Genomic DNA, 55302 nt, shown 5'->3' with positions numbered 1-55302 from the left:
ACAGGGCGAACAGCCGGCCGTGGCCGATCCGGAAACGCCGGTCGATCAGCACCAGCGCGACCACCACCAGCACGTTCCAGATCAGCTCGTAGAGGAAGGTGGGGTGCACGATCGAATGCACCTCGCCGGAGGAGACACCGTTCATCATGTCGAGCCGGCCGGAATCGTCGAACCGCAGATAGATCTCCAGGCCCCACGGCAGATCGGTTTCCCGGCCGTAGAGTTCCTGGTTGAAATAGTTGCCGAGCCGTCCGATGGCCTGCGCCAGCAGAATCGCCGGGGCGACGGCGTCGCCGAGCGCGGGCAGCGGGATCTTGTATATGCGGCAGGCGATCCAGGCCCCGATGGCGCCGAAGAAGACCGCACCCCAGATACCCAGCCCGCCCTGGTAGATCTTCAGCGCGTCCACCGGGTTGCCGTCGGCGCCGAAGTACTTCTGCCAGTCGGTGGCGACGTGGTAGAGGCGTCCGCCGACGAGCCCGAACGGGACGGCGAAGACCGCGACATCCAGCACGGTGCCGGCTTCGCCGCCGCGGGCCTGCCAGCGTTTCTCACCCCACCAGATGGCGACGATGATCCCGAGGATGATGCAGATCGCATACGCCCGCAGCGGGAACGGGCCGATTTCCCAGACGCCCTGCGGCGGACTGGGGAGATAGGCCAGCAGATCGGCGGCGTGCGAGACGGCGCCGCCGGGGGTTCCGGCGGTCGCGACGGTATCCGGTGCGGCGATAACGGTCACGGGGCAACCGTAGTCGAGCCGATTATCCAGGCAAGTACGGGCTCCACCCGTGTGTCACGGGCAGCACGCCGATCAGGACGTGACCGTCGCCGCGCGGACCCCGCCGGCCAGCTCGCCGGTCAGGGCGCGGACCGCGTCCAGGCCCTGCGCGGCGGCCGAAACGAGGGCGGACCCGACGATCACACCGTCGGCGTACGCGGCGATCTCGGCGGCCTGTGCGCCGGAGCGCACGCCCAGGCCCACACCGATCGGGATCTCGCTGTGCTCATGGATCCGGGCACACAGAGCGGGCGCCATGGTCGAGACGGCGTCGCGGGCGCCGGTGACACCCATGGTCGACGCGGCGTAGACGAAACCGGAGCTGGCCTCGAGGGTGGAGGCCAGACGCTCCTCGGTGGAGGACGGGGCGACCAGGAAGATCCGGTCGAGATGATGGGCGTCGGAGGCGGCGAACCAGTCGCCCGCCTCCTCCGGGATCAGGTTCGGGGTGATCAGTCCGGCACCGCCGGCCGCGGCCAGGTCGCGGGCGAAACGGTCCACACCGTACTTGAGCACCGGGTTCCAGTAGGTCATCACCACGGCCTGCGCACCCGCACTCGTCACGGCCTCGACCACGGAGAACACATCGCGCACCCGGACCCCGCCGCGCAGCGCCTGATCGGCGGCGGCCTGGATGGTGGGTCCGTCCATCACCGGATCGGAATAGGCAACGCCGACTTCGACGATATCGCAACCGGATTCGACCATCGCGCGCACGACCTGGCGCGATCCGTCGAGGTCCGGGTATCCGGCGGGCAGATATCCGATGAGCGCGGCCCGGTTTTCGGCCCGGCAGGCGGCGAAGGTGGCGCCGAGTCGGGAATCGGAACTCACTGGCCGTTCTCCTTGCCGGTGTCCGGATCGTCGAAGAGCCCGAACCAGCGGGCGGCGGTATCCATATCCTTGTCACCACGACCGGACAGGTTCACCAGGATGATCGCGCCCTCGCCGAGTTCCCGGCCGAGTTCGATCGCCCCGGCGACCGCGTGCGCCGATTCGATGGCCGGGATGATGCCCTCGGCGCGGCTCAGCAGCAGCAGGGCGTCCATCGCGGCGGTATCGGTGACCGGGAGATACTCGGCGCGGCCGATATCCTTCAGGAAAGCGTGCTCCGGGCCGACGCCGGGATAGTCCAGCCCGGCGGAGATGGAATGCGAGTCGATGGTCTGGCCGTCCTCGTCCTGCAGCAGGTACGAGTAGGCGCCCTGGAACGCACCCGGGGAACCGCCGGCGAAAGTGGCCGCGTGCCGTCCGGTCTCCACACCGTCACCGGCCGCCTCGTATCCGATCAGCCGGACGCCGGGGTCGTCGATGAAGGCGTGGAAGATTCCGATGGCGTTGGAGCCGCCGCCCACACAGGCGGTCACCGCGTCGGGCAGGCGCCCGGTCAGGGACTGCACCTGGGCGCGGGCCTCCAGTCCGACGACCCGCTGGAAATCGCGGACCATCACCGGGAAGGGGTGGGGTCCGGCGGCGGTGCCGAAGCAGTAGTAGGTGTCGTCGGCATTGGTGACCCAGTCACGCAGCGCCTCGTTGATCGCGTCCTTCAACGTCTGCGAGCCCAGGGTCACCGAGACGACCTCGGCGCCGAGCAACCGCATCCGGGCCACGTTGAGCGCCTGCCGCGCGGTATCCACGGCCCCCATGTAGACGATGCATTTCAAGCCCAGCAGCGCGCACGCGGTGGCGGTGGCGACACCGTGCTGCCCGGCGCCCGTTTCGGCGATGATCCGGGTCTTGCCCATCCGCTTGGCGAGCAGCGCCTGGCCCAGCACATTGTTGATCTTGTGCGACCCGGTGTGGTTCAGGTCCTCGCGTTTGAGCAGGATCCGCGCGCCCCCGGCGTGCTCGGCCAGGTTCACGCATTCGAAGACCGGCGACGGACGGCCGGTGTAGTCGCGCTGCAGCCGGTCCAGCTCGGCGAGGAAGTCCGGGTCCAGCCGCGACTTGTCGTATTCGGCGGTGACCTCCTCGATCACCGCCATCAGCGCCTCGGGCACATGCCGGCCGCCGTAGACGCCGAAGTGGCCGCCCTCATCGGGTTCGTGCTCGCTACGCTGGGCCACTCCCCGGCTGGCGGCGGGCAGCGGAGCACTGGTGGACGAGGGGCCGCCCGCGGTCATCATCGCCCCCGCCGGGCCGGTTTGGGGCAGGACGGATGCGTGCCCGCGGTGACCAGTTCGGATACCGCGGCGCGCGGGTCGCCACTGGTGACCAGCCCCTCGCCGACCAGTACCGCGTCCGCGCCGGCACCGGCGTAGGCGAGTAGATCGGCGGTGCCGCGGACCCCGGATTCGGCGATCCGGATGACCTCGGTGGGCAGGCCCGGGGCGATCCGGGAGAAGCAGTCCCGATCCACCTCGAGAGTTTTGAGATTCCGGGCGTTGACCCCGATGACCGTGGCGCCCGCGGTGAGCGCCCGATCGGCCTCCTCCTCGGTGTGCACCTCGACCAGCGCGGTCATCCCCAGCGATTCGGTGCGGTCGATGAGCGAGGCCAGGGTGTCCTGCTCCAGCGCCGCGACGATCAGCAGGATCACATCGGCGCCGTGCGCCCGGGCCTCGTGGATCTGGTAGGGACCGACGACGAAATCCTTGCGCAGCACCGGAATGTTCACGCTGGCCCGGACCGCGTCCAGATCGTCGAGCGATCCGTGGAACCGGCGGCCCTCGGTCAGCACACTGATCACACGCGCCCCACCGTCCTCGTAGGCCTTGGCGAGACTGGCCGGATCGATGATCTCGGCGAGTGCCCCTTTGGATGGACTGGCCCGCTTCACCTCGGCGATCACGCCGATACCGTCTTCGAGAAGTGCGGCCTTCGCATCGAGCGGCGGGGCCGCGGCGGCGGCCGCTGCCTTCACTGCCGGGAAGTCCAGCACCGCTTCCCGAGCGGCTACATCCGAGCGGACCCCGTCGAGAATCGAGTCGAGTACCGTCATCTGGCTCGAATCCTTTCTGGGGAGACGCGAGTTATTGCCTGCAGGATTCCCCCAGGCGATGTCTCACCGATGCTGAACAAGAGTAAATGGAAGCGCGCGGCGCCGTGACGCCGGGGGCGGGTCACACCGCCCCGGCCGACCTGCTAAGGGGCGTCGCCGGATTCCTTCGAATCCGCTTTTCCGGCCGTACCCGGCCGGTTCTCGCCGTCCCCGGACGCCTCAGGAATGTTTCCCGAGGCCTCGGAATGGGTATCGCGCGTGTTCGGTGTGTCGCCCGGCGCCGCCGGCTCCGTGTCCGCGGGATCGGTCGGGTCGGCACCGGCATCGAGGGCATCCCACAGCACCCGTTCCGGCAGCGGGCCGCCCGCCGTACCCTCCTGGACCGCCCGCGTCGCCGCGGCCTTACGGGTGGCGGGGGCGTCGTATTTGCCGGAGAGCTGTTTCGCACCGGCCGGCATCCGGGCCAGCAGCAGTCCGGCGCCGAACGCCGCCGCCGCCCCGGCCAGCGCGAGCACGGCGGCGCCCGGTGCCGTCACCAGCTCCTGCACCTGCGCCCGGCCGGGCAGTTCGGCCAGCGCCGCCGCCCGTTGCTCCGTGGCCCCGGACCCGGTGAGCAGCGCCAGCGCGGGAACGGCAGTCACCGCGGCGATCAACGCCACCAGGACTCCCACCAGCCGGCGCACCCACCCACGGGTCGCCAGAACCGCCGCGATCGCGGCCAGCAGCACCAGCGCCAGCGGTGTCAGCGCGCCGAACCAGACACCGCCGTTCAGTACGTCGGTGCGCGGCTCGGTGAGCCCGTCCGCCGACGTGACGGTGACCCAGGTCAATCGCGAGGACCCCCACAGCGCGGCCGCGGCCACGGCGAGCAACCCGATCGCGGGCACCGGGTACCGGCTGCCCGGGGCAGGTCCGGCCGGCGTGGCGGCGGACAGTTCCTCGTCGCCCCGGTCGACGGGCCCCGGCCGGGTCGCGCCGGAATCGGCACCGCCCGGGGCGGCACCACCGGTGTCGTCGGGGTCGGCGACCGGATCACCGGGTGCCGTCATACGGCGCCGCCGGGCACCGAGGCGGCGGATGCGCGATCCCCGTCCCGGCGCGGGTCTGCGTCGGTGCCCTCGTCGAAGGCACGCACCGTTCCGGCGGCGGCCACCGCGCGCAGTACGGCCATCGCCTTGTTACGGGATTCGGTGTCCTCGTATTCGGCCTCGGAGTCGGCCACCACACCGGCACCGGCCTGCACGTAGGCGATACCGTCCTTGAGCAGCGCGGTGCGGATGGCGATCGCGGTATCGGCGTCGCCCGCGAAATCGAGGTAGCCGACCACCCCGCCGTACACACCGCGCCGGGTGGGCTCGAGTTCTTCGATCAACTGCATCGCGCGGACCTTGGGCGCCCCGGAGAGCGTGCCCGCCGGGAAACACGCGCGCACCGCGTCCAAAGCGATCTTGCCCGGGGCGAGCCGCCCGGTGACCGTGGAGACCAGGTGCATCACATGGCTGTACCGCTCGACGTGCCGGTATTCGGTGACGCGCACCGTCCCGGGGACACACACCCGGCCGAGATCGTTACGGCCGAGATCGACCAGCATGAGATGTTCGGCGTTCTCCTTCGCGTCGGCCAGCAGGCCTTTCTCGAGCAGCAGATCGTCCTCCTCGGTGGCGCCGCGCCACCGGGTTCCCGCGATCGGATGCGTGGTCGCGACGCCGTCCTGCACCGCCACCAGCGCCTCCGGACTGGACCCGACAATGGAGAACGCGGTGTTGCCGTCCCCGTCCGGAATGTGCAGCAGGAACATGTAGGGGCTCGGGTTGGCCGCGCGCAGCATCCGGTACAGATCGATCGGCGCGCCGCCGTAGTCCATCTCGAAGCGCTGCGACAGCACCACCTGGAACGCCTCACCGGCCTCGATCTCGGAGACCAGGCGACGCACGCCGGCACCGAATTCGTTCGGGGTACGGGCCCGCCGGAACTGCGGTTCGGGCTGATCGAACACCGAGACCGTGGAGGGGGCGGGCGCGCCGAGCGCGGCGGTCATCCGGTCCAGCCGGGCGACGGCGTCGTCGTAGGCCGCGTGGACGTTCTCGGAGGTGCCGTCCCAGTTCACGGCATTGGCGATCAGAGTGATCGCGCCCTCGTGATGATCGAACGCGGCCAGGTCCGTGGCCAGCAGCAGCACCATCTCCGGCAGTCGCAGATCGTCGAGCGCGTGCTCGGGCAGCCGTTCCATCCGGCGTACCGCGTCGTAGCCGAGGTAACCGACCATGCCGCCGGTGAGCGGCGGCAGACCGGGCAGCCGTTCGGTGCGCAGCAGTTCCAGGGTCTCGTGCAGCGCCGTGAGCGGGTCACCGCCCGAGGGCGCACCCGCGGGAGTGGTGCCGAGCCAGGTGGCGTCGCCGTCCACGACGGTGAGCGCGGACGGGCTGCCCGCGCCGATGAAGGACCAGCGCGACCACGATCGGCCGTTCTCCGCGGATTCGAACAGGAAAGTGCCCGCGCGGTCACCGGCCAGTTTGCGGTAGGCCGACAGCGGAGTCTCCGAATCCGCCAGCACCTTCCGGGTCACGGGAACGACCCGGTGTTCGGCGGCGAGTTCGAGGAATCGTTCGCGGGAGGTAGTCGCGGGAGTGGGCGCGCCGTGCATTTGCCCTATCATTCCAGTTCCGCTCCGAGGCGTCACGACGCACCCCGCGCGACCCGCCGTCACAGGTACTGTCCGGGTATGAAGATCGGCTCGCTCGCGCCCTCGTTCGAACTCCCGGATCAGAGCGGTACGCTCCGCTCCCTGGACTCCCTGCTGGCCGGCGGGCCACTCGTCCTGTTCTTCTACCCCGCCGCGAACACCCCCGTATGCACCGCCGAGGCCTGCCATTTCCGTGATCTCACCGCCGAATTCGCCGCGCTCGGCGCCGGTTGCGCCGGGATCAGCGCCGACGCGGTGGACGTGCAGGCCGGGTTCGCGGGATCGCAGCGGCTGGAATATCCACTGCTCTCCGACGCCGACGGCACGGTCGCCGCGGAATACGGAGTCAAACGCGGCCTGCTGGGCAAGCTGGTGCCGGTGAAGCGGCATACCTTCGTGATCGGTACCGACCGCCGGATCCTGACCGTGATCAGCAGTGAACTACGCGCGAATGTGCACGCCGACAAGGCGCTGGAGTTCCTCCGCGGCCGCACCGCCGCCTGATCCGCCGCGGGGCCCGCCCGGGCCCTGTGAATGAACTCACCTTCGTTTCCGAGATGCCACACGACCGAGCGAAGTCGTGGCAAACTCTCCATAGCCGAGCGACCACTGCCGCAATCGTCGCCGGGGTGGAGAGAAGGCGGACAAGTGACGGATTGGCTGAACCCGGTCGAAGGACGCGCCTGGCGCGCGGTGGTCGCACTGTTGAACCGCCTGCCGGGGGCTCTGGACACCGACCTGCAGCGGGAATCCGGTGTCACTCATTTCGAGTACTGGGTGCTCACCCTGCTCTCGGAGGCGCCGGACCGGCGGCTGCAGATGAGCGAACTCGCACAAAGAGCTAACTCATCGCTATCCAGATTGTCGCATGTGGTGTCCAAGCTCGAGCGCATGGGGTGGGCGACCCGCACGGCGGCCCCCGGGCGGCGCGGGGTGCTGGCCCTGCTCACCGACGAGGGCCATCAGAAGGTCGTGGAGGCAGCGCCCGGCTATATGGACGTCGTGCGCCGGTTGGTGTTCGAGGGCCTGGATGCCCAACAGACCGCGGCCCTGGCCGATCTCGGCGAAACCCTCACCACCCATCTGGGGACGGTACTGGGGCGGTCCGGTCAGGCCACCGCCTCAGATTCGCGGCGCTGACCCGCCGGCCTACTCTCCGCCCAGCAGTACATCGGTGTCGAAGCACGTATGGGTACCGGTATGGCAGGCCGCGCCCTCCTGGTCGACGATCAGCAGCACGGTGTCGCCGTCACAGTCCAGCCGCACCTCGTGTACGTACTGGGTGTGCCCGGAGGTCTCGCCCTTCACCCAGTACTGCTGCCGGGACCGTGAATAGTACGTGGCACGGCGGGTGGCCAGGGTGCGCGCCAGCGCCTGGTCGTCCATCCAGGCCATCATCAGCACCTCGCCGGTGCCGCGTTGCTGCGCGACAGCGGCCACCAGCCCGGCCTCGTTGCGCTCGAGCCGCGCGGCGATCGCCGGATCGAGGATCTGGTCCATCACCGCACCACCAGATCCGCCGCCCGCATGGCGTCCTTGACCTGCGGGATGGTCAGATCGCCGAAGTGGAACACGCTCGCGGCGAGCACGGCGTCCGCACCGGCCTGCACGGCCGGGGCGAAATGCTCCACCGCACCGGCGCCACCGGAGGCGATGACCGGGATCGAGACCGCCGCCCGCACCGCGCCGATCATCCGCAGATCGAAACCGGCCTTGGTGCCGTCGGCGTCCATCGAATTGAGCAGGATCTCCCCCACCCCGAGTTCGGCGCCGCGGATCGCCCATTCGACCGCGTCGATTCCGGTGCCGCGCCGCCCGCCGTGCGTGGTGACCTCCCAGCCCGAAGCGGTGGCCGGCTCCCCGTCGGGCACGGTCCGGGCGTCCACCGACAGCACGATGCACTGCGACCCGAATCGCTGCGACATCTCGTGCAGCACCTCGGGTCGCGCGATGGCGGCGGTGTTCACCGAGACCTTGTCGGCTCCCGCACGCAGCAGCCGGTCCACATCCTCGACGGTGCGGACCCCGCCGCCGACGGTGAGCGGAATGAAGATCTGCTCGGCGGTGCGGGTCACCACGTCGAGCATGGTGCCGCGGTCGCCACTGGAGGCGGTGACATCGAGGAAGGTGAGTTCGTCGGCGCCCTGGGCGTCGTAGGCCGCCGCAAGTTCGACCGGGTCACCGGCATCCCGCAGGTTCTGGAAGTTCACACCCTTGACCACACGTCCGGAATCGACGTCCAGGCAAGGAATCACCCGAGTAGCAAGCATGGATTCCTCATCTCTCCTCCTCGCCGCGCGGACCGGCCGTATCCACCCGGTCGGAGACGGCGGTGTACCCGCTGCCCCGGGTCGCGGCGATCATATCCAGCAGTTCGGCGTGCACACCCGGCGCGGCCGCCAGCACCGAACCGGATTCGATGGTCCAGTCCATGCCCTCGAGGTCGGTCACCACTCCGCCCGCGCACCGCACCATGAGCGCACCGGCCGCGTTGTCCCACGGGTGGTGCCCGAAGACGATCGCCCCGCCCAGCGTGCCCTCGGCCGTGAAGGCCAGGTCGATACCGGTGGACCCGTGCATCCGCACCCGCGAGGACAGCGCGCTCAACGTGCCGAGGACCCGATGCCGGAACAGACCCGGCACCCGCCCGGTGGATTCGATATTGAAGGCCCCGAACCCGATCATCGCCTCGTCGAGCACAGTGGGGGCCAGCGGCGGCTGCGGTTTACCGTCGAGCAACAGCGGACCGCCCGCGACCGCCGCGTACCGGCGGCCCAGCGGCGGGAACCACGCCAGGCCCAGTACCGGCTCCCCGTCGCGGACCAGCGCCAGCAGCGTGCCGGTCAGCGGGTGCCCGTTCGAATAGTTGAAGGTGCCGTCGATGGGATCCAGCACCCACGCGGTACCGGTGGTGAGCGCGGGCCCGCCGAATTCCTCGCCGTGCACCGCGATCCCGGTCCGGTCGACGAGCCGGGCGGAAATGGTGCGTTCGAGTTCCAGATCGAGTTCGGTCGCGAAATCCCGCGACCCCTTGGCCACCGCACTGGGTGCGCCCCGGCCCTCAAGGAAACGGCCGCTCACCCCGTCGAGGATTTCGGCGGCGGTGGCCAGCAGAGTGGCCAGTTCGCTATCTGTTCCGGTCATCGTCTCGGCCCCCGGTCGTCGCGGTTCAACGGACGGCGGCCAGCGCCTCGGGGAGGGTGAACCGGCCCGCGTACAGGGCCTTGCCCACGATCGCTCCCTCCACACCGTCGGGCACCAGGTCGGCGATCGCGGTGAGGTCGGCCAGGGCGGACACCCCGCCGGAGGCGATCACCGGCGCTTCGGTGGCCATGCACACCTCGCGCAGCAGGTCCAGGTTCGGCCCGGTGAGGGTGCCGTCCTTGGTGACATCGGTGACGACATACCGGGAGCAACCGTCGCGTTCCAGGCGTTCGAGCACCTCCCACAGGTCGCCGCCGTCGCTGACCCAGCCGCGCCCGCGCAACCGGTACTCCCCGTCGACCTTCTGCACATCCAGTCCGACCGCGACCCGCTCGCCGTACTCCGCGATCGCCCGTGCACACCACTGCGGGTCCTCGAGGGCGGCGGTGCCGAGGTTGACCCGGGCGCAACCGGTGGCCATCGCGGCCTTCAGCGATTCGTCGTCGCGGATCCCGCCGGACAGTTCGACGGCGACATCGAGTTCGCCGACCACCCGGGCGAGCAGTTCACGGTTGGAGCCACGACCGAACGCGGCGTCCAGATCGACCAGATGGACCCATTCGGCGCCGTCCTCCTGCCACGCCAGCGCCGCATCGCGGGGCGAACCGTAACTGGTTTCGCTGCCCGCCGCGCCCTGTACCAGGCGGACGGCCTCTCCATTGGCGACATCGACAGCGGGCAGCAGCACAAGACTCACTCGGAACAGCCTAGTAGGTACGGCCGGGCGCGACCCATCCGCAGTCCACGCACAACCGGACCGGAGGTGGCGGCGGACCGGTTCGCCCGGTGTTCGCCGGCCGTCCGGGCGGACGCCCGCGCACACCCTCCGGCCGGCTCGCACCGGCGAACGGCCGCCCGCTAAGGTGACATCACCCACTGGGGCGGTCGAGGTGCCCGCTACACTCGTCCCGAACGCGTGAGTGGTCAAGGACGCGGCATGTCACGATTTCGAGAAGGTTCGGAGTAGGCGCCATCGATACCGGTCAGTTGATCGCGGATCACTACCGCCTGGTCGAGCAGATTGGTAGCGGCGGCACAGGCGTGGTCTGGCGTGCCGTCGACGAGCGTCTGCAACGGTCGGTGGCGATCAAGCAGATCCACATCAAACCCAGTCTGCCGCCCGCGGAGCGCGATGTGCTCCGGCAGCGAGCGACCCGGGAAGCCCGCAACGCGGCCCGGTTCCAGCATCCGAATGCCATCGTGGTCTTCGACATCACCGAGCACGGCGGCGATCCGTGCCTGGTGATGGAGTACATGAAATCCCGCAGCCTGGCGCAGGTGCTGTCGGCGCAGGGACCGCTACCGCTACCGCAGGTCGCCCGGATCGGCGAACAGGTGGCCGCGGCGCTCATCGCGGCGCATCAGGCCGGCCTCGTGCACCGCGATGTGAAACCGGGCAATGTGCTGCTCGACGATCACGGCACCGTGAAGATCACCGATTTCGGTATCTCCCGGGCCACCGGCGATGTCACGCTCACCGAAACCGGCCTGATCTGCGGAACCGCCGCGTATCTCGCGCCGGAGGTGGCGCGCGGCGCCGATCCGACACCGGCCGCGGACGTCTTCGCCCTCGGCGCCACGCTCTTCCACGCGCTGGAGGGTGAGCCGCCGTTCGGGTCCGGTAATCCGCTCAAAGTGCTCTACGCGGCGGCCAACGGCCAGGTGAGCGAACCGCAGAACGCGGGTCCCGCCACCGATTTCGTGCTGGATCTGCTCAGCTCGGATCCGCAGGACCGGCCGACCATGCGCGAGGCCCGGGAGGCGCTGTCCCGGTTCGCCGGGTTCGAGAACTCGGCGGGCGAGCACGGCGGTTTCGTACCGGCGCGCGAAGCCTTCGACCGCAACGGCCACGGCGGCAACGGCCACGGCGGCGCCGCGGTCAGCACGATGGAATCGCCGGCTCCCGGCCGCTACGGCGGCCCGGCCGAGGATCCCCGGCCGCGGCGCCGGCCGGAACCACGGTCGGCGGGACGCAACGGGCAGGACTCGCGGCCACCGCGTCGGCCGGCGAACCATCCGCCCACGAGCACCCAGCCGGTCGCGCGGAAAACGGGCGGTAACGGCGGAGTCAAACGTGCGGTGGTCATCGGCGGTATCGCCGGGGCCGCGGTCGTCGGCGGGGTGCTGTTCTTCAACTCCTCCGATTCGGGTGACAGCGGTTCGGCACAGGCGGACACCACGACCAGCGCCACCGTCTCGAACTCGCCCGACACCCCGGCCGCCAACAGTCCCGCGGCCGGTGCCACGCCCAGCACCGGCTCGGTCGAATGGGTGCAGGCCGGACAGCTGATCGAGCAGTTCTATCTGGATCCCGCCGGATCCTGGTCGCTGCTGACCCCGGCCGCCCAGCAGGTGTACGGCAGCCAGCAGGAGTTCCAGCAGTACTGGTCGACCCGCACCGTGCAGAATTTCAGCCGGATCGAGGCGTACAAGGGCAACAACCCCGACGGTTCGGTGGATATGCGGGTGAACGATCTCAGTTACGGCGGCCAGACCCGTACGCCGACCCTGCGGATCATCAGCTCCGGCGGCAGTCTGCTGATCGACAGCGATACCCGCTGACCGCCGGTCGGCTCCGGGGCACCGGAGACCGGCCGGGTTATGGTGTGCGACATGGGTATTCGGGGGATGCTCGCCGACGAGCGCGCCGAGATGACCGCCCTGCTGCGGGAGCTGTCCGAGGCGGAGTGGGATGCGCCGACCCTGTGCACCGGCCTGCGGAGTTCGCCGCGGCCCCGGGATCGGTATCGCGCTGGTGGCCCCGGCTCGGTCTCGCCGACCTGTTCGTCCACCAGCAGGACATCCGCCGCCCGCTCGGCCGGGCCCGCGAGATCCCCGCCGACCGGTTGCGCGCCGTGCTCGACGAGGTGGGCGCCGGGTGGCGGTCTGGACGGAGGGGTCGGTATGTGGACGCGCACGGCCGGAGCGAAGGCGGAGGTACGCCCGCCCCGATCCGTTCGCCCGCCGGTGGCGGTATACGAAGGGGTTGCAGTTCGCCGCGACAGATTTCGACTGGGTCAAGGGGTCCGGTCCTCCGGTACGGGGCCGGGCGGAGGCGCTAGCGTTGGCAATGGTGGGCCGTCCGGTGGTCCTCGACGAACTCGAGGGCGAAGGGGTCCCGGAACTGCGTCGCCGCTGCAGCTGAACATCCGAGTTCGCTCCACCGATGGGAGACGCGCAGATGACCGAGTCGGCGCTGGCCGCGATGGCCAGGATGGTCGGTGATTGGAAGACGACCACGAGTCTGCACCCCGATATCACCGGGCTCACGGCGATCGGGTGGATGCCCGACGCACGGTTCCTGACGGTCCGCTACACGGTCCCGGATCCCGGGGTCAGCTGGACGTGGCTCGTCGGCGCCGATGATCTGTACCAGGAGCGCCTTGTCATCCTGCACTACGACCAGTTCGGCGAGCACCGCGTCTACCAGGGGTCCTTCGACGGGCCGCTGTGGCGGGTGTGGCGCGATGCGCCCGGCCATTCCCAGCGGTTCACCGGGAACCTGGACGAGACGGAAACCACATTCCGCGCCACCTGGGAGCGCTCGGACTCCGAACTGGACCCGCGCAACTGGGAGCACCGGCTCGATTTCATCTACACACGGATCTCCTGATCACCGACCACACAAATATTCGGTAGTAACGGCCCGTTAGGCTGGAACGGCACCCTGTGCTGATGTAACCAGGCCGAAGACGAGGACCGAAACCACCATGACATCCCGTATCGAGCTCGCCCGCGTGGATCTGCGCGGTCGCACTCCCACGACCGCGCAACTGCGCACCGCGCTCCCGCGCGGTGGTGTCGATGTGGACTCGGTACTGCATCAGGTGCGGCCCGTGGTGGAGGCCGTCCGCGACCGCGGCGCGGCCGCGGCGCTGGAATTCGGCGCGAAATTCGACGGTGTGACCCCGGACTCCGTCCGTGTCCCGGCGCAGCGGCTCGTCGCGGCCCTGGACGAGCTCGATCCGGCGGTACGCGTCGCGCTCGAGGTCGCGATCGACCGCACCCGCGCGGTGCACGCCGATCAGCGGCGCACCGACACCACCACCGAGGTGGTGCCGGGCGGGACCGTGACCGAGCGCTGGGTTCCGGTGGAGCGGGTCGGGCTGTACGTGCCCGGCGGTAACGCGGTCTACCCGTCCAGCGTCGTGATGAACGTGGTCCCGGCCCAGGCCGCCGGAGTGGAGTCGCTGGTGGTGGCCTCGCCACCGCAACAGCGGTTCGGCGGGCTCCCGCACCCCACCATCCTGGCCGCCGCCCGGCTGCTGGGCGTCGAGGAAGTATGGGCGGTCGGCGGGGCGCAGGCGGTGGCGCTGCTGTCCTACGGCGGCACCGATACCGACGGCGCCGAGCTGCTGCCGGTCGACCTGATCACCGGTCCCGGCAATATCTACGTGACCGCCGCCAAACGGCTCTGCCGCGGCCTGGTCGGGATCGACGCCGAGGCCGGTCCCACCGAGATCGCCGTGCTGGCCGACGCCACCGCCGATCCGGTCCATGTGGCCGCCGACCTGATCAGCCAGGCCGAACACGATGTGCTCGCCGCCAGTGTGCTGGTCACCGACAGCCCCGAACTGGCCGATGCGGTGGACGCGGCGCTGACCGCGCAGCTGACCGTGGTGAAACACGCCGAGCGGGTCACCACCGCGCTGACCGGGACACAATCGGGCACCGTGCTGGTCGACGATATCGACCAGGGCCTGCGGGTGGTCAACGCCTACGCCGCCGAACACCTCGAGATCCAGACCGCCGACGCCGCGGCCGTGGCCGCCCGGGTGCGCAGCGCGGGCGCGATCTTCGTCGGCCCCTACGCCCCGGTCAGTCTGGGCGACTACTGCGCCGGATCCAATCACGTGCTGCCCACGGCCGGTTGCGCCCGGCATTCGTCGGGGCTCAGCGTGCAGACCTTCCTGCGCGGAATCCACGTGGTGGAGTACAGCGAGACGGCCCTGAAAGATGTGGCCGGACATGTGGTCGCGCTGGCCGATGCCGAGGATCTGCCCGCCCACGGTCAGGCCGTCCGCGCGCGTTTCGAGGCGCTGTCGTGACCGCACCCGACGCCGCGGCGACCACCACGACCGCGATTCCCGGATCCGCCATCGGTCTCGACGCGCTCCCGCTGCGGGAGAACCTGCGCGGCAAATCCCCCTACGGCGCACCGCAACTCAGCGTGCCGGTGCAGCTCAACACCAACGAGAATCCGCATCCGCCGAGCCGCGCGCTGATCGACGATGTGGCCGAGGCGGTCCGGGCCGCGGCCGCCGATCTGCACCGCTACCCGGATCGCGACGCGGTGGCCCTGCGCGCCGATCTCGCCGCCTACCTCACCCGGCAGACCGGGGTCGCGGTGGACGCGGCCAATGTGTGGGCGGCCAACGGATCCAACGAGATCCTGCAGCAGCTGCTGCAGGCGTTCGGCGGGCCCGGCCGGCGGGCACTGGGTTTCGTGCCCTCCTATTCGATGCACCCGATCATCTCCGAGGGCATCGATACCGAATGGGTGGAGGCGAAGCGGGGCGCCGATTTCGCGATCGATATCGACGCCGCCCTCGCCGCCCTCGCCGAACGGCGGCCCGACGTGGTCTTCGTGACCAGCCCGAACAACCCCACCGGGCACAGTATCGCGCCCGCGGATCTGGCCCGGATCCTCGACGCCGCGCCCGGAATCGTGATCGTGGACGAGGCCTACGCGGAATTCTCCGCGGCGCCCAGCGCCGTCGGCCTGATCGACCGATACCCCGCCAAGCTGGTGGTCAGCCGGACGATGAGCAAGGCGTTCGCGTTCGCCGGCGGCCGCCTCGGCTATCTGGTCGCCGCGCCCGCGGTCATCGACGCGCTGCTGCTGGTGCGGTTGCCCTATCACCTGTCGGTGGTCACCCAGGCCGCGGCGCGGGCCGCGCTGCGCCATGCCGACGAGACACTGGCGAGCGTCGCCGAACTGGCCGCGCAACGTGACCGGGTCGCCCGGGCGCTGACCGAGATGGGGTACGAGGTGGTCCCCAGTGACGCGAACTTCCTGCTGTTCGGGAAGTTCGCGGATGCCGCGCGCGCCTGGCAGCACTACCTGGACGAAGGCGTGCTCATCCGCGATGTCGGGATCGGCGGTTATCTACGCACCACCATCGGGCTGGCCGCGGAGAACGACGAATTCTTGCGGGTCAGCGCGAAACTGTCCGCCACCGAACCGACAGCGCACAGCCGAGCACCGAGACGGAAGTGAGTATGAACCGAACCGCACGGGTGGAGCGCACCACCAAGGAATCCGCCATCGTGGTGGAACTGAACCTGGACGGCACCGGCAAGACCGATATCGCCACCGGAGTTCCGTTCTACGACCATATGCTCACCGCGCTCGGCACCCACGCCAGTTTCGATCTGACCGTGCGCGCCGACGGTGATATCGAGATCGAGGCACACCACACCGTCGAGGACACCGCGATCGTCTTCGGGCAGGCCCTCGGACAGGCGCTCGGCGACAAGAAGGGCATCCGCCGGTTCGGCGACGCCTACATCCCGATGGACGAGACCCTGGCGCACGCCGCCGTGGACGTCTCGGGCCGGCCCTACTGTGTGCACACCGGCGAACCCGACCACCTGCTGCACGCGGTCATCCCCGGCGCACCGATCCGCGGCCGCAACGACCCCGGGGCGCCGTATTCGACGGTGCTCAACCGGCACGTGTTCGAATCGATCGCCCTCAATGCCCGGATCGCGTTGCACGTCCGGGTGCTCTACGGCCGCGACCAGCACCATGTGACCGAGGCCGAGTACAAGGCGGTGGCCCGGGCGCTGCGCGCCGCCGTGGAACCCGATCCTCGCGTCCAGGGTGTGCCCTCGACGAAGGGGGCACTCTGATGCGATCCCTCCGCCTCCGCTCCGGGCTCCGCGGGCCGTACGTACTACCGCTGAAGGAAAAGCTATGACATCGGTGGTTTTGCTGGATTATGGGTCCGGGAATCTGCATTCGGCCGAGCGGGCGCTGGTGCGGGCCGGGGCGCGGGTGGAGGTGACCGCCGATCCCGAGGCCGCGCTCGCCGCCGACGGTCTGGTGGTCCCCGGTGTCGGTGCCTTCGCCGCCTGTATGGCCGGTCTGCGCGAGGTGCGCGGGGAACGGATCATCGGGCAGCGCCTGGCCGGTGGGCGGCCGGTGCTGGGCATCTGTGTGGGGATGCAGATCCTGTTCGACCGCGGTGTCGAGTTCGGCGTGGAGACCGAGGGATGCGGGGAATGGCCCGGCACCGTCGACAAATTGGACGCACCGGTGCTGCCGCATATGGGCTGGAATACCGTCAGCGCGCCGGCCGACAGCGTGCTTTTCGCGGGTATGGACCCCACCACCCGCTTCTATTTCGTGCACACCTACGCCGCCCGCAGCTGGGAGCTGCCGCCCAGCGACCACCTCGCCGCTCCCGGACTGACCTGGTGCGAGTACGGCACCGGCCGGTTCCTGGCCGCGGTGGAGAACGGCGCGCTCTCGGCGACGCAGTTCCACCCGGAGAAGTCGGGTGACGCCGGGGCGCAGCTACTGTCCAACTGGGTGAAATCGCTCTGAGCCGCGGCCGACCGCTAGGCGGCGCATTTGGCGTTCGGTGGCGGCGGGGGCGCGGCCACGACACCGCGGGCGACATCGACCACGTAGTCGCGATTTCCGTCGAGTGGTTCGGTCCCGAGTGCGAGCCGCTCCACCACACAACCCGCCTCGAACAGGGCCGGACCGACATTGTGGCGGCCCGGTTCGACCGTTCCGTTCAGGGTGCGCCCGCTCACGATCGAGTACAGCGTGCTGGGTTTCCCGGCGAGCATCAGGGCGGCCCGCATCCGGGTACTGGCCGCGAACGGCACCACCTCGTCGGCGGTGCCGTGGATGAGGAAGGCATGCCGGATACCCATCCGGCCGGCCTGTAGCGCCGGTGAGCGTTCCGCATAGGCGAGCGGGCAGGTCAGGGGGACACAGCCACCCGCGTCCCGCTGGATCTGCGCCTGCAGCGCGGGATAATCCGACGCGGGCCCGGCCCAGTGCGTGGCCAGGTCGGACGGGCCGAACGTATCGACCCAGTAGTCGAACAACCCGGCCGGGCCGTAGGCGGCGGCCAGGCCGGAGGTCATCGCACCCTGGCTCCAGCCCCACAGGATGGTCCGCGCGACGCCGGGATGTGCGCCCTTGTACCACTGGGTCGCGGCGACCAGGTCCCGCCATCCGGCCCACAGGTTCCACTCCCCTGTACGCCACTGGGCACTGCCCCTCATATCCATGGACAGGACCGGGGTCCCGGTCCGCGCGGCGATCGCGGTGACGTACTCGGCGTACTGCGCGGACGACCCCTTGTGTCCGTGCGCCGCGACGATCAGCGCATTCCCGACCGCGCAGCCGTGCGGTTCGTAGACCAGGCCGGTGGCCCGCTCACCGTCGACCGGTACCGCGACCGGCCGGGTCTGCACCGAGCACGCCTGGGTGGCGCCGGCGGGCGCGGCGGCCGGCAGCGTCGCGGCCGACGCCGCCAACAGCACCCCGGCCAGGAAGCTCATCACGCGTCTGCTCATCCTTCGAATATTCCACGGCGCGGCACACATTCGCAGGAACCGCGCCGGGACCTGCCGGGATGTCGGAGTTCGCCGCTAGCATCCGGGCCATGTATTCGATCAGTACCGCACAGCGCCGGGCCCGGATCGGTGTCCGGCACCGGCTCGCCGGCGCGCACCGCGGCGCCGGCCCGGCCGAGATCGTGCGGTCGCTGGTGGTGCTGCACGCCACCGACCCGGCCACCGTGCACCTGTCCGTGGCGGCACGCGGTCACAACCTCGGCCCCGCGCAGGTGGAGCGGGCACTGTACGAGGACCGGTCGCTGGTACGCATGCTGGCCATGCGGCGCACCATGTTCGTCGCACCGGTCGAGCTGGTGCCCGTGCTGCACGCCTCCTGCGGTACCGATCTGGCTGTCAAACAGCTCCGAACCTATGCGCGGTACCTGGAACAGGCGGGCATCGGCGAGGGCGACGCGGCGGGCTGGCTCGCCGATGTCGCCGATCGCACCCATCGGGCACTCCTGGCCCGGGGCAGCGCGACCGGGGCCCAGCTGAGCAAGGACGTCCCCGAACTGCGTACGCAGATCAATACGGCACCGGAGAAGGCGTATTCCCGGCCGACGAGTATCACCGGCTGGGTGCTGGTACTGCTCGGCACCGAGGGCCGGATCGTGCGGACCCGGCCGAACGGCACCTGGTCGAGCAGCCAGTACTCCTGGGCACCGGTGGAGTCCTGGCTGTCCGGACCGCTTGCCGAACCCGGAATCGACGAAGCCCGTACCGATTTGATCCGGGCCTGGTTGCGCACGTTCGGCCCGGCGCCGATCGGCGATATCACATGGTGGACCGGGTGGACGCTGGGTCAGGTACGCAAGGCGTTGGCGGGGCTGGACACCGTGGAGGTCGAGTTGGACGGTGGCGCCGGCGTACTCCTGGCCGACGACCTCGAACCGGTGGCCGATCCACCGCCGTGGGCCGCGCTGTTGCCCGCCCTGGACCCGACTCCGATGGGCTGGCAGTCGCGCGCCTGGTATCTGGGTGAACATCAGCCGCGGCTGTTCGACCGCAACGGCAATATCGGGCCGACCATCTGGTACGACGGCCGGATCGTGGGTGGCTGGGCCCAGCGCAAGGACGGCGAGATCGTGACGCGGCTCCTGGAGGATATCGGCGCCGACGGCGCGGCCCTGGTGGCGGCCGAGGCCGAGCGTGCCGCCGGCTGGTTCGGTGAGTTGCGCCCGATCCCGCGGTTCCGCACCCCGCTGGAGCGGGAACTCACCGCATGAGACTTCGCCCGCAGCGCGTTCGACGCGGCCGCCACGCATTGCGCCGCTTCCCGACCGCCGGTGAGATCCACGATCCGCGCCGGCCGGCGCGGATCAGCCGCCGGAAACGGTCGACCAGCTGCCGCCGGCCACGGCGGCCAGCTCGGCCCGGGACGAGACGCCGAGTCCGGTGTACAGGCGAGTGAGGTGGGCCTCGACGGTTTTCTCGCTGACATGGAGTTCTTCGGAGATCTGCTTGTTGGTCCGGCCGAGCACCACACGGGCCACGATTTCGGTCTGCCGCTCGGTCAGGTCGCCGAGCCGGTCCGTGGTCGCCGGAAGCCGGTCGCGGCGTCTCGATGATCGGCCTCCGCCCACCCGGTGCAAGCCCAGGAGGGCCCGTTCGGCCAGCCGGTCCGCCCCGCAGATCTCCGCGGTGCTCAACGCGCTGTCGAATGCCCGTTCGGCGGCGGCGGTATCGGAGCCGGCCAGCGTGTGCCCGAGCAGCAGTCGCGCGCGAGCGACCTCCACGGGAGTTCCCGCGGTCTCGTACGCGGCGACGGACTGCTCGGCAGTGACGCGGGCAGTAGCGCTGTCGCCACAGGTCAGCTGGATCCTGGCCCGGCAGTATTCGGCGTCACCGGCGCGCATGGACAACAGCGGCATCGCCTCGGCGATGCTCTCGACCTGGCGCGTGGTCTGTTCGGCGGCGTCGACACGCCCCAGTGCGAGTTCACCGTCGACCAGGTAACGATAGAAGTACGGCATCGTGGTCGGAAACATCGGCCGTTGCGCGTGTCCCCCGGCGACAGCGAGCAGTTCGCGGCGGCCGTGGCGATAGCGGCCCGCTTCGATGAGCGCGGCACCGTGAACCAGCGGAGCGTGCCGGGCGAACAGCGCGTTCGGCGCCTGTGCGGCCGCGATGATCGGGATCGGACTGGGCACTCTGTCGCTCATCCTGAGCCTGATCTCGCTGCGCGCGCCCGACCAGGGCTCGGTGACGGTGTTGTCGGCGACGACCCACGGAATCGGCTACGCGCTGGCGGGTGCGGGGGTCGCGACGCAGAGCGCCCTGCACATGTGGAGCGGCTCCTGGGGGCCGGTCCTCTGGCTGCTGGCCGGTCTGTGCCTGGCTCAGCTCCTGGCGGGTACGGCCGTACCGCGGCCGCCCCGCCGGCCGGATCCGGTGTGCACGCGGCTATCAGCGAACCCTGACGCGGGACCGGCGAACCGGGCGTGACCGGAACCGTACCGGGGCCCGGCTCCGGTCACGCCCGGTCGCGGGCCGCGGACTCCGTATGCGCGTCGAGGATCCGGGTGAGCAGACCGACGAGTGTGCGTCGCTCGGCCGCCGAGAGGGCGGTGAGCAGATCGTCCTGCGCCCGGTCCAGCCGGCGGTCCAGGTCGTCCAAGTGTGTGCTGCCCGCCTCGGTCAGGGTGACGATATTGCGCCGGCGGTCCTCCGGATCGGCGTCCCGTTCCGCGAAACCGCGGCCGACCAGGTCGTTGAGAACCGCCACCATATCGCTGCGGTCGATACCGGTGCGACGCCCGAGTTCGGCCTGACTGGCGGCGCCGGACTCCCGCAGGGTGGTGAGCACGGCGTAGTGGTATCGCCGCGATCCGGTATCGGCCATCGCCTGTTCGGTGGCGCGGGCGGCGAGCAGCGCGGTCTGGTTGATCAGGCGGGTCGGCAGGGAACGCAGCCTGCCGGGGACGTCCTCGTGCGCGATCTTCATCACCGGAATCTAGCAAGCAATTGTTGGCAACTCCCACAAACCGGCTGCCCGGCGCGGATCGCGCGCCGCCCCGGCCGGGCCGGTCAGCGTGTCGCCCACGGCGCGGCGATCAGTGCCTCGGCATCCCCGTCCGAGATATCGATATCGAATACTTCGCCGAGCACCTTCGCCAACTCCGCGAGTTCCAGCTCCCTGGAATCACTCGTCCCGTCCGGATATTCGGTGGTCAGTGTGCGGCCGTCGAGCGTGTGATGGACGCCCGGAAGGAACCGCTGCACGAACGGCCGCTGCGTGAACGGCGAGCGTGGCGAGGTGGAGACGAAATGGTTACCGACCTCGTAGTCGATCCGGTACTGCGGTTCCGGCGTGAAGGTGTAGCGGTCCACCCAGCCGGCCGACGCGAACTGGTGCAACACCCACTCGTCACCACCCAGCTCCCCCGGGTGCGTTCGAGCCGGAACCGCCAGCCGCCGAGGGTGAACTCCTCCGGATGATCGACCAGCGGATAGGGTTCGGACGGCCCGGCCCCGAACCCCACATCGGCCAGCCACACCCGGTCGTCGTCGGAGACGGTGATCCGCAACAGCGCGTGGGTGGCCGGGCGCAGCCCACCCGACCCCATGGTGACGCGGCCGGACAGGCCGGTGACACCGAACCCGAAACGCTCCAGCGCCGCCGCGAACACGGTGACGTTCTCGTAGCAGTAGCCACCGCGCCGCCGCCGGATCAGTTTGTCCTGCAAGGTGTCCAGATCCAGCGGCACCGGCCGCCCCAGCACCGCCTCCAGGTTCTCGAACGGCACCGCCGTGGTGTGCGCGGCCACCAGGTTCCGCAGCACGGCCAGTGTCGGAGTGCGCGGGCCGGTGTATCCGATCCGCGCCAGATACGCGTCCAGATCCAGTGCTGCGCCGTTCCAGTGATAGGCGGCGTCGGCCGGTTTCGCCATGTCATCCCTTTCGCCCGGGTACGGAACGAGCAACCGCGCGCACGCGCCGGATGTTCCGCGCCTCGTGGAAACCGGCACCCCGGGGCCGGCCGGCCCGGGTCGGACGCGCTCCGACACGCCGGGTGAGCCCGGGGCGGCGCTCACGACTCCGTCGAGCTGCCGGCAGTCCCGGCGTACGCCTCATCGAAGAGAGCCCAGCCGTCGCGGTGGCCGACCGTACCCGCTGCTGCCATCCAGCCGCGCCGAACGGCCCCGTCGACGAATGCCCGGACCACGCCGGGCCTATTCAGGTTGAGCGAACGGTCACCGATCCGGATGACACCGGCCGCGGACACGCCTCCATCGGGGATGTGGCGTTCACCGTCGGGGCGGAAGACCAGTGTCAGGCCGGCGACCGACCCGCGCTGCCGGAGCCGCAGGACTTCCTCGCACCCGGGGACATGCCGGTGCGCGGTCCTCCAGAAATATTGCTGCTCCCCCACTGTGAGCACGCGGTAGCGGCCGGTCTTTCTCATCGCGCGAAGGTAGGCGCAGGGCCCGGTCGCCGCCATCGGATCATCGACCGGGACAGAACGGGTCGAGGCGGCCTACCGCGGGGCAATCGATGCCGGTCCGCGCGTAGTCCGCGGTGATGTTCAGGGTGGGGCCGCGGGAGAATCCCGGCGTCGTCTCCGGCGCGCGCGTAGTCCCCGGCCATATTCAGGATTAAGCCGCTGAAGAATCGCAGCATCGTCTCCGATGGGTCAGAGATGCAACGTTCCACGTATTTCGTCCGCCAGAGCCGGGTTACCGGCGGCGATGAACTTCTGGCGCCGACTCATAGCTTGATCGATGTTCGCCATCGATCCCAGATCGTAATCTAGTGAGAGCACCGAGCCGGCCAGATCCGTCACGGTCCCACCTGCCGAGTGCAGTATGTAATGTCCCGGAGACAGGTCCCAGATAGCGAATCCTTTGGCGAACTCGATCATGGCGTCCGAAAAACCTGCCGCCACATGGCACAGTCCGATCGATCCGAAATCGACACCGATGCGGCCTTTCGCTCTCCCGTCGCCACCCAGGGCGTCGATGAAGGCGCGCTGCCGGGCGAGCGGCTCGAACCGCTGTGTAGGGCGCATCAGGTAATTGGTGACCAATGCGTCGGGCAGACATGCGTCCGACGGCTTGTCCAGACGGTGCTCGGCACCATCGGCAGTAACCGCGAAAGCGACATCGACACCGACGTCATCTCTGGCCGCGACGTACGCCTCGACATGATGGAAGATATCCCCGATGACGGCGACGATCGGCCGCGCAAGGGATCGCGAGTAGACAAGGACATGCGTATATCCGTGCAGACCCCGCACCGCTAGTTCGCTGGTGTCCAGGGGATCGACCAACACGCAGAGGTCCGGATCCCCGCCACCGATGACTTCGGGGTCGGCTTCTTCTGATGCGTATACGAACGACGAAATGGTTTCGACGAGTAATTCTTTATACCGTCGGTGCATCCAGAGGTCGTAGTCGGACAAGAAGTTGTCACGGTGGCGGATGTTCTCGTTCTCCGCCCGATGACCGGACAACGCGGCATCGATCAGCTGCGGCCGGATCTCGTCCATCATCCGTCGCACAAGATCGAGCAGTTGCGCACCCAGGTCCGGGATCGCGCTACGCCCCCTTGCACCGTCGCCTTCCGGACTGGTCATCGCAACTCCAATGGTGGCTCGATTCCGGGCGGACTCATCGTGGCAGCTATGAATACTGCCGCCAGGTCGGCGGCATGCATGATTGCGCTGCCGGTCAATTCGTCGAAGCTTTCGATCCGCAGATCACGGCTCTTGGTCATGGCGCCGAAGACCGCGAAATAAACATCGGCTTTCGGGTACAAGGCTCGCACCCGCCGGGTGAGGTATCCGATGACGTCAGCATGTTTGACCTCGAAATCGCATATCACGATGCTGGATGCGCCTTCGGCGGGCGGAAAGAAGGAGGCATCATCAAGATCGATTCCATCTCGAACCTTGTTGCAGCGCAAATATCCGATCTTGCAGCGGGAGAAGCTGTTCGAGGCCAGAAAGGCCGCCATGACGAGGCCGGCTTCGTTGACGCCGAAGCACAGGTCGACATCCAATCGTCGCCCGGCGTTCTTGATCTGGAGCGCCAGCCGTTGCACCCCATAGCCGAAGGTCTCCCAGGACAGGTCGAGTAGTCGACCGGGCTGTGGGTTCGGCAGAGTGAACGCGACGATTTCGGGGTTGCCATATTGGATCGCGGGCACAGCCAGGGTGAACTCCGCACCGACCTGTGATGGTGCTCCGCTGGGCGTAGTGATCGCCGGAGACACCGCGACCGCTCGCCGTGGTTCGAGTTCGGACGAGGAGCCGGCCACGGCTGTGAATTGCCTGAGAGACAACTGTTCTTCGATCGGCAGACGTTCGTAGGCTTCGGCGATCAACTCCGCCGGCGTGAGATGTTCCTCGGCCGCACCGAGTGGGCCGCGACCGTACGCGGTACACAAGATGAGCAGGCTCGACATGGAGGGCGGCGAACCACGTCCCCGGCCACGAGCCCATGCCTCCCACGCGTTGATGGAAGTGCCGCCCAGACTCGTCTGGTTTCCGGTCACCGTGTTGTACCGCTCGGCGGCTTGGTCCTGGGACATACCCGCGGCGTAGCGGTATGCCTGCAAGCTCGGCACATCCGGATATCTGGACATCAGCTCAGCCGCCGCGCCGGCTACCGACCTGAGCTCTGACCACAGTTTTTTACCCTGGGCCGCCATTTCGCGCCCTCGTGCCTGCGGACTGAGTACTGGGCCCGGCCCGGCAACCCGATGTGTCGGCATCGAGGAAACTTCCACAGCGCGCAACCTCCAAATCCGGAGAACGAGAGCGGTATCGGTGGATCGACATTACCCATCACGATGGGCAAGCGGTCTGTTATTGGATGAACTCGCTGATCAGCGCAACCCAGGAACCCGGGTAACGACCCACCGCGACGCAGGTGTCGAAATCGAGCGCGAATGCGAGCGTTGTCGGGACATCTACAGCCGACGACAGAGGCGAGAACTGATGAAAGATTCGGCTCATCAGCACAATAGGTTCCACCCAGCGCATTCAGCCCGACCTGACAACGATCGTTCCACCGTGACACCCGACTGCCGTGAGCTCCCGCCTCTCCCTCGAAGGCCGGCCGTGGGCGACGTGGCACTGACACAAGCCCGCACGTATGGAGGCAACGACCGTATTACGGATATCGCAGCGCTGGAGCGGGTGGCAGAGGCGATCCGTTGCCTTCCGCTCGAACCCGGTCGCCGAGGCCGGACCGTGGACTACCACGATTCCATGCGACTGCAATCGGAAATCGATCGTGTGATCGACCGCTGGCGTGAAATCCATTCGAACGAGGTACGCCGTGAGCGGTGATATCGCGTGCGAACACCACACCGGCCCATGGGTGACTGCGCATATGCTCGGTCCGATCTGGTACTCGGAAGGGATGGCACTCGCGCGGTGCCCCGAAACCGACTTCTGCCTGCGCGGCGCACCTGTTATCGCTGGACGGATCGCATTTCATTTCGGGAACGTGTCCGGTTCCTGCCCATGGGTGGATATGCAGGTGGCCGCCGCAACGCCCCGTTGCGAATGCGAGCCGTATATCACTACGCGGCAGTTGCGCATCGTGTTGCGGGCCGGTGGCTACCCGGGCGGTCCGATCCAAGCGATCAAGTGCCCCGGCGGATGCCGAAGTTTGGTGTCGGTAGCCGGAAACCAGGTCACCACACACCGAGGCGGCGACTGTCCGTGGTCAGGGGTCTGGATCGTGGATCGAGGGTGGTACCCACCGATACTGACACCCGAGTGACTCGGCGAAGATCACTCCGGAAGCAAGAGGCTCCGTGCCGATACCGCTACATATCGAGGCCCAGGTCCAGCACCCGGACCGAATGGGTCAGGGCCCCCACCGCCAGGAAATCGACGCCGGTCCGCGCGTAGTCCGCGGCCATATCGAGGGTGAGGCCGCCGGAGGATTCCAGCTTCGTCTCCGGTGCGACGGCATTACGGCGCTGGACCGCGGCCTGGGTCTGCCAGAGCGGGAAATTGTCGAGCAGGACCAGTTGCACCTGCTCGCCGAGTACGGCGTCGAGCTGGTCGAGATCGTCGACCTCGACCTCGCAGTCGATCTCCGGCGCGGCGGCGCGGACCGCCCGCAGTGCCTCGACCACCGAACCCGCGGCGACGACGTGATTGTCCTTGATCAGCGCGGCGTCGCCCAGACCCATGCGATGGTTCACGCCACCGCCGGCGCGCACCGCGTACTTCTGCAGGGCGCGCAGACCGGGCAGCGTCTTACGGCTGTCCCGGATCCGGCACCCGGTGCCCTCGACCGCGTTCACCCAGTCGGCGGTGGCGCTGGCGATACCCGAGAGATGACACATCAGGTTGAGCATGGTGCGTTCGGCGGTGAGCAGGCCGCGGGTCGGGGCCGCCACTGCCAGTACTGTCTGCCCGGGCGCGATCCGGGTACCGTCGGGCACCCGCTCGGTGACTTCGTAGCCGTCGGCGCCGATCACCTCGTCGAGTACCAGTAGCCCGATATCGATTCCGGCGACGGTGCCCGGCTGCCGGGCCACCACCGCGGCCTTCACCGCCGCGTCCGCGGGGACGGTGGCCGTGGTGGTGATATCGGGCCCGTAGCGCAGATCCTCGTCCAGCGCGGTACGGATGAGAGCGCGGACTTCCGCGGGATCCAGGCCGGGATCCAATGTCATCGTCTTCTCCTCGTTCTCGATCCGGGCGACCGGACGCACGGCATCGCTTCGGCGGCGGACACCGGACCGGCCGGCTCCGGTAGCCGACAGGTCGCGAACGACGAGTCCACTCGACCGCTCACGACGGCGCCGCCAGCGGCGTCGGTTCGGTGACCACTCGCGGCGCCCCGACCTCGTCGAGGCGCACCATGATCGGCTGTGCCGGGCCCGGCGCCGTCCGCGGATGATCGGAGCGGGTATGGCAGCCGCGGCTCTCGGTGCGCACCCGCGCCGCCAGCAACAGCGCCCGCGCTGTCACGGTGAGCGCGGCGTCCTCGACCCGGGCCACGGCGTCCGCGGGCGTCCCGGATCGGGGCGCCGGTACGGCGGTCGCCGACGCGGCCGGCTCCTCGCCGCGCGCGGTGTCGAGCAGCCGGGCCGCCCGGGCCAGCCCGGCACCGTCGCGCACGACCGCGGCGTGCTCGGTCATCGTCTGCTGGAGTACCGGCCGCGGCAGCACCGGCCGGACCTTCCCGGATCCGCCCGGCACGCCGGCCGGTTCGCCCAGCCGCTCCAGCGCCGCGAGCCCGGCCCGCTCGCCCATCACCAGCCCCTCGAGCAGGCTGTTGGAGGCCAGCCGGTTGGCACCGTGCAACCCGGTGCGCGCGACCTCTCCGGCCGCGTAGAGCCCGGGCACGCCGGTACGCCCGTACAGATCGGTGACCACACCGCCGCACTGATAGTGCGCCGCGGGCGCCACCGGGATCAGATCGCGGCGGGGATCGATACCCGCGGCGCGGCAGGACATGGTGATCGTCGGAAAACGCCGGGTGAACTCGGGGATCTCCCGGGCGTCGAGGTACACATGGTCGGTGCCGAGCGACCGCATGCGCGCCGCGATGGCCCGTGACACCACGTCCCGGGGCGCCAGATCACCGCGCGGATGGGCACCGGCGGTCACCGAATCACCCCGCGCGTCCACCAGGCGCGCGCCCTCCCCGCGCACCGCCTCGCTGATCAGCGGCTGCCGTCCGAAACCGTCGGGCGTGTACAGGACGGTGGGATGGAACTGCACGAATTCCAGATCCGCCACCGCCGCGCCCGCCCAGAGTGCCAGGGCGACACCGTCGGCCGTCGCGCCGGCCGGGTTGGTGCTCAACGCGTACAGCTGCCCGAGACCGCCGGTCGCGAGCAGTACCGCGGGCGCGTGCACGCGGCCGAGACCGCGGTCGGAGACGGCGAGCACCCCGTGGACGCCGGTCGCGCCGGTGACGACCTCGAGCACCGTGGTCCCGAACAGCACCGGTAATCCGGCCGCCGACAGTGCCCGCTGCACTTCCGCGCCGGTGGCGTCGCCGCCGGCGTGGATGATGCGGCGGGTACTGTGCCCGCCCTCCCGGGTCCGCGACACCTGTCCGTCCCGGCCGAGGTCGAAGACCGCGCCGAGATCGGTGAGGGCCGCCACCGCGTCCGGGCCGCCGGCGACGATGGAGCGCACCGCGTCGGGATCGCACAGCCCGCCGCCGGCGTCGAGGGTGTCGGCGACATGGGAGTCCACCGAATCCCCGTGCGGCGCGACGACGGCGATACCGCCCTGCGCGTACTGCGTGGCGGTATCGGCCGGGCCGCCCTTGCTCAGGATCAGCACCCGCGCCCCGGCCCGGGCGGCCGCGCGGGCGGCGGTGAGCCCGGCGACCCCGCCGCCGATCACGACGAGGTCGGCGCGGGCCTCCCACGCGCGATCGAGTTGATCGGTCATCACGTACTCCACGTCCGTGGGAACGTTGTCACGCCCGGCCCGGCGTCATTCCCCGCCGCCCGGGGTGCCGATCTCGATCATCCGCTGTACCGAATTCCGGGCCAGCGCCGCGGTCTCCGGATCGACGTGCACCTCGTCGCGGTTCTCCTCCAGACAGCGCAGCAGCGCGGCCGGGGTGATCATCTTCATGTACTTGCAGGCGGCGCGGTCGTTCACGGCCCGGAAATCGATACCCGGGGCGGCCTTGCGCAGCTGATGCAGCATGCCCACCTCGGTCGCGACCAGCACCTGGTTCGATTTCGCGGCGCGGGCGGCGTCGATCATGCCGCCGGTCGACAGGATATGCACCCGGTCGGCGGGAAATTCGCCTTCACCGGCCAGGTACAGCGCCGAGGTCGCGCAGCCGCATTCGGGGTGCACGAAGAGTTCGGCGTCGGGATGCGCCCGGGCCTGGTCGTTGAGTTCGTCGCCGTTGATCCCGGCGTGCACATGGCATTCGCCCATCCAGATGTGCATGTTCTCGCGACCGGTCTCGCGCTTGACGTGCGCGCCCAGGAACTGATCGGGCAGGAAGAGCACCTCGCGGCCGGGGTCGATCGAGGCGACCACGTCGACCGCGTTGGACGAGGTGCAGCAGATATCGGTGAGCCCTTTCACCGCCGCGGTGGTGTTCACGTACGACACCACCACCGCGCCCGGGTGCTCGGCCTTCCAGTCGCGCAGTTCGTCGGCGGTGATCGAATCCGCGAGCGAGCATCCGGCGCGCTCGTCGGGGATCAGCACGGTCTTCTCCGGGCTCAGGACCTTCGCGGTCTCGGCCATGAAGTGCACACCGCAGAAGACGATCGTCTCCTCGGGCGCCTCGGCCGCGATCCGGGACAGCGCCAGCGAGTCGCCCACGTGATCGGCCACGTCCTGGATCTCGGGCAGCTGATAGTTGTGCGCGAGAATGGTGGCGTTGCGCTGCCGGGCCAGGCGTTTCACCTCGGCCGCCCATTCCGGTGTCCCCTCGACCCCGGTGTAGCCCGACGGCCCGTCGCTGATCCGCTCCCGCAGTGCGGTACCCGGCGCCGGGGCCAATTCGGCTCCCATCGTCGCCATGGTCGCTCCTTCCTCCGCGCGATCGGCCCCTCTGCCGATTCGCACTCAACCAGGTTTTCGACTTATGATCGAAAACGTGGACCAGTTTAGCACCATCCATGAATCGCTCACCGCGGTGTTCCAGGTTCGCCGCTTCCCCGCCGACAACGCCGCAGGTCACGGCGGCGCAGCGGCCGGGGACCGCCGTCCGCCTCGCCAGCAGCGGGAACTCGCGGTCCTGCTGTGGCAACGCGCACTGGACCCGCAGCGCGGCACCTGGTCGCTCCCCGGCGGCCGGCTGCGCAACGACGAGGATCTGGACACCTCGGCGCGCCGGCAGCTGGCCGAGAAGGTGGACGTACGCGAGGTGGACCACCTCGAGCAACTGTCGGTGTTCAGCGCCCCCGACCGCGTCCCCGGCCCGCGCCGGATCGCCTCGGCCTACTTGGGCCTGGTCCCCCTCACCGCCGACCCCCGCCTGCCGGACGACACCTCCTGGCACCGGGTGGCCGCGCTACCGGAGATGTCGTTCGATCACGGCACCGTGGTCGAACACGCCCGGGCGCGGCTGGCCGCGAAACTCTCCTACACCAATATCTCCTTCGCCCTGGCGCCGGATCGGTTCACCATGTCCACGCTGCGGGAGATCTATTGCGCCGCCCTGGGTTACGACGTCGATACGACCAACCTGCAGCGGGTCCTGACGCGGCGCAAGGTGATCACCCCCACCGGGGACACCGCCGCGCCGGGACGGGCCGGCGGACGCCCCGCCTCGGTCTACCGGTTCAGCGATTCCGGACTGCGCGTGACCGACGAATTCGCCGCCCTCCGGCCGCGCACCTGACGCCGCCCGCGGCCGCCCCGGCACGGCGACCCGGGACCGAGCCGCGGATCGCGCAGCCTGAGCGCGGCCGAGTCCGAGGCCTGCCCGGCTACTGGGTCTGTGGCACCGCGGCGCCGAGAGAGCGGCGACCGCAGGCTCGACCGAGCCGGCAGGCGAGCCGGCCGCGCGGACCGGGGTCCCGCTCGTGTGGGCAGCGGCGGGATCAGGTCCGCAGCTCCGGCCGCGGTACCGGCTGCTTCTCCGGGCGCCGGGCCCCGCGGTCCAGCGGCCAGACGATCACCTCGATCATCCAGAACAGCAGCAGGAACAGCGTCACCACCACTGTCGGGATCACCAGGAACAGAATCGAGAGCACCGCGATCACGATGAACGCCGCCAGGGCCGCCGGGGAGACGCCCTGCAACCGGCTGCCGAACCGCACCGCCGCCCACATCATCCAGCGGCGCGGCAGCGATACCGCGCATTCGCGCAGCGCCCGCCGGAACAGCCCGTCGGCGTCGACCTTGCTCACCGACTCCGAGCGGAGCAGATAGTCGTGCAGGATGGCCGCCCGCGTGTACACGCCGTAGCGCGGTATCAGCCACACCACCGGCCGCGGCACCGAAGCGAAATCGGTCCGGAATCCGGCGGGCACTTCGAAATGTTCGTCCGCACCCGCGTAACCCAGCGGTTCCCGGACCTTCCAGAACGTCCCATCGATCTCCTCGACCACGAGCGCACTGGTGAACCCCACGAAGCAATCTCCCTGTCTTCACATCGGATTCGCTCAGCCTACGACCGTTGGCGACAACCCCGATAACCGGCCGCACGGCCGTCCCGACCACAGGGACACAGGAACACCTCGTACCGGCCGGCCGCGCTGTCGCGACCCATCGGCCGGGTACGCACCGCGCATCCGTCGCATGCCGGCCGGCGCATTCCGGAGTGCTGCCGGTGGATCACACCGTGCCGCACCTTCGTTGGACCCCGCGTGTGTCCACGCGCGACAGCGGTCCGATTGCTCGGCGTGACCGTGGTGGTCTCGACCCCGCGCCCGCGGCTCAGTTCGGCGGGGCAGCGGGCGGCTCGCCGCCGGCCTCTCCGGCGAACCCGGCCCGCGCACCGGCGCGGGCCGGATCGGCGGATGCCGCGGTGCCGGGCGGGCCGGGGCGATACGCCACGCCTTCGAACTCCGGATCGGCGTAGGGCTGGGGCCGGGAGTCGCCGAAAGCACTGGCGAAGCCGGTCCCGAGATCCTCGGCCGGGCTCAGTCCGGCCAGGAGCAGGATCACCAATCCGGCCAGCAGCGGCTGCACCACCAGCGCGAGCTGAGTGCCCAACTCCACGGGCAATGCGACGATCTGACCGACCGGTGGATCCTCGGGTCGCGAATTGTCCCAGGTGACAACGATGTTCCCGAACCACGCCATGACCCAGGCGCCGGCCACCGAGCCCAGCAGCAGCCCGGCGCACTGGAGGGGACCGCGCATCCGGCGCCACCGCCATGCCGCCACCGCCGACAGGAAACCGGTGACCGCCCCGGCGCCGACGAACAACGCCGTCGCGTCGAACCGGTGCAGGCTCTCGCCGACCAGCGCGGCGCCGCGACCCGGCTCGACCACCAGCACCCGTTCGGTCGGCGCCAGCAGCCCCCACAGGGCCCCCACCAGCACGCTCACCACTATTACCGCGAGTAGCAGGACGAAGGCGGCGCGCACTTCACGCCGCGTCCCGGCCCGGTTCCACCCGGCCATCGCTACCGCCTTTCCAGGCGGGCGGAATCGATCCGGCCGTGCCGGGAGCAGGTCGCCCACCATCCGTCCGGGTCGATCTGCACCACCATGCGGCGGCCGCAGTGCGCACAGAACCGTGGCGGTTCCAGCCCTAGTTCCACCGCCCGGGCGATCGGTTCGTCGAGTCCGGGCACGATCGGCCGGCCCGTGAACGGGTTGTAGCGCGCGTCCATATCGCCGACAGTACTCACGACCTCGGTCCTTCCCCGGACGACATCGCCGATCAGAAGGTTTCGTTGAGTGCTTTGATCGGCATCTCGAGTTCACCGAGCAGGTCCAGGTCCTGTTCGGCGGGACGGCCGAGGGTGGTGAGGTAGTTGCCCACGATCACCGCGTTGATACCGCCGAGGATGCCCTGGCGGGCGCCGAGATCGCCGAGGGTGATCTCACGACCGCCGGCGAACCGCAGCAGGGTCCGGGGCAGGGCGAGCCGGAACGCCGCGACGGCACGCAACGCGTCGGCGGCCGGGAGGACCTCGAGGTCGCCGAAGGGCGTGCCCGGCCGCGGGTTGAGGAAGTTCAGCGGGACCTCGTCGGGTTCGAGTGCGGCCAGGTCGGCGGCGAATTCGGCGCGCTGTTCCAGGCTTTCGCCCATCCCGAGGATGCCGCCGCAGCAGACCTCCATCCCGGCCGCACGCACCATCCGCAGCGTGTTCCAGCGTTCTTCCCAGCTGTGCGTGGTGACCACGTTCGGGAAGTAGGAACGCGCGGTTTCCAGGTTGTGGTTGTAGCGGTGCACACCCATCGCGGCCAGCCGGTCCACCTGGTCCTGGGTGAGCATGCCGAGCGAACAGGCGACCTGGATGTCGACCTCGTTACGGATGGCCTCGACACCGGCGGCCACCTGGGCCATCAGCCGCTCGTCGGGTCCGCGCACCGCGGCGACGATGCAGAATTCGGTGGCGCCGGTCTTGGCGGTCTGTTTGGCCGCCTCCACCAGGCTGGGAATATCCAGCCAGGCCGCGCGCACGGGCGATTGGAACAGGCCCGACTGGGAGCAGAAATGGCAATCTTCCGGGCAGCCGCCGGTCTTGAGGCTGATGATGCCCTCGACCTCCACCTCGGGACCGCACCACTTCATCCGTACCTCATGGGCGAGTTCGAGCAGGGACTCGAGACGGTCGTCGCCGAGGCGAAGGACGTCGAGGATCTGCTCCCGGGTCAGCCCGAGTCCGCGCTCCAGGACCTGGTCCCGCGCCAGGGTCAGCACGTCCTCGGCGGTCGCGGCGGTATCAGGTGTCCCGGTGGGTGCCTGTGTCACGGGCGGATCCCTTCGTCCGAAAGGTTTTCCTGGTTCCGGTCGGTACGGAACCCAGAACTTGAACAGCGTTCAGGACAGGGTAGCGCCAAAGATTGAACAGCGTTCAGGCTGGGGTAGCGTCAGCAGGAGTCAGCGATATCGGGAGGTCCGCACCGTGCAGTTACACCGGGACGACGTCGTGGACGGCGCCCTCGCCATCCTCGACCAGTACGGCCTGGCCGACCTCACCATGCGCCGGCTCGCCGGCGCCCTGCGGGTCCAGCCCGGCGCGCTGTACTGGCATTTCCCGAACAAACAGGCACTACTCGGCGCCGTGGCCGACCGGATCCTCGCCCCGATGGAGCATCCGGTGCGCGCCGGCGACTGGTCGGGGACACTCGCCGAACTCGCCCATCGGCTGCGCGACTGCCTGCTCACCTACCGGGACGGCGCGGAACTGGTCTCGGCGACCTACGCCTCCCGCCTGACCACCAGCAAGGGCCGGGAGCGACTCGCCGCCGCGGTCATCCGCGCCGGGATCCCGCGCGCGGAGGCCGAACTCGCCGCGTACACGCTGCTGTACTACGTACTCGGGCACACCGTCGACGAACAGTCCCGGCTGCAGATGGATTCCGCCGGCGCCCTGACCGCGGAGACCGGCGCCCTCGCCGCGTCCGAGGATCCGACGGCCCGCTTCGATTTCGGCCTGCAACTGTTCACCGCCGGTATCCGGCACCGCCTGGGTGCCGAGATCCGCTGACACAGCGGGGCGCGCGACCCTCGACCGAGGGACACTCGGCACAACCTTGAACACCGTTCAAGTATGGTTCCCCCGTGACCCCCGATCCACTGGCCTGGCTCGACGACAACGCCGCCGCGCGCACGACCGCCGGACTACGACGGCGCCTACGCCCGCGCCCGGCCGTCGCGACCGGCCTGGATCTGGCTTCCAACGACTACCTCGGGCTCGCCCGGCACCCCGAGGTGATCGCGGGAGCCGTCGCGGCTGTGCACCGGTGGGGCGCGGGGTCCACCGGTTCACGGCTGGTCACCGGTACGACCACCGACCACGAACTTCTCGAAGCCGAACTGGCGGAGTTCACCGGATTCGCGGCAGGCCTGGTGTTCGCCTCCGGCTACGCCGCCAACCTCGGCGCTGTCACCGCCCTGGCCGGGCGGGGTGCGCTGATCGTCTCCGATTCGGGCTGCCACGCCTCCCTCGTGGACGCCTGCCGTCTGTCCCGCGCCCGGGTGGAGATCGCCCCGCATCGCGATATCGGCGCGGTGCGCCGGCTGCTGGCCACTCGCAGCGAGGAACGCGCCCTGGTACTCACCGATTCGGTGTTCAGTGCCGACGGCGACCTCGCACCGCTGGCCGAACTCCACCGGGTGACCCGCGCACACGGCGCGGTACTGCTGGTCGACGAAGCGCACGGGCTGGGTGTGCGCGGTGCCGGTGGACGCGGACTCGTCCACGAGACCGGCCTGGCCGGCGAACCCGACGTGGTGGTGACCGCGACCCTGTCCAAAGCCCTCGCCGCCCAGGGCGGCGTGGTCCTCGGCGCCGGGCGGGTCCGGGCGCACCTGATCGATACGGCCCGCACCATGATCTTCGACACCGGCCTGGCGCCGGCGGCCGTCGGTGCCGCCCGCGCCGCACTGCGGATCCTGCGCCGGGACCCCGGACTACCCCGGCGCGTGCTGGACCGGGCGGCCGAGATAGCCCGGATCGCCGGTGTCCCCACCCCTGATTCGGCGGTCGTCCCGGTGGTGCTGGGCGCCCCCCGGGTCGCCTACGAGGCGGCGGTGGCCTGTCGCGAACAAGGTCTGGAGGTCGGCTGTTTCCGGCCCCCATCGGTCCCGGAGGGTACCTCCCGGCTGCGGATCACCGCCCGCGCCGACCTGTCGGCCGCCGATCTCGCCACCCTCGGCGCCGTGCTGTCCCCGATTCTCGTCCGGGCCCGCGGCGGAGTGGTGGCGATATGACTCTGCTCTTCGTCACCGGCACCTCGACCGAGGTCGGCAAAACCGTCACCACCGCCGCGCTGGCCGCGGTCGCGGTCGCGGCCGGTCGCGAGGTCGCCGTCTGCAAACCCGCCCAGACCGGTATCGCCCCCGGCGAACCCGGTGATCTCGCCGTTGTCACCGCCCTCGCCGGCGTGACCCGGACCGTCGAACCGGCCCGCTACCCCGAACCGCTGGCCCCCGCCACGGCCGCCCGCCGCTGCGGCGCCCCGCTGCTCACCCTGGCCGAAACCGCCGCCGCCATCGCCGATCTCGGATCCGCCGGCCTGGTGCTGGTGGAAGGCGCGGGCGGGCTGCTGGTCCGCCTCGGCGAATTCACCCTGCTCGATCTCGCCCGGGAACTGGCGGCCCCGGTGCTGGTGGTCGCCGCTCCCGGTCTCGGCACCCTCAATCACAGCGAACTCACCACCTGGGCGCTGCGGCAGGCCGGGGTGGAATGCGCGGGCCTGGTAGTGGGTTCGTGGCCCGAACATCCCGACCTCGCGACCCGGACCAACCGCGCGGACCTGCCGCGGGTCACCGGCGCCGAACTCGTCGGTGCCATACCGGCGGGAGCGGGTTCTTGGAGTCCGGCGCGTTTCCGGGCGGCGGCCCCGGGCTGGTTCGACCGGTCCTGGGCCGAGCGGTATCTCGGACCGGCCGGTGCCGGGCCGCACACCCGCCCACCGATCGCCGCCTCGGCTCCCTAGAGTTCGGATATGGCCACCACACGCACGCACCGGGAGACCACGGCACCACGCGCCACCTACTCGGCCCCGGCCGGCGGCGGAACGGTACGCACCCGGATGACGCCGCAAGGATTGCCTGTCGGGGTGGCGGCGAACGACGAACGCGGCCGGGGTATTCGACCGGGCGAACTCGGCGCGATCGAGGAGGGCCGGGATCAGGCGTACCCGGCCGGGCCGCCGCTCCCCTGTCGGTAGTCGTACGAGGAAGGCACCGTATGCGCTCGCACCGGACCGGCGAACCCGATCCCGCCGACGCCGCGACCGCGCCGCTGTGGCGGGCGGTACAGGCCTTCCGGCTGGTCACCCTGCTGTACGCGGTGGGTCAGCAGGTCGCCTCCGTGGGGTACTACGAGAACCAGCGGTTGAGCTGGGTTCTCATCGCGCTCATGGTGCTCTGGTCGGGAGTTTCGGCACTATTGCTCGCCCAGTGGCACACCCCCGATACCGCACGCACCCGCACGCTGGTGGTGGTCGGCGACCATCTCGTGGTCCTCGGCCTGATCGCGGCGACACCGCTGGTCGCCGACTACGACTGGTACCACGGACATCAGCCCCTGCCCACCACCATGTGGTCGGCGAACGCGGTGATCTCGGCCGCCATTCTGCGCGGCCCCGTCGCGGGAGTCGTCTCGGGCCTGGTCGTCGCGGCCACCATCATCACCATGCGACAGCAATGGGGCCAGGACGTCTGGGCCGATGCCACCGCCCCGGTGCTGGTGTCGGTGGGCCTGGCGCTGGGACTGGCCGCGAATACGGCGCGGCGCGCCCAGGAGCAGCTCCAGCGGGCGGTGCGGCTCACCGCGGCCGCCGAGGAACGGGAACGGCTGGCGCGGCAGGTGCACGACGGTGTCCTGCAGATCCTCTCCTACATCACCCGGCGCGGCACCGCGATCGGCGGCCCGGCCACCGAGCTGGCCCAGCTCGCCGGGGAACAGGAGATCGCGCTGCGGCGGCTCATCTCCGAACAGGGCGCCGCGTCCGGCGGCGACGCGACGACCGTCGACCTGCGCCCCCTGCTCACCGCGCACGCCACGCCGGACGTGGTGGTCTCGACCCCGGGCGATCCGGTGCGGCTCGGCCGCTGGACCGCCGACGAGATCGCCGCCGCCGTCGCGGCCGCCCTCGCCAATGTGGAGTCGCACGCGGGCCCCGCGGCCCGGGCGTTCGTGCTGTTGGAGGACACCGGCACGGAGCTGATCGTGAGTGTGCGCGACGACGGGGTCGGTATCGCTCCCGGCCGGCTCACCGAGGCCGAGAACGAGGGCCGGATGGGCGTGTCGCGATCGATCACCGGCCGGATCGCGGCGCTGGGCGGCACCGCCGAACTGCTCACCGCGGCCACCGTCGGCGAGGGCACCGAATGGGAGTTCCGTATTCCCCGCGGCTGAACCTGTCCCGCGTGTTCGGCTCCCCGGCGAGCCCCGTGGCTCTGGCAGGATGGGGACGGCGCGAACGCGGAAGGAGCGGCGGCGTGAGCGGACAGGCGGCGGAGACGATTTCGGTGATGGTGGTCGACGACCACCCGATCTGGCGCGAGGGCGTGTCCCGCGATCTCACCGAGGCCGGTTTCCGGGTGGCCGCCACCGCCGAGGACGCCGCGGCCGCCACCCGCCGGGCCGCCGCGACCCGGCCCCAGGTGGTGCTGATGGATATGCAACTGCCCGACGGCAACGGGGCGCTGGCCACCGCCGAGGTGCTGCGGGTGTCCCCGGAGAGCCGGGTCCTGGTGCTCTCGGCGTCGGGCGAACGCGACGATGTGCTGGACGCGGTGAAGGCCGGGGCCTCCGGCTATCTGGTGAAGAGCGCGTCGGCGGCGGAACTGGTCGCCGCGGTCCGCGCGACAGCCGCCGGGCAGGCGGTGTTCACCCCCGGGCTGGCCGGCCTGGTGCTCGGTGAGTACCGCCGGATGGCCACCGCCCCGGCCGATCCCGGCGCCCCGCACCGGCCCGCGCTGACCGACCGGGAGACCGAAGTGCTGCGGCTGGTCGCCAAGGGCCTGTCCGCGAAACAGATCGCGACCCGGTTGGAGCTGAGCCATCGCACGGTCGAGAACCATGTGCAGGCCACCCTGCGCAAACTACAGCTCGCCAACCGGGTCGAGCTCACCCGCTACGTGATCGAGCAGGGTCTCGACGAGTGATGCCGCGGTAGCTTCGCGTGATTCGGGTAGATCCCGGCGCCGGCCCGAGTAGTCCTACTCATCCGCGCGGCCCGGAGGCCGCCGACCATCGAGGTATGACGACTTCGATCGATCCGGCGCTGGTCGCCCGCCTGTCCGGCGAATTCACCTCGATCGCCGGTGGTTTCACCACACTCGGTGGTCAGCTGAACACCCTCGGCCGCGATCTGGAGGCGCTGCACCGGCAGGTACGTGCGGCGACACCGCAGCAGTCGGAGCCCGGTACCGCCGGTGTGTCCGCGCCGACGGCCGAACAGGGACCGGACACCGCGAAACCCACCGCGCCGAAACCCGCCGCGCCGCAGTCGCCTTCGCCTGCCGCCACACCGGACGCGGCGGGGACGCCCGGTGCGCAGGCCGGCGGAGCCGCGCCGGCACCGGTCGGCGGCCCGGTGCCCGCGCCTCCCGGCCCCGCCCCCTGGGGTGTCCCCGCGGCCACCGCACCGCAGCCGCCCTGGCCGGTCCCACCGCCGCACCCGCACAGTAGATATGCCGGCGCGTACCCGATCCACCGGAACCGGCCACCGGTGCCACCACCGGTACCTCCCGGCCGCGGTGCGGCCGGACCGGCCGCGCCGCGTACGCCGTGGTGGCAGCGCGAAGGCGTGATCAGCCGGCTACTCGCGGTGGCGGGGGTGGCGGTGACCCTCATCGGTGTCGTGATGCTGCTGGTGCTGGCCGCCCAGGCCGGTATCTTCGGTCCGGTCCCCCGTGTCGTCGCCGGGGCGGCGTTCTCGGCGGCCCTGGTCGGGGCCGGCGTGCGGGTGTACCGGCGCACCGGCGGCCGGGTCGGCGGGGTCGCGCTGGCCGCCACCGGTTTCGCCGGCGCCTACCTGGACGTGATCGCGACGACGACGATCTACGACTGGCTGCACCCGGTACCGGGCTTCGCCGTCGCACTCGGTGTCGCCGCGGCCGGGGTGGGCCTGGCGGTGCAGTGGCGTTCCCAGGCCCTGGCGGTTCTCGTCGTCGCGGGCGCCGCGGTGCTGGCCCCGTTCGTCAGCACCGAGCTGTCGTTGCTCGCCTTCCTGATCGTGCTGCAACTGGCCTGTGTACCGGTGCAGTACCGGTACGACTGGCCGTTCCTGCATCTGGTACGCACGGTTCCGGCCGTACTCGCCACCCAGATCGCCGTCGTCGCCGTGGCGATCGGCACCGACGACCCCGGCCGGAAGGTGCTGGTACTCGTGGCCGCTGTCGCGGTCGCCGCGGTGGGCCTGGCGGGCACCGTCGTCGTGGTGCGGCACCGCGCCGGCGATATCGTGGCCACCCTGACCTGTGCGCTGGCCACCACCCCGTTGCTCGCCGCGTCCGCCCTGTTCGATCGGCCCGCCGCCACGGCGATCTCGTCGGGCTACGCCGTCGTCCTGCTGTCGCTCGCCGCGACCGCGCTGCTGCCGAAGGTGCGCGAAATCGCCCGCGTACCCGGTCATACCGCCACCGTCGCGGCCGTCGCCGGTTCGTTCGCCCTGCTGGAAACCCTCTGGGGTGTGACCACCGAGGCGATGCTTGCCCTGGGCCTGTTCCTCGTCGCCGCCTGCTACCTGGGGATCGCGGGCCGCACCCGCAACCGGGTCGCGACGGCGCTCGGCGCCGGGTACGCCGCCCTCGGCGGGCTCGCCTTCCTGGTGGTCGCCGGTCCGGGCACCCTGTCCACCGAATGGATCGCCGTGCGTGAACTCTCGGCCGGGACCGCGGCCTCGGCGATCGCCGGGCTCGCGGTGGTCGCGGTGGCACTGTGGGGTTCGGGCCGGTTCACCGTATCGCGGCATCCCGGCGCATCCACCGACTCCCGCACCACCCTGCGGTGGGTCGGCGGCAGCGTCGCGGCCCTCTACCTGGTGACCGCCACGACCGTCTCGCTCGGAGTGATCTCCGGTAACGCCGACGGATTCGTCGTCGGCCACAGTATCGCCACCATTGTCTGGATGGCCGGTGCGCTGGCCGCCCTGCTGTACGGGCTGCGCCGGCTGAGCGGCGGGACGCCGACGGCCGCCAAGGTCGCACTCGGCTCCGGGCTGCTGGTCACGGCCGCCGCGTTGGCGAAATTGTTCCTGTTCGATCTGGCCACCCTCGACGGGCTCGTCCGGGTGACCGCGTTCCTGGTGGTCGGGGTGCTGTTGCTCATCGCCGGCACCCGCTACGCCCGGGCATTCGCCGAGAGCGGTGCCCGCCGAGACGATTCCGGGTCCGCCGCACCGCACTGATCCCCGGCCCGGGATGCTCCCGCGACCCGGCCCCGGTGGCACCCGGCCACCGGGGCCGGTTCAGGAATCCGCGCGTGCCGCCGCGACCATGGCGGCGGTGACGGTCGCGATATCGGCGCCGTCGCTGATATAGGGCGGCATCGCGTAGATCAGGTTGCGGAACGGCCTGATCCAGGCGCCCGCGGCGACGGCGGCCGCGGTGGCCGCCCGCATATCCACCGGCCGATCCAGCTCGATCACTCCGATACCGCCCAGCACCCGCACCTCGGTCACCCCCGGCAGCTCCCGCGCCGGAGCCAGACCCGCGCGCAGGCCGGCGCCGAGCCGGGCCACCTCCGCCTGCCAGTCGCGCGCGAGCAGCAGTTCCACCGATGCGACCGCGACGGCACAGGCCAGCGGATTACCCATGAACGTCGGGCCGTGCATGAGTCCCCCGTGCGCGGCGCTGACGGACTCGGCGATCTCGCTCGTGCACAGCGCGGCGGCGAGGGTCAGATATCCGCCGGTGAGTGCTTTGCCCACACACATGACATCCGGTGCGACCCGCGCCTGCTCGGCGGCGAAGAAGGTGCCGGTCCGCCCGAACCCGGTGGCGATCTCGTCGAACACCAGCAGGACCCCGTGCTCGTCACACAGCCGGCGCAGGTCGGCCAGGTAGCGGGGATCGTGCCAGCGCATCCCGCCCGCCCCCTGGACCACCGGTTCCACCACGATCGCGGCCAGCTCGGACGCGTGCCGGGCGACGGCGTGTTCCAGCTCCCGCACGTAATCGTCGCGGTAGTCCCGGGGTGGCGCGGAGACGAAGAGCTGTTCGGCCAGGACATCGGTCCACAGCGCGTGCATCCCGCCTTCCGGATCGCACACGCTCATGGGGGTGAAGGTGTCGCCGTGATATCCGCCGCGCCAGGTCAGCAGCCGGCGCTTTTCCGGACGCCCCACCGACCGCCAGTACTGCAGGCACATCTTCACCGCGACCTCCACCGCGACCGAACCGGAATCGCAGAGGAATACCCGGTCCAGGCCGGTGGGGGTATGCCGCACCAGCAGTTCGCACAATCGGGCCGCCGGTTCGTGGGTGAGCCCGCCGAACATCACATGGCTCATCCGGCGCGACTGCGCCACCAGCGCTTCGTCGAGGACCGGGTGCCGGTAGCCGTGGACTGCGGCCCACCACGAACTCATCCCGTCCACCAGTTCGCGGCCGTCTGCCAGCGTCAGCCGGGTACCCGCGGCCCCGGTGACGACCAGCGGTTCGGTGCTGGGCGGAAAGCCGCCGTAGGGGTGCCACACATAGCGCGCGTCGAGGTCGGAGATCTGCGCGGCGGTGAGTTCTGCGGGGGCGGCGAGCACGGCGATCCTCCACTCGTAGCGCGACCGCGGCCGGCCGCACGAAATCTTGAACGCCGTTCAAGTTACCAACCCGGACAGACCGGGCCGCACAGCAGGGACACACCCCGGCGCGCAGCAACCCGATGCCGCCGGAGGCACGGCCCCACCCACGGACCACTCGATGCGGCCGCCGTGCAGTCGGTCCAACAGCACCTGCGCCGCGGGCCACTCTGCACCCGAACGCATCCGCCCGCACCCCGATGGTCAGCCGGCCCCGTCCGGCACCGCCGCCACCCGGCCCAGCAATCGCCGCAACTCCGCCATCCCGGCCTCCCCCACATCCGCCCGTACCCGATCCTCGATCCGCGCGATGCGCTTCCCGGCCAGTTCGAGCGCCGCGAGTCCGGCCTCGGTACATACCACCTGCCGGGCCCGCCGGTCCCGCGGATCGACCTGCCGGCGCACCAGCCCGGCTCGCTCCAGCTGCCCCAGCAGTTCGCCCATCGACTGCTGGGTCATCCCGGCAGCCTCCGCCAATTCCCCCACCCGCGAGCCCGCCGGATCCAGATACCGGAACACCGCGTAGTGCGCGGGACGCAATTCCGCGGCCAGCCGCCCACGCAGTTCGTCGTTCAGTTCCGCCTCGACGGCCCGGGTGGCCAGCGTGAGCAGTTTCAGCAGCGACGGGGTCGTTGACATATTAAGAAGGTAACCTTTCTAATAGAGCCATGCCAGATCGGGTCTACTCCTTCCGCAACGGTCACCGCATCACCGTGGTCGACGAGGGCACCGACGCGCACGGCCCCTATCTGCGGCTGCGCCACGAACTGCCCACCCCCGGCCGGCAGGCGGGCCCGCACTGGCACCCGGTGATCGGCGAGAGCTGGACGGTACGGCGCGGCGCGCTCGGGTTCCGCGTCGACGGCCGCGCGATCACGGCCGGCCCCGGCGATACGGTGCGCGCGGCGGCCCGCACCGTCCACGAATTCCATAGCGCCACACCCGATACGGTGCTCGACCACGAGATCCGCCCACCGCTGCGGCATCTGGAGATGTTCGCGCTGTGGAGCGCCCTTGACCGGGCGGGGGCGACCACTCGCTCGGGCGTACCCCGCAATCCGCTGGCACTCGCCCTGCTGTGGGAACTACAGGACGGCTACCTCGCCGGAATCCCGGCCTGGCTGCAGCGCGCGACTCTGGGAAGCCTCGCCGCAATCGCCCGGCGAACCGGTTACGCCCGCCGCTGGACGGGCCCGGCCGACCGGACCTGAGCAATCGGCCAGTGACCCCCGGCATCCGCGCGCCGAAATGGCGCTAATGTCATGTCCATGGACGCGTCCGACTCGCTGATCGAGGAAGTGATACCGCCGGTGGTCTATCCGCGTGGCACCCGGCCATCGGGCGACGCCGAGCATCCACGCTGATTCCGGCCAGCCCCCGCATCCCCGCGCCGGCTCCGGCGCCTTTCCACCCGCCGCGCTCCACAGGACCCCGACCGAGAACTGTATGCCCGCAGACCCGCCGAGCTTCCGCCGCAACCCGCGCGCCACTCCGGTCCGCAGCACCTACCGGCTTCAGCTGCGCCCGGACGGACTCACCTTCACCCAGGCCGCCGCCATCGCGGAATACCTTCAGCAACTGGGTGTCTCACATATCTACCTGTCCCCGGTGATGACGGCCGCGCGCGGCTCCACCCACGGCTACGATGTCACCGACCCCACCACCGTCTCCGCCGCGCTGGGCGGCCCGCTCGGACTCAAGGCACTCGCCGACGAGGTGCACAACCGCGGGATGGGCCTGATCATGGACCTGGTGCCCAACCATGTGGGGGTCGCCGATCCGCAGCAGAACCTGTGGTGGTGGCATGTGCTGCAATACGGTCGCAAATCGCAGTTCGCCTCGTTCTTCGATATCGACTGGAGTCCGGGCAACGGGGTGGGCGGCCGGCTGGCGCTACCGGTCCTGCGCGGCGCGAACGATCCGGCCGCCCTCACCGTCGACCGGTCGGGCCCCGAACCGCTGCTCGCGCTGCACGAACTCCGTTTCCCCATCGCACCCGGCACCGACGGCGACAACGCACTGCGGATCCACGACAAACAGCACTACCGGCTGGTGAGCTGGAAATCCGGAATCTGCGGGTATCGCCGGTTCCTCTCGATCAGCGGGCTGGCGGCGCTGCGCCAGGAGGATCCGGCGGTGTTCGAGGCCACCCATCGCGAACTCGCGGCCTGGTGCGAACACGATCTGATCGACGGTGTCCGGGTCGATCATCTCGACGGCCTCGCCAACCCGGCCGGATACCTCCAGCGCCTACGGCAGCTGATCGGGCCCACCCGACTGCTGCTGGTGGAGAAGACCCTCGCCAACCGGGAACCCCTCGACCCCACCCTGCCGATCGACGGGACCACCGGCTACGACGGCATCGCCGATTTCGGCGGGGTACTGCTCGAACCGGCCGGGGAACAGATCCTCACCGAGTTGTCCCGCCACATCACCGGGCACGGCAGCGATCGGGTGTGGGTCGGCGAGAAGGAACACCGCATCAAGCGCGCGGTCGCGGAGAGCATCCTGGCGCCCGAGACGCGCCGCCTGGTCGCCGCGATCAAAGCCGACGCGGGCGCCGACGATTTCGACACCATGGCGCTCACCAATGCCACCATCGAGGTGCTGTCCTTCCTGCCCGTCGCCCGGGCCGACTACACCCCGCTGTACGGGATGATCAGCGCGGTGATCGCCGAGGTGGAGAAACGCAACGCGGAACTACGGGCGCCGCTGGCGGTCCTGGTGAGCGCGCTGATCGCCGGCGGTACCGCGTTCACCCGGTTCCATCAGGTGAGCACCGCGATCGGCGCGAAAGCCGTGGAGGACATTCTCTTCTACCGCGCGGTTCGGCTGGTGGCACTACAGGAGATCGGCGGCAACCCGGCGCGTTTCGGCCGCAGCGTCAACGAATTCCATCTCGCCAACGCCTCGCGCGCCCGCCGCTGGCCCACGTCGATGACCACCCTGTCCACCCACGACACCAAACGCGGCGAAGATGTGCGGGCCCGCATCGGGGTGCTCTCCCAGGTCCCCCGCATGTGGGCCCGTGCGGTCACCCTGTGGCTCGAGAAGCTCCCCCCGCCCGACGGCGCCACCGCACTGCTCCTGCTGCAGAACATGTTCGGCATGTGGCCGGCCGACGGGCGTCCGGCACCCTCGGTACCGGGTCTGCGCGACCGGGTACACCGGTTCGCCGAGAAGGCGATGCGCGAGTCCGGGGAGCACACCTCCTGGGAGGAACCCGATACCGAGTTCGAGAACGCGGTGCACGCCTGGCTCGACCAGGTGATCGACGGGCCGGTCGGCCGCCAGCTCACCGATCTCGCCCACGATCTGGCCCCGCACGCCTGGTCGGATTCACTGGCACAGAAACTACTGCAGCTGTGCGCGCCGGGGATCCCCGACATCTACCAGGGGTGCGAGGTCTGGGAGGACTCGCTGGTCGACCCCGACAATCGCCGCCCGGTCGATTTCGGGTCCCGGGGCGCAATGCTGCACACCCTCACCACGACGCCGCCGCTGGACATCACGGGCGCCGCCAAGATGTGGCTGGTCGCCTACGCGCTGTGGTTGCGGCGGGAACGCCCGGAATGTTTCGTCGGCGGTACCTACACCCCGGTGTTCGGGCACGGTGAGCACGCCGACAAACTCGTCGCCTACGCCCGGGGCCGGGTCGGCGCCGACCCGGAGATCATCGTGGCCGTCACCCGGCACAGTGTCGCGATCGGGGAGACCGGCTGGGGCGATACCCATCTCGAACTCTCGGGCGGGTCCTGGACCGACCGTCTCACCGGGCATACGTTCCAGAACCGCGCCCGCACGGAAAAACTGTTCGCCCGCCTTCCGGTCGCGCTGCTGGTCCGCTGAGCGCGCCGCCGTCAGGATCCGGTCGACGCGGCGGCGATCCGCGGGAACGGCGCCTGCGCTTCCAGCAGGAAACCCAGTTCCAGCAGCGTGCGTTCGCCACCGTAGGGACCGCTGAGCATGACCCCGACCGGCAGCCCGGCCGCGGTGAGACCGGCCGGAACGGCGAGGGACGGCGACCCGGTGACATTGTTGATCGGTGTATAGCCGACGAAATTCGTCACCCGCTCGATCGATTCGGCGAACGGCACTCCCGGATTCAGGTATCCGATCTCGGGCGTGGTGTGGGTGAGCACCGGCGAGAGGACGGCATCGTAGCGGGTGAGCACCGCGTCGTAGTCGGCGCGGGCCCGGTTCAGCCGGTACAGCGCACCCGGGGTGGCGAACAGCCGCCGGCGGAAGGCGGCGGCCAGCCCCTTGGTGAAGGTCTCCAGCCGGGCGGCGTCGAAGGAGCGGCCGTGACTCAGCTTCCCGGTGACGCCCGACATCTGTGCGAGGAATCCCCAGTACTGCAGGAAATCGGCGACGAGCTCCGCCGAGACCGGCGAGGGTATCGGCTCGATAGTGTGTCCCGCGCTCTCCAGGATCCCGGCGGTCGCGGTCACGGCGGCCAGGGTCTCGGCGTCGGGTTCCAGACCGTTGCACGCCGTGGTCAGCAGACCGATCCGCAGTTTCCGCGTGGCGGGTCCCTCGACGGTGCCGATGGGCGGAAGTTTCGGATTGCGCCAATAGGCTTCGGCGGCCGCGTGGTAGGCCGCCTGATCACGGACCGACCGGGACAGCACACCCTCGGAGACGAGTTTGATCGGCAACTGCCGCGCCTGGGCGTTGTCCAGGTGCCGGAACCGGCTGGGTTTCAGCGAGACCAGACCCGCGCAGGCCGCCGGGATGCGCAGCGATCCGCCCCCGTCGTTACCGTGCGCCACCGGCACCACACCTGCCGCCACCAGGGCGGCCGATCCCCCCGAGGAACCGCCGACGGTGTATCCGGTGTCCCACGGGTTGCGGGTCGGGTCGCCGTGCTCGAACTCGGTGGTGGAGGTGAAACCGAATTCGGGCATGGTGGTCTTGCCCAGGACTGTCACCCCGGTGCTCAGTAGTTGTGCGGTGAACCGGCCGTGCTTACCGGCGGGATGCGCCGTGATCGCCGCGCTGCCGTAACAACTCGGGACCCCGGCCACGTCGGCGTTGTCCTTCACGAAGGCCGGCACCCCGTACCACACGCCGTCTCCGGCCGTGGCCGGTCGCGGCTCCGGGCATCGGTAGGCGATCGCGTTCAACCGCGGATTCACCGCTTCGGCCCGGGCCGAAGCCGCGCGGGCCAGTTCCTCCGGACTCGTCGCACCGGCGCGGACCAGTGCGGCGAGCGCCACCGCATCGTGTTCGCCCAGCGCGTCGTCGGTGAAGGCATGTACTCGATCGGTCATGAATCGGCTCGCGTGTACCTCGGGGATCCGGATATCCGACCCGGAGCCAAGTGGACGTGTGTTCAACTCGGCCCAGACTAGTACGGAGCGGAACCGGGCGGGGCTCGATGCGCCCGGCGTGGCGTAGGGAAGCGGCGGCTAACGGCGCGCCGAGCGCCACCACCCGGCGGACCACAGCAGCACGCCCACGGCCGCCCCCAGCAGCACCCCGGTCTGTACCGACCCCAGGACGACCGCTGCCACCAGGAACACCAGCAGTCCCAAGACCAGCGCCTCCAGCTTGTACACCGGCCAGCGCGACCCCGCGATATCCACGGCCGCCGGACCGCGCACGGCGGCGCGCGGGGCGGTGAGCGGGGATGCGGTCATACGTTCAGGCTACCCGTGGAGGTGGTGTTCGGTCCATCGAACTTTTGTCTTCCCGCCCACATACTCCGCCGTCCGGCGCGAAACCCCGCGCGGCCGCCGGCCCGGGGGGCCCGGCGACCGCGCGAGCCCTGTCCGGCCAGGTCGAACCGCCCCGGGAACAAGCGGCCCCGTCCGGGACGTTTCCCGGGATATGCCATTGACCGGAGAATACGCACCGTCCACATCCGACTGGGCCCGCGAGCAGGCCGAGAAGATCGAGAACTCCGGCGGTACCGAGGGCACCACCATGCAGGGCATGCCGGTGGTGGTGCTGACGACCGTCGGCAACAAGAGCGGCAAACTGCGCAAGACCGCGCTCATGCGGGTCGAACACGACGGCGAATACGCGATCGTCGCCTCGCTGGGCGGCGCGCCGAAGCATCCCGTCTGGTACCACAATGTGGTCGCCGAACCCCATGTCGAACTGCAGGACGGCACCGTCACCAAGGACTACACCGCCCGCGAGGTGTTCGGCGAGGAGAAGGCGCTCTGGTGGGCGCGGGCCGTCGCCGCGTACCCGCCCTACGCCGACTATCAGCTCGAGACCGATCGCCAGATCCCGGTCTTCGTACTCACCCCGCGCTGACGACACCGGTCCGGGCGTGCTTCCGGCAGTCCGGGACCACGCTGCCCAGATGAACGAAAGTGCAGGACACGGCCACCCGCCGCGCGCTACGGCCGCGGTGGGTGGCAGCATGGAGCGGGTGTCCGATGTGCTCACTCACCTGCCAGAAGCCCGTCCCGCGTTGACCGCGGACGAGATCGACGCCGCAGCCAAACGCATCGCCGACATTATCGAGCCCACTCCCCTGCAACTATGCCCGCGCCTGTCGCAGCTCACCGGTACCCAGGTGTACCTCAAACGCGAGGATCTCACCGTCGTGCGCTCCTACAAGCTGCGCGGCGCATACAACCTGGTGGTCCAGCTCAGCGACACCGAGCGCGCGGCGGGTGTGGTCGCGGCGAGCGCCGGAAACCACGCCCAGGGCGTGGCGTTCGCCTGCCGGGCCATGGGTATCACCGGCCGCATCTACGTCCCCACCACCACGCCCAAACAGAAGCGCGACCGGATCCGGGTCCACGGCGGCGAATTCGTCGAACTGATCGCCGTCGGCGAAACCTTCGACGCCGCGGCCGCCGCGGCCGCCGACGATGTCCGGCGCACCGGCGCCACCATGGTGCCGCCGTTCGACGACACCCGGACCGCCGCCGGTCAGGGCACCATCGCCGCCGAAATCCTCGATCAGCTCGGGACCACACCGGATCTGGTGGTGGTCCCCGTGGGGGGCGGCGGGTGCCTCGCCGGTATCGGCACCTATCTGCGGGAACGAGCCCCGGAGACGGCGATCCTCGCGGTCGAGCCCGCCGGTGCCGCCTCGATGACCGCGGCACTGGTCGCGGGCGGGCCGGTCACCCTGCCCGAGGTCGACCCGTTCGTCGACGGCGCCGCGGTCCGCCGGATCGGCCGGGTGCCCTACGACGCGGTGGCCGGTTTCGGCGGGCGGGTGGTCTCGCACGGCTCCCTGCCCCTGCTCATCTCGACCGAGCCCCCCGCCGGCGGCGCCGGCTCCTTCCGGTTGCTGCGGGTGGACGAGGGAGCCGTCTGCACCGCCATGCTGGACCTGTACCAGAGCGAGGGGATCATCGCCGAGCCCGCGGGCGCGCTGGCGATCACCGGGCTGCTGGAATCACCCCCGGAACCCGGGTCCACCGTGGTCTGTGTGGTCTCGGGCGGGAACAACGATGTATCCCGGTACGGCGAGGTCATCGAACGTTCCCTGGTTCACCAGGGGCTCAAGCACTATTTCCTGGTGGATTTCCCGCAGGAACCGGGCGCGCTGCGCCGGTTCCTCGACGAAGTACTGGGTCCCGACGACGACATCACCCTGTTCGAATACGTCAAACGCAACAACCGGGAAACCGGAGCCGCGCTGGTCGGTGTCGAACTGGGCGAACGCACCGGCCTGCAACCGCTGCTGGACCGGATCGCCCATTCCCCGATCCAGTGTGAGCGGCTCGAACCGGGTTCCCCGGCCTACCGCTATCTGACCTGAGTGATCAGGCCGCGGCCTCCCGGGGTGCGCCGCGGCCGATCCGGGCGGCCGAGCGGGCTCCGGACATGACCAGGGGCAGCAGCCAGGCGAACGCGGACTGGTCCACGGCCAGCGTTTCCATCGCCAGCCGGTTGTGCACGAAACCGAGCGAGATACCGCTGTCCGGATCCGCCCAGCCGAATGAGCCGCCCAGGCCGATATGGCCGAACCCGCGCGGTGCGCCGAGGGTGGGCATGGCGTGGTACCCGAGATGCCACAGCGGTCCCATATAGAGGAACAACCCGGTATCGGGCCGGAACCGTTCGATCCGGCGGATGGCCTGCACGGTGGCGCCGGACAGGTACCGCCGACCCCCGGCGAGCCCGTTGCAGGCCAGCGGTTCGTACACCGCGGCCAGGCCGTTGGCACTGCACACACCGTTGGCGGCCGGCATCTCGCTGTCCAGCACCGGCGGGTTCGGGCCGGACAGGATGGCCTCGGCGCCGGGGATGAACAGGGAGCGGCTGCTGACGCCGAGCGCGCCGGGAATGCTCTGCAGCAGGGTGACCAGCCGGGAACCGCGCGGTGTACCGGCGAAGGAGAAGCCCGCGCCGAAGCTCTCGGCCGCCACGGTGACCGATCCCGTGGGCGGTCGGCCCAGGTGCACACCGTCGGTGCCCAGCGGGATCGCGACCTCGCGCTGGAACAGTTCCTTCATGCTGACGCCGGTGACCTCCCGGGCCAGTCCGGCGAGCAGCCAGCCGAAGGTCATCGCGTGATAGGCCGGAACACCGAGCAGCCGGTCCGGGGTGGCGGCGGCCAGCCGTTCGGCCATGAGTTCGTGGTCGAGCAGTTCGGCACCCTGCGCCGCCAGCGCGCCGACACCGGACAGACCGGCCGAATGGGTGAGGACCTGCCGGACGGTGATCTTGTCCTTGTTGTTACAACCGAACGCGGGCCAGTATTCACAGACCGGGGCGTCGTAGTCGATGAGACCGCGATCGGCGAGCCGATGCACAACCGTGGCCGAGATGCCCTTGGTCGCCGAGAAGACCACCGCACCGGTATCGCGACTCCAGGGCCGGTCGGGCGCGGACTCCCCCGTCCAGATATCGAGAACCGGTTCCCCGTGCCGGTACACCGCCAGCGCCGCACCTACGCCCCTCCGGCCACCGTAGACCCGGGTGAATGCGGACGTCAGCCGCCGGAAATCTGCTCCGGCGTTGCCGGAATAAGCGACGCTGCTCATCCTTACACAGTAAGGTCATCCGAGGTTTCCGGCAATGTCCATCCGGGACGGTATACGGCCGGGTATGCTGCCGGACCCGCCGAGATCGGCCACCGGAAGCGCCCCACGCCCGGTGTCGCGCGGATATCCGAATGTAATCGTCCGGGACAGCTACTGCCCGGAAAATTGGATGTGGACACTTCCCCGGACCCCGGCGTCAATTCCATCCACAACAGGAAACAGATCGGTAAAGAATTCATGGTCGCGCTCCGGCGTGGAATAAGCGCCACATCCGGCCACCCGCGCTCTGCTCTCACGCCGGGCCGGACCGGTGGCGGATACGCTTTCGCACGGAATCCCTCGATCGACAGCATATTTCGAAATCTGCGCGCCGACCAACGGCAATCGCGCCCGAAAGGAATCGCGGTTACCGGCGATACCGGCCCGGGGAAATATCGACGACACTGGATAAACGGTGGAAAGTCGACTTTCTCGGGCCGAATATCTTCCGTCGATATAGTGGGCCCCATGACCTCCTTGGCACCGCCGGTCGTGCGGGACCAGGTGCGCGGTGACGCGCTCCCGGTCGCCGACGCGGCCATCTACGCAGGCTGGTTTTCCTGCCTGGCCGACCCGACCCGGGTCCGGTTACTGCACCAGGTCGCCACGAGCCCCGCCGGCATCCACATCGGCGAAATCGCCGAAGCACTCGGTATCGGACAGCCGACCGTCTCCCACCATGTCCGCAAGCTCACCGACGCCGGGTTCGTGACAGTACACAAAGAGGGCACTGCCACCCTCGTCACCGTCGATCCACACCGCTGCACCGAACTGCCGCATACCGCCGACGCGGTGATGGGCCTGCTCACCCCCCGGCCATCCTGCCCGGACGAACCGCCGGGCGATATCACCGTCCGGGCGCTGACCGAGGCGGACTGGGAACCCGTGCGCGCCATCCACGCCGCCCGGGGGACGGCCTATCCCGCTGTCGGCGCCGCCGACGCACCCGACCGGGAGACCCTGGACCGCCAGTGGCTGCCCGGGCATCGCTGGGTCGCCGAAGCCGACGGCCGGATCGCCGGGTGGGCGGCCCTCACCCCGGTCTCGGGCCACGAGTTCTATCGGGACGTCGCCGACAGTTGCGTCATGGTCGCCGACGAACTCGCGGGTCGCGGTGTCGGCACCGCCCTGCTCCGCCGCCAGGTCACGGCCGCCGAGGACGCGGGCCTGCGGGCCCTGCAGACCACCGCGTTCCCGGAGGACCGGGCCGGTATCTCGCTGTATCACGCGGCGGGCTTCCGCACCGTCGGTATCCGGGAGCGCAGCGGCCGCTCCGAAGGCCGCTGGCGCGACGCGGTACTGCTGGAGCGGCGCAGTCCGCTGAACTGAGCATCCGGCCGGGCGTAGCGGCGATCCGCACCGTTACGGCCCGGTCCGGACCGGTCGCAGGATCACCTTCGGCCACAGGGTCGACAGACCGCACAGCACACACAGCACCGCCACGCCGGCGCTCGCCCCATCGGCGGCCGACAGCCCCCGCAGGCCCGCCTCGCCGTATCGCGCGAGCGGGTACACCCCGACCATGAGCATCGCGACGGTCCCCCGCAGCGAGACCAGCGAGGTGGGCAGCCAGCGGAACGGGCGCACCACCTCATCCGGCGCCGCCCCGGAGAACAGGCGCTCCACCCGCCCCAGACCACACTGTCGACCACCAAGACCGCGAGATCGAGCAGGAGTGCGCCGATCGCGAACGACAACACCCCGGGCGGGGCGGCGGGTTCCGGCCCGGGCAGCGGCAACAGACCGGCCGCCGCCGGATAGCAGGCGAGGACGACACCGGTCGCGGCCGCCGCCGACCACATCACCGACCACTTCCGGCGGGTGGCGGCCAGCGCGACCGTGGCGGCGCGTTCCGCCGGAGAGCACGCGTCGTACCATCCGGGCGCACCGGCGGAAATCTTCATAACAGCTGCCCCGCACCCGTCGGTCCTGCCCAACACTGCCGCGTGTGGTCCGGTTACACCGGCCGTCCGCCTGTCCGCCGACTCCAACCGTCCGCGCCGGTCGGGACACCGGTTCGGCACCGGTCGTCCCCGACGCGGCCGGGACGACCGCCCGCCCGGTCACCCGGCCGGTGGACCGCGCGCGATCATTACCACTGTGGAGCAACGACAGGCGGCGCACAGCACCGAAGAGGTGGTCGGACTGGTCGCGCAGACATTCCTCCGGGACCGCGACCAATTCGTCGACGAGTTGTCGCAGATGATGCGCGCGCAGGTGCCGGCGCTGGATCAGGACCCCCGGCTGCGTGAACTGATGGAGGACGGGACGACCGACAACTTGATGGAAGTCCTGCAGTTCCTGCAGAACGAGGCCGCCGAAGACGATGTCCGGGCGCCGGAGCGGGCCCTGGTGTACGCCCGGATCCTCGCCCAGCGCGATGTGCCGGCGTCGGCGTTGATCCGGGCGTACCGGATCGGTCAGGCCGGCTTCCTGGACACCGGTATGCGCTACGCGATCGAATTCGGCGGCGGCGGCCCGGTGACCACCTCGGCGATCGTCCATATCGTCAACCGCACCTCGGTGTACATCGATCGGGTGTGCGAGCAGGTCGGTGTCGCCTACGAACGGGAACGTGATCGCTGGGTCGGTAACCGGGGCAGGCTACGGCAGCAGTGGGTGACCCGGCTGCTCAACGGGACCACCACCGATACCGAGGCCGCGGAGCAGGTACTGCACTATCCGCTCCGCCGCGGGCATCTCGCGATCGACGCCTGGACCGACCCGCATATCGACCCCGCCACCGCCGGGGAGGTTTTCGACCACCTCCGCACGGCACTGACCACCGTGTTCGACCGGGCGCACGGGAACCTGCTGGTACCGGTGGACGAACACGAGGCCCGGATGTGGTTCGCCCTCCCGCACGAGACACCCGTCGACAGTGCCGCGATCGAACAGTTGCTCTCCGACCGGGCCCTGCCGGTGCGGGCGGCCTTCGGCGGTTACGGCAGCGGGATCGCCGGATTCCGGCGCACCGCGGGTCAGGCCGACCGGGTACGCCGGCTCGCGCTGCTGGGCGGGGAGCACGGCGCCCGCGTCCTGTCCCATCCCGAGGTGTCGGCGGTCGCGCTGCTGGCAGGCGATATCGATACGTTGCGCGAATTCGTCGCCGACGAACTCGGCGAACTGGCGGTGGACAACGAACGCAATCTCTGGCTGCGGGAGACATTGCGCGTATTCCTCGCCGTGAACCGCAGTTACGCGGCGGCCGCCACCCGACTGGCCGTCCATCGCAATACGGTCCAGTACCGCGTCCGGCAGGCGCTGAACCTCATCGGCGTGAGCACCGACGCACCCGGCGCGGACCTGTACCCGCGGCTGGCCCTGCAGGCCACCCACCTGCTCGGCGCCGCGGTACTGCGATCGGAGCCGGGACAGAACTGAGCCACGGGCACCGATTCCGGCCGACGCAATGCTCCGCGCACGACGGACGATTCGCCGAGTGCGCCGCCGGCATGTGCTGAGCGCACAAATGCCGGCCGAGCTTTCATGCGGCCGGAATATGGTCCGCCCCACCGCCTCGCCGTAAGGTTCAGTTATCCCCGGAAACCGGCGTCCACCTGAGTAATCGGCTGGCCGGCAACCGGTTGGCCGCGGCCACCACGGGTGGTCTCGCGGACCCCATCCCATCCGTCGTGCCGGCGTCGTCGCGCTGCGCGCTGCCCTTTCCCAGGAGTCTCCGTGCCCTCGATCCAAACCGTCCGCGGTGCCGTGGACACCGCCGATCCCCACGGATCTGGCCTATCTGACCGCACTCGCGGACGCCGGATCGTCCTGGGCATGGATCGATTCGGGATCAATCTCGAGACCACCTTCGAGGCGCGCGCCGATACCCTCATCGAGATGGTGCGCCGCGGCTACGCCGAGCGCATGGTGCTCTCGCAGGACGCCGGCTGCTATATCGACGGGATGGAACCGGCCACCCGCGCGGCGGTCCTGCCGCAGTGGCACTACACCCACCTGTTCGACGACGTCTTCCCCTATGTGCTCGATCGCGGGATCGAGGAACGGCAGCTGCAGACGATGCTCGTCGAGGTACCCCGCCGGTTCTTCGCGGCCGGGTGAACCGGTGGCCGCGGTGCCGCGGTCACACCCGACCCGGGTGCCCGGACCGGGTCGGGCCGGACGCTAGGGTTGTCGATCATGCCTGGTCTGCCCGTTCCGCGCGCCCGTGCGCTGCTCGCCGTTCTGCTGGTCGCCGTCGCCCTGCTGGCGACCGCGTGCGGCAGCGGCGGCGGTGACGGCGCGCACAGGTCTCGGGCGGCG

The 55302-nt window shown here is 70.1% G+C and carries 56 protein-coding genes and 1 pseudogene (1 of these 57 only partly in view); 26 read left to right on the top strand and 31 right to left on the bottom strand.

From position 1 onward, the window contains the following. The 6 genes from lgt to ACLML9_RS01900 form a co-directional block, all read right to left on the bottom strand. A protein-coding gene (gene lgt / locus ACLML9_RS01925) for a prolipoprotein diacylglyceryl transferase (RefSeq protein WP_411943833.1) crosses the window boundary here: on the bottom strand, positions 1–667 show its 5' portion. It extends 572 nt beyond the left edge of the window; 667 of the gene's 1239 nt are visible here — the first part of the coding sequence; it begins with the start codon at positions 665–667; its stop codon lies beyond the left edge, outside the window. Positions 668–814: 147 nt separating this feature from the next. Beyond that, positions 815–1615: a tryptophan synthase subunit alpha gene (gene trpA / locus ACLML9_RS01920; protein ID WP_411943820.1), complete on the bottom strand. Its 801-nt coding sequence runs from the start codon at positions 1613–1615 to the stop codon at positions 815–817. Continuing rightward, a complete protein-coding gene (gene trpB, locus ACLML9_RS01915) occupies positions 1612–2907 on the bottom strand; it encodes a tryptophan synthase subunit beta (protein ID WP_411943819.1) in 1296 nt (431 codons plus the stop codon). Before trpB ends, trpA begins: the two co-directional genes overlap by 4 nt. Continuing rightward, complete coding sequence (gene trpC, locus ACLML9_RS01910; RefSeq protein WP_030523755.1) at positions 2904–3722, bottom strand: indole-3-glycerol phosphate synthase TrpC; 819 nt, start codon at positions 3720–3722, stop codon at positions 2904–2906. Before trpC ends, trpB begins: the two co-directional genes overlap by 4 nt. Positions 3723–3865: 143 nt before the next feature. Further along, positions 3866–4771, bottom strand: a complete 906-nt coding sequence (locus tag ACLML9_RS01905) for a TIGR02234 family membrane protein (protein ID WP_411943818.1) — start codon at positions 4769–4771, stop codon at positions 3866–3868. Then, positions 4768–6366, bottom strand: coding sequence for an anthranilate synthase component I (locus tag ACLML9_RS01900; RefSeq protein ID WP_411943817.1), 1599 nt, complete (start codon positions 6364–6366; stop codon positions 4768–4770). The genes ACLML9_RS01905 and ACLML9_RS01900 overlap by 4 nt, the downstream gene beginning before the upstream one ends. A 78-nt stretch (positions 6367–6444) precedes the next feature. On the opposite strand from ACLML9_RS01900, the gene ACLML9_RS01895 reads away from it, so the two are divergent. Further along, positions 6445–6909 (top strand): peroxiredoxin, encoded by a 465-nt coding sequence (locus tag ACLML9_RS01895; protein ID WP_411943816.1) that lies wholly within the window; start codon positions 6445–6447, stop codon positions 6907–6909. A gap of 144 nt (positions 6910–7053) precedes the next feature. Next, a complete protein-coding gene (locus ACLML9_RS01890; RefSeq protein ID WP_411943815.1) occupies positions 7054–7545 on the top strand; it encodes a MarR family winged helix-turn-helix transcriptional regulator in 492 nt (163 codons plus the stop codon). 9 nt (positions 7546–7554) lie between these two features. Here the strand turns inward: ACLML9_RS01890 and hisI are convergent, their stop codons facing one another. The 4 genes from hisI to priA are packed head-to-tail and all read right to left on the bottom strand — an operon-like array spanning position 7555 to position 10306. After that, on the bottom strand, positions 7555–7905 hold the full coding sequence (gene hisI / locus ACLML9_RS01885) for a phosphoribosyl-AMP cyclohydrolase (RefSeq protein WP_411943814.1): 351 nt from the start codon (positions 7903–7905) through the stop codon (positions 7555–7557). Then, entirely contained in the window at positions 7905–8675 is a 771-nt protein-coding gene (hisF, locus tag ACLML9_RS01880; RefSeq protein ID WP_411943813.1) for an imidazole glycerol phosphate synthase subunit HisF, read from the bottom strand. The genes hisI and hisF overlap by 1 nt, the downstream gene beginning before the upstream one ends. A gap of 7 nt (positions 8676–8682) precedes the next feature. After that, positions 8683–9549 carry an inositol monophosphatase family protein gene (locus ACLML9_RS01875; protein ID WP_411943812.1) on the bottom strand — a complete coding sequence of 289 codons (867 nt, stop codon included), beginning with the start codon at positions 9547–9549 and terminating at the stop codon, positions 8683–8685. 25 nt (positions 9550–9574) lie between these two features. Continuing rightward, positions 9575–10306: a bifunctional 1-(5-phosphoribosyl)-5-((5-phosphoribosylamino)methylideneamino)imidazole-4-carboxamide isomerase/phosphoribosylanthranilate isomerase PriA gene (gene priA, locus ACLML9_RS01870; protein WP_364586697.1), complete on the bottom strand. Its 732-nt coding sequence runs from the start codon at positions 10304–10306 to the stop codon at positions 9575–9577. A 290-nt stretch (positions 10307–10596) separates the two neighbouring features. On the opposite strand from priA, the gene ACLML9_RS01865 reads away from it, so the two are divergent. The 6 genes from ACLML9_RS01865 to hisH all read left to right on the top strand — a co-directional run bounded on the left by ACLML9_RS01865 (position 10597) and on the right by hisH (position 17161). Then, the gene (locus ACLML9_RS01865; RefSeq protein ID WP_411943811.1) at positions 10597–12171 is read left to right on the top strand and encodes a serine/threonine-protein kinase; all 1575 of its coding nucleotides are present in this window, start codon (positions 10597–10599) and stop codon (positions 12169–12171) included. A 604-nt stretch (positions 12172–12775) separates the two neighbouring features. After that, the gene (locus ACLML9_RS01860; protein WP_411943810.1) at positions 12776–13222 is read left to right on the top strand and encodes a hypothetical protein; all 447 of its coding nucleotides are present in this window, start codon (positions 12776–12778) and stop codon (positions 13220–13222) included. Positions 13223–13319: 97 nt separating this feature from the next. Further along, positions 13320–14657, top strand: coding sequence for a histidinol dehydrogenase (gene hisD / locus ACLML9_RS01855; protein ID WP_411943809.1), 1338 nt, complete (start codon positions 13320–13322; stop codon positions 14655–14657). Then, a complete protein-coding gene (locus ACLML9_RS01850; protein ID WP_411943808.1) occupies positions 14654–15829 on the top strand; it encodes a histidinol-phosphate transaminase in 1176 nt (391 codons plus the stop codon). The genes hisD and ACLML9_RS01850 overlap by 4 nt, the downstream gene beginning before the upstream one ends. Positions 15830–15831: 2 nt before the next feature. Further along, the gene (gene hisB / locus ACLML9_RS01845; RefSeq protein ID WP_411943807.1) at positions 15832–16464 is read left to right on the top strand and encodes an imidazoleglycerol-phosphate dehydratase HisB; all 633 of its coding nucleotides are present in this window, start codon (positions 15832–15834) and stop codon (positions 16462–16464) included. A gap of 64 nt (positions 16465–16528) precedes the next feature. Beyond that, the gene (gene hisH, locus ACLML9_RS01840) at positions 16529–17161 is read left to right on the top strand and encodes an imidazole glycerol phosphate synthase subunit HisH (protein ID WP_030523770.1); all 633 of its coding nucleotides are present in this window, start codon (positions 16529–16531) and stop codon (positions 17159–17161) included. 14 nt (positions 17162–17175) lie between these two features. On the opposite strand, the gene ACLML9_RS01835 is transcribed toward hisH, so the two are convergent. Continuing rightward, positions 17176–18150, bottom strand: coding sequence for an alpha/beta hydrolase family protein (locus tag ACLML9_RS01835; RefSeq protein ID WP_411943806.1), 975 nt, complete (start codon positions 18148–18150; stop codon positions 17176–17178). 89 nt (positions 18151–18239) lie between these two features. On the opposite strand from ACLML9_RS01835, the gene ACLML9_RS01830 reads away from it, so the two are divergent. Next, on the top strand, positions 18240–19418 hold the full coding sequence (locus ACLML9_RS01830) for a winged helix DNA-binding domain-containing protein (RefSeq protein ID WP_411943805.1): 1179 nt from the start codon (positions 18240–18242) through the stop codon (positions 19416–19418). A gap of 93 nt (positions 19419–19511) precedes the next feature. Here ACLML9_RS01830 and ACLML9_RS01825 read toward each other — a convergent pair whose 3' ends face one another. Then, entirely contained in the window at positions 19512–20342 is an 831-nt protein-coding gene (locus ACLML9_RS01825; RefSeq protein WP_411943804.1) for a helix-turn-helix transcriptional regulator, read from the bottom strand. On the opposite strand from ACLML9_RS01825, the gene ACLML9_RS01820 reads away from it, so the two are divergent. Next, entirely contained in the window at positions 20320–20637 is a 318-nt protein-coding gene (locus ACLML9_RS01820; protein WP_411943803.1) for a hypothetical protein, read from the top strand. The genes ACLML9_RS01825 and ACLML9_RS01820 overlap by 23 nt on opposite strands. 28 nt (positions 20638–20665) lie before the next feature. Here ACLML9_RS01820 and ACLML9_RS01815 read toward each other — a convergent pair whose 3' ends face one another. The 6 genes and pseudogenes from ACLML9_RS01815 to ACLML9_RS01790 all read right to left on the bottom strand — a co-directional run bounded on the left by ACLML9_RS01815 (position 20666) and on the right by ACLML9_RS01790 (position 24843). Continuing rightward, on the bottom strand, positions 20666–21136 hold the full coding sequence (locus tag ACLML9_RS01815; protein WP_411943802.1) for a MarR family winged helix-turn-helix transcriptional regulator: 471 nt from the start codon (positions 21134–21136) through the stop codon (positions 20666–20668). An 83-nt stretch (positions 21137–21219) separates the two neighbouring features. Then, positions 21220–21522, bottom strand: a complete 303-nt coding sequence (locus tag ACLML9_RS01810) for an arylamine N-acetyltransferase (protein ID WP_411943801.1) — start codon at positions 21520–21522, stop codon at positions 21220–21222. 116 nt (positions 21523–21638) lie between these two features. Next, positions 21639–22082 (bottom strand): annotated as a pseudogene (locus tag ACLML9_RS01805) (arylamine N-acetyltransferase family protein); the annotation flags it as partial. A gap of 140 nt (positions 22083–22222) precedes the next feature. After that, a complete protein-coding gene (locus tag ACLML9_RS01800; RefSeq protein ID WP_411943800.1) occupies positions 22223–22597 on the bottom strand; it encodes a hypothetical protein in 375 nt (124 codons plus the stop codon). A gap of 228 nt (positions 22598–22825) precedes the next feature. Then, a complete protein-coding gene (locus tag ACLML9_RS01795; RefSeq protein WP_411943799.1) occupies positions 22826–23767 on the bottom strand; it encodes an inositol monophosphatase family protein in 942 nt (313 codons plus the stop codon). Next, entirely contained in the window at positions 23764–24843 is a 1080-nt protein-coding gene (locus ACLML9_RS01790) for a helix-turn-helix domain-containing protein (RefSeq protein WP_411943798.1), read from the bottom strand. The genes ACLML9_RS01795 and ACLML9_RS01790 overlap by 4 nt, the downstream gene beginning before the upstream one ends. A gap of 412 nt (positions 24844–25255) precedes the next feature. Here ACLML9_RS01790 and ACLML9_RS01785 point away from each other — a divergent pair, with 412 nt between their 5' ends. Next, a complete protein-coding gene (locus ACLML9_RS01785; RefSeq protein WP_411943797.1) occupies positions 25256–25486 on the top strand; it encodes a hypothetical protein in 231 nt (76 codons plus the stop codon). 485 nt (positions 25487–25971) lie between these two features. Here ACLML9_RS01785 and nadC read toward each other — a convergent pair whose 3' ends face one another. The 3 genes from nadC to nadA all read right to left on the bottom strand — a co-directional run bounded on the left by nadC (position 25972) and on the right by nadA (position 29671). Continuing rightward, positions 25972–26832: a carboxylating nicotinate-nucleotide diphosphorylase gene (gene nadC / locus ACLML9_RS01780; protein ID WP_411943796.1), complete on the bottom strand. Its 861-nt coding sequence runs from the start codon at positions 26830–26832 to the stop codon at positions 25972–25974. Positions 26833–26950: 118 nt separating this feature from the next. Beyond that, positions 26951–28570: an L-aspartate oxidase gene (locus tag ACLML9_RS01775; protein WP_411943795.1), complete on the bottom strand. Its 1620-nt coding sequence runs from the start codon at positions 28568–28570 to the stop codon at positions 26951–26953. Positions 28571–28615: 45 nt separating this feature from the next. Further along, positions 28616–29671, bottom strand: coding sequence for a quinolinate synthase NadA (nadA, locus tag ACLML9_RS01770; RefSeq protein ID WP_411943794.1), 1056 nt, complete (start codon positions 29669–29671; stop codon positions 28616–28618). 64 nt (positions 29672–29735) lie between these two features. Between nadA and ACLML9_RS01765 the strand changes: the two genes are divergently transcribed. Further along, positions 29736–30494: an NUDIX hydrolase gene (locus ACLML9_RS01765; RefSeq protein WP_411943793.1), complete on the top strand. Its 759-nt coding sequence runs from the start codon at positions 29736–29738 to the stop codon at positions 30492–30494. Positions 30495–30696: 202 nt separating this feature from the next. Here ACLML9_RS01765 and ACLML9_RS01760 read toward each other — a convergent pair whose 3' ends face one another. The 4 genes from ACLML9_RS01760 to bioB all read right to left on the bottom strand — a co-directional run bounded on the left by ACLML9_RS01760 (position 30697) and on the right by bioB (position 33527). After that, complete coding sequence (locus ACLML9_RS01760; RefSeq protein WP_411943792.1) at positions 30697–31227, bottom strand: DUF1353 domain-containing protein; 531 nt, start codon at positions 31225–31227, stop codon at positions 30697–30699. 307 nt (positions 31228–31534) lie between these two features. Beyond that, positions 31535–32227, bottom strand: coding sequence for a DUF2567 domain-containing protein (locus tag ACLML9_RS01755; RefSeq protein ID WP_411943791.1), 693 nt, complete (start codon positions 32225–32227; stop codon positions 31535–31537). 2 nt (positions 32228–32229) lie between these two features. Then, entirely contained in the window at positions 32230–32439 is a 210-nt protein-coding gene (locus ACLML9_RS01750; protein WP_265808188.1) for a hypothetical protein, read from the bottom strand. A gap of 50 nt (positions 32440–32489) precedes the next feature. After that, complete coding sequence (bioB, locus tag ACLML9_RS01745) at positions 32490–33527, bottom strand: biotin synthase BioB (protein ID WP_411943790.1); 1038 nt, start codon at positions 33525–33527, stop codon at positions 32490–32492. Positions 33528–33681: 154 nt separating this feature from the next. Between bioB and ACLML9_RS01740 the strand changes: the two genes are divergently transcribed. The 7 genes from ACLML9_RS01740 to ACLML9_RS01710 all read left to right on the top strand — a co-directional run bounded on the left by ACLML9_RS01740 (position 33682) and on the right by ACLML9_RS01710 (position 40645). After that, positions 33682–34266, top strand: coding sequence for a TetR/AcrR family transcriptional regulator C-terminal domain-containing protein (locus ACLML9_RS01740; protein WP_411943789.1), 585 nt, complete (start codon positions 33682–33684; stop codon positions 34264–34266). A 74-nt stretch (positions 34267–34340) separates the two neighbouring features. Next, positions 34341–35492 carry an 8-amino-7-oxononanoate synthase gene (locus ACLML9_RS01735; RefSeq protein ID WP_411943788.1) on the top strand — a complete coding sequence of 384 codons (1152 nt, stop codon included), beginning with the start codon at positions 34341–34343 and terminating at the stop codon, positions 35490–35492. Continuing rightward, positions 35489–36220, top strand: coding sequence for a dethiobiotin synthase (bioD, locus tag ACLML9_RS01730; RefSeq protein ID WP_411943787.1), 732 nt, complete (start codon positions 35489–35491; stop codon positions 36218–36220). The genes ACLML9_RS01735 and bioD overlap by 4 nt, the downstream gene beginning before the upstream one ends. 9 nt (positions 36221–36229) lie before the next feature. Then, complete coding sequence (locus ACLML9_RS01725; protein ID WP_411943786.1) at positions 36230–36454, top strand: hypothetical protein; 225 nt, start codon at positions 36230–36232, stop codon at positions 36452–36454. A 20-nt stretch (positions 36455–36474) separates the two neighbouring features. Beyond that, on the top strand, positions 36475–37647 hold the full coding sequence (gene macS, locus ACLML9_RS01720; protein ID WP_411943785.1) for a MacS family sensor histidine kinase: 1173 nt from the start codon (positions 36475–36477) through the stop codon (positions 37645–37647). A gap of 116 nt (positions 37648–37763) precedes the next feature. Next, positions 37764–38399, top strand: a complete 636-nt coding sequence (locus ACLML9_RS01715; RefSeq protein ID WP_411943832.1) for a response regulator — start codon at positions 37764–37766, stop codon at positions 38397–38399. Positions 38400–38494: 95 nt separating this feature from the next. Then, the gene (locus ACLML9_RS01710) at positions 38495–40645 is read left to right on the top strand and encodes a DUF2339 domain-containing protein (protein WP_411943784.1); all 2151 of its coding nucleotides are present in this window, start codon (positions 38495–38497) and stop codon (positions 40643–40645) included. Between the two features lie 60 nt (positions 40646–40705). Here ACLML9_RS01710 and ACLML9_RS01705 read toward each other — a convergent pair whose 3' ends face one another. Then, complete coding sequence (locus tag ACLML9_RS01705; protein ID WP_411943783.1) at positions 40706–41995, bottom strand: adenosylmethionine--8-amino-7-oxononanoate transaminase; 1290 nt, start codon at positions 41993–41995, stop codon at positions 40706–40708. A gap of 243 nt (positions 41996–42238) precedes the next feature. Beyond that, a complete protein-coding gene (locus ACLML9_RS01700) occupies positions 42239–42673 on the bottom strand; it encodes a MarR family winged helix-turn-helix transcriptional regulator (RefSeq protein ID WP_411943782.1) in 435 nt (144 codons plus the stop codon). A gap of 29 nt (positions 42674–42702) precedes the next feature. On the opposite strand from ACLML9_RS01700, the gene ACLML9_RS01695 reads away from it, so the two are divergent. Together ACLML9_RS01695 and treY are read left to right on the top strand one after the other, a co-directional pair. Continuing rightward, on the top strand, positions 42703–43245 hold the full coding sequence (locus tag ACLML9_RS01695; protein ID WP_411943781.1) for a cupin domain-containing protein: 543 nt from the start codon (positions 42703–42705) through the stop codon (positions 43243–43245). 235 nt (positions 43246–43480) lie between these two features. Continuing rightward, positions 43481–45883 (top strand): malto-oligosyltrehalose synthase, encoded by a 2403-nt coding sequence (gene treY, locus ACLML9_RS01690; protein WP_411943780.1) that lies wholly within the window; start codon positions 43481–43483, stop codon positions 45881–45883. 11 nt (positions 45884–45894) lie between these two features. On the opposite strand, the gene ACLML9_RS01685 is transcribed toward treY, so the two are convergent. Both ACLML9_RS01685 and ACLML9_RS01680 read right to left on the bottom strand, forming a co-directional pair. Beyond that, positions 45895–47307 (bottom strand): amidase, encoded by a 1413-nt coding sequence (locus ACLML9_RS01685; protein ID WP_411943779.1) that lies wholly within the window; start codon positions 47305–47307, stop codon positions 45895–45897. Between the two features lie 138 nt (positions 47308–47445). Next, a complete protein-coding gene (locus tag ACLML9_RS01680) occupies positions 47446–47676 on the bottom strand; it encodes a hypothetical protein (protein ID WP_411943778.1) in 231 nt (76 codons plus the stop codon). A gap of 190 nt (positions 47677–47866) precedes the next feature. Between ACLML9_RS01680 and ACLML9_RS01675 the strand changes: the two genes are divergently transcribed. Together ACLML9_RS01675 and ilvA are read left to right on the top strand one after the other, a co-directional pair. Continuing rightward, positions 47867–48301 (top strand): nitroreductase family deazaflavin-dependent oxidoreductase, encoded by a 435-nt coding sequence (locus ACLML9_RS01675; RefSeq protein ID WP_411943777.1) that lies wholly within the window; start codon positions 47867–47869, stop codon positions 48299–48301. A gap of 109 nt (positions 48302–48410) precedes the next feature. Then, positions 48411–49769 (top strand): threonine ammonia-lyase IlvA, encoded by a 1359-nt coding sequence (gene ilvA, locus ACLML9_RS01670; protein ID WP_411943831.1) that lies wholly within the window; start codon positions 48411–48413, stop codon positions 49767–49769. A 4-nt stretch (positions 49770–49773) separates the two neighbouring features. Here the strand turns inward: ilvA and ACLML9_RS01665 are convergent, their stop codons facing one another. Then, on the bottom strand, positions 49774–50997 hold the full coding sequence (locus tag ACLML9_RS01665) for a serine hydrolase domain-containing protein (RefSeq protein WP_411943776.1): 1224 nt from the start codon (positions 50995–50997) through the stop codon (positions 49774–49776). A 507-nt stretch (positions 50998–51504) separates the two neighbouring features. On the opposite strand from ACLML9_RS01665, the gene ACLML9_RS01660 reads away from it, so the two are divergent. Then, complete coding sequence (locus ACLML9_RS01660) at positions 51505–52365, top strand: helix-turn-helix domain-containing GNAT family N-acetyltransferase (protein WP_411943775.1); 861 nt, start codon at positions 51505–51507, stop codon at positions 52363–52365. A gap of 33 nt (positions 52366–52398) precedes the next feature. On the opposite strand, the gene ACLML9_RS01655 is transcribed toward ACLML9_RS01660, so the two are convergent. Continuing rightward, positions 52399–52662 carry a hypothetical protein gene (locus ACLML9_RS01655; protein WP_411943774.1) on the bottom strand — a complete coding sequence of 88 codons (264 nt, stop codon included), beginning with the start codon at positions 52660–52662 and terminating at the stop codon, positions 52399–52401. A 474-nt stretch (positions 52663–53136) separates the two neighbouring features. On the opposite strand from ACLML9_RS01655, the gene ACLML9_RS01650 reads away from it, so the two are divergent. Beyond that, positions 53137–54420 (top strand): PucR family transcriptional regulator, encoded by a 1284-nt coding sequence (locus tag ACLML9_RS01650; protein ID WP_411943773.1) that lies wholly within the window; start codon positions 53137–53139, stop codon positions 54418–54420. A 396-nt stretch (positions 54421–54816) separates the two neighbouring features. Beyond that, on the top strand, positions 54817–55101 hold the full coding sequence (locus ACLML9_RS01645) for a hypothetical protein (RefSeq protein ID WP_411943772.1): 285 nt from the start codon (positions 54817–54819) through the stop codon (positions 55099–55101). Positions 55102–55302 lie beyond the last annotated feature (201 nt).

The organism is Nocardia sp. NPDC002869, from assembly GCF_046764065.1.
In the GTDB taxonomy this organism is placed as follows: Bacteria; Actinomycetota; Actinomycetes; order Mycobacteriales; family Mycobacteriaceae; genus Nocardia; species Nocardia rhamnosiphila.
The sequence above is the reverse complement of the archived record's forward strand: the minus strand, read 5'-3'. Positions and strand labels throughout refer to the sequence as shown.

What these genes read in the sequence shown, in the direction of transcription:
- treY (WP_411943780.1), top strand. Translation starts at nt 43,481, where the DNA reads ATGCCCGCAGACCCGCCGAGCTTCCGCCGCAACCCGCGCGCCACTCCG.
- nadC (WP_411943796.1), bottom strand. Translation starts at nt 26,832, where the DNA reads ATGACATTGGATCCCGGCCTGGATCCCGCGGAAGTCCGCGCTCTCATC.
- bioD (WP_411943787.1), top strand. Translation starts at nt 35,489, where the DNA reads ATGACTCTGCTCTTCGTCACCGGCACCTCGACCGAGGTCGGCAAAACC.
- trpB (WP_411943819.1), bottom strand. Translation starts at nt 2,907, where the DNA reads ATGATGACCGCGGGCGGCCCCTCGTCCACCAGTGCTCCGCTGCCCGCC.
- hisB (WP_411943807.1), top strand. Translation starts at nt 15,832, where the DNA reads ATGAACCGAACCGCACGGGTGGAGCGCACCACCAAGGAATCCGCCATC.
- ACLML9_RS01685 (WP_411943779.1), bottom strand. Translation starts at nt 47,307, where the DNA reads ATGACCGATCGAGTACATGCCTTCACCGACGACGCGCTGGGCGAACAC.
- ACLML9_RS01715 (WP_411943832.1), top strand. Translation starts at nt 37,764, where the DNA reads ATGGTGGTCGACGACCACCCGATCTGGCGCGAGGGCGTGTCCCGCGAT.
- ACLML9_RS01875 (WP_411943812.1), bottom strand. Translation starts at nt 9,549, where the DNA reads ATGACCGGAACAGATAGCGAACTGGCCACTCTGCTGGCCACCGCCGCC.
- ACLML9_RS01710 (WP_411943784.1), top strand. Translation starts at nt 38,495, where the DNA reads ATGACGACTTCGATCGATCCGGCGCTGGTCGCCCGCCTGTCCGGCGAA.
- ACLML9_RS01645 (WP_411943772.1), top strand. Translation starts at nt 54,817, where the DNA reads ATGGATCGATTCGGGATCAATCTCGAGACCACCTTCGAGGCGCGCGCC.
- nadA (WP_411943794.1), bottom strand. Translation starts at nt 29,671, where the DNA reads ATGGCGACGATGGGAGCCGAATTGGCCCCGGCGCCGGGTACCGCACTG.
- ACLML9_RS01665 (WP_411943776.1), bottom strand. Translation starts at nt 50,997, where the DNA reads ATGAGCAGCGTCGCTTATTCCGGCAACGCCGGAGCAGATTTCCGGCGG.
- ACLML9_RS01905 (WP_411943818.1), bottom strand. Translation starts at nt 4,771, where the DNA reads ATGACGGCACCCGGTGATCCGGTCGCCGACCCCGACGACACCGGTGGT.
- ACLML9_RS01695 (WP_411943781.1), top strand. Translation starts at nt 42,703, where the DNA reads ATGCCAGATCGGGTCTACTCCTTCCGCAACGGTCACCGCATCACCGTG.
- ACLML9_RS01835 (WP_411943806.1), bottom strand. Translation starts at nt 18,150, where the DNA reads ATGAGCAGACGCGTGATGAGCTTCCTGGCCGGGGTGCTGTTGGCGGCG.
- ilvA (WP_411943831.1), top strand. Translation starts at nt 48,411, where the DNA reads ATGGAGCGGGTGTCCGATGTGCTCACTCACCTGCCAGAAGCCCGTCCC.
- ACLML9_RS01750 (WP_265808188.1), bottom strand. Translation starts at nt 32,439, where the DNA reads ATGGACGCGCGCTACAACCCGTTCACGGGCCGGCCGATCGTGCCCGGA.
- ACLML9_RS01895 (WP_411943816.1), top strand. Translation starts at nt 6,445, where the DNA reads ATGAAGATCGGCTCGCTCGCGCCCTCGTTCGAACTCCCGGATCAGAGC.
- ACLML9_RS01680 (WP_411943778.1), bottom strand. Translation starts at nt 47,676, where the DNA reads ATGACCGCATCCCCGCTCACCGCCCCGCGCGCCGCCGTGCGCGGTCCG.
- ACLML9_RS01820 (WP_411943803.1), top strand. Translation starts at nt 20,320, where the DNA reads ATGATCGGGATCGGACTGGGCACTCTGTCGCTCATCCTGAGCCTGATC.
- ACLML9_RS01795 (WP_411943799.1), bottom strand. Translation starts at nt 23,767, where the DNA reads ATGACCAGTCCGGAAGGCGACGGTGCAAGGGGGCGTAGCGCGATCCCG.
- ACLML9_RS01790 (WP_411943798.1), bottom strand. Translation starts at nt 24,843, where the DNA reads ATGGCGGCCCAGGGTAAAAAACTGTGGTCAGAGCTCAGGTCGGTAGCC.
- trpC (WP_030523755.1), bottom strand. Translation starts at nt 3,722, where the DNA reads ATGACGGTACTCGACTCGATTCTCGACGGGGTCCGCTCGGATGTAGCC.
- hisI (WP_411943814.1), bottom strand. Translation starts at nt 7,905, where the DNA reads ATGGACCAGATCCTCGATCCGGCGATCGCCGCGCGGCTCGAGCGCAAC.
- ACLML9_RS01830 (WP_411943805.1), top strand. Translation starts at nt 18,240, where the DNA reads ATGTATTCGATCAGTACCGCACAGCGCCGGGCCCGGATCGGTGTCCGG.
- ACLML9_RS01860 (WP_411943810.1), top strand. Translation starts at nt 12,776, where the DNA reads ATGGGAGACGCGCAGATGACCGAGTCGGCGCTGGCCGCGATGGCCAGG.
- ACLML9_RS01675 (WP_411943777.1), top strand. Translation starts at nt 47,867, where the DNA reads ATGCCATTGACCGGAGAATACGCACCGTCCACATCCGACTGGGCCCGC.
- macS (WP_411943785.1), top strand. Translation starts at nt 36,475, where the DNA reads ATGCGCTCGCACCGGACCGGCGAACCCGATCCCGCCGACGCCGCGACC.
- ACLML9_RS01700 (WP_411943782.1), bottom strand. Translation starts at nt 42,673, where the DNA reads ATGTCAACGACCCCGTCGCTGCTGAAACTGCTCACGCTGGCCACCCGG.
- ACLML9_RS01800 (WP_411943800.1), bottom strand. Translation starts at nt 22,597, where the DNA reads ATGAGAAAGACCGGCCGCTACCGCGTGCTCACAGTGGGGGAGCAGCAA.
- ACLML9_RS01815 (WP_411943802.1), bottom strand. Translation starts at nt 21,136, where the DNA reads ATGAAGATCGCGCACGAGGACGTCCCCGGCAGGCTGCGTTCCCTGCCG.
- ACLML9_RS01775 (WP_411943795.1), bottom strand. Translation starts at nt 28,570, where the DNA reads ATGACCGATCAACTCGATCGCGCGTGGGAGGCCCGCGCCGACCTCGTC.
- ACLML9_RS01765 (WP_411943793.1), top strand. Translation starts at nt 29,736, where the DNA reads ATGATCGAAAACGTGGACCAGTTTAGCACCATCCATGAATCGCTCACC.
- ACLML9_RS01660 (WP_411943775.1), top strand. Translation starts at nt 51,505, where the DNA reads ATGACCTCCTTGGCACCGCCGGTCGTGCGGGACCAGGTGCGCGGTGAC.
- hisD (WP_411943809.1), top strand. Translation starts at nt 13,320, where the DNA reads ATGACATCCCGTATCGAGCTCGCCCGCGTGGATCTGCGCGGTCGCACT.
- ACLML9_RS01725 (WP_411943786.1), top strand. Translation starts at nt 36,230, where the DNA reads ATGGCCACCACACGCACGCACCGGGAGACCACGGCACCACGCGCCACC.
- ACLML9_RS01755 (WP_411943791.1), bottom strand. Translation starts at nt 32,227, where the DNA reads ATGGCCGGGTGGAACCGGGCCGGGACGCGGCGTGAAGTGCGCGCCGCC.
- hisH (WP_030523770.1), top strand. Translation starts at nt 16,529, where the DNA reads ATGACATCGGTGGTTTTGCTGGATTATGGGTCCGGGAATCTGCATTCG.
- ACLML9_RS01900 (WP_411943817.1), bottom strand. Translation starts at nt 6,366, where the DNA reads ATGCACGGCGCGCCCACTCCCGCGACTACCTCCCGCGAACGATTCCTC.
- hisF (WP_411943813.1), bottom strand. Translation starts at nt 8,675, where the DNA reads ATGCTTGCTACTCGGGTGATTCCTTGCCTGGACGTCGATTCCGGACGT.